At 72.9% G+C, this 55,044-nt stretch carries 55 protein-coding genes and 1 tRNA gene (2 of these 56 cut by a window edge); 32 read left to right on the top strand and 24 right to left on the bottom strand.

Annotated elements, in window-relative coordinates:
* The 5 genes from D3273_RS08585 to fliN all read right to left on the bottom strand — a co-directional run.
* Window positions 1-352 carry the 5' portion of a hypothetical protein gene (locus D3273_RS08585; protein ID WP_129225476.1) on the bottom strand. Its footprint begins 65 nt before the window's first position, so only the first 352 of its 417 coding nucleotides appear in the window; it begins with the start codon at window positions 350-352; its stop codon lies off the left edge, out of view.
* Window positions 349-837, bottom strand: coding sequence for a hypothetical protein (locus tag D3273_RS08580; RefSeq protein ID WP_129225474.1), 489 nt, complete (start codon window positions 835-837; stop codon window positions 349-351). The genes D3273_RS08585 and D3273_RS08580 overlap by 4 nt, the downstream gene beginning before the upstream one ends.
* Entirely contained in the window at window positions 834-1,937 is a 1,104-nt protein-coding gene (locus D3273_RS08575; RefSeq protein ID WP_129225472.1) for an EscU/YscU/HrcU family type III secretion system export apparatus switch protein, read from the bottom strand. Before D3273_RS08575 ends, D3273_RS08580 begins: the two co-directional genes overlap by 4 nt.
* Window positions 1,938-2,028: 91 nt before the next feature.
* A complete protein-coding gene (locus tag D3273_RS08570; RefSeq protein WP_129225470.1) occupies window positions 2,029-3,036 on the bottom strand; it encodes a flagellar motor switch protein FliG in 1,008 nt (335 codons plus the stop codon).
* Window positions 3,037-3,052: 16 nt separating this feature from the next.
* On the bottom strand, window positions 3,053-3,346 hold the full coding sequence (fliN, locus tag D3273_RS08565) for a flagellar motor switch protein FliN (protein ID WP_129225468.1): 294 nt from the start codon (window positions 3,344-3,346) through the stop codon (window positions 3,053-3,055).
* A gap of 282 nt (window positions 3,347-3,628) precedes the next feature.
* On the opposite strand from fliN, the gene D3273_RS08560 reads away from it, so the two are divergent.
* From D3273_RS08560 to D3273_RS28740, 4 genes are all read left to right on the top strand, one after another.
* Window positions 3,629-4,615, top strand: coding sequence for a flagellar motor protein MotA (locus D3273_RS08560; protein ID WP_129225466.1), 987 nt, complete (start codon window positions 3,629-3,631; stop codon window positions 4,613-4,615).
* Window positions 4,616-5,644: a peptidoglycan -binding protein gene (locus tag D3273_RS08555; RefSeq protein WP_129225464.1), complete on the top strand. Its 1,029-nt coding sequence runs from the start codon at window positions 4,616-4,618 to the stop codon at window positions 5,642-5,644.
* Window positions 5,645-5,767: 123 nt separating this feature from the next.
* Entirely contained in the window at window positions 5,768-6,259 is a 492-nt protein-coding gene (locus D3273_RS08550; protein WP_129225462.1) for a GNAT family N-acetyltransferase, read from the top strand.
* Between the two features lie 191 nt (window positions 6,260-6,450).
* A complete protein-coding gene (locus D3273_RS28740) occupies window positions 6,451-7,125 on the top strand; it encodes a helix-hairpin-helix domain-containing protein (RefSeq protein WP_207210740.1) in 675 nt (224 codons plus the stop codon).
* A gap of 24 nt (window positions 7,126-7,149) precedes the next feature.
* On the opposite strand, the gene miaA is transcribed toward D3273_RS28740, so the two are convergent.
* On the bottom strand, window positions 7,150-8,070 hold the full coding sequence (gene miaA / locus D3273_RS08540) for a tRNA (adenosine(37)-N6)-dimethylallyltransferase MiaA (RefSeq protein WP_129225460.1): 921 nt from the start codon (window positions 8,068-8,070) through the stop codon (window positions 7,150-7,152).
* A 52-nt stretch (window positions 8,071-8,122) separates the two neighbouring features.
* Between miaA and serB the strand changes: the two genes are divergently transcribed.
* Together serB and D3273_RS08530 are read left to right on the top strand one after the other, a co-directional pair.
* Window positions 8,123-8,995 carry a phosphoserine phosphatase SerB gene (serB, locus tag D3273_RS08535; RefSeq protein WP_245501070.1) on the top strand — a complete coding sequence of 291 codons (873 nt, stop codon included), beginning with the start codon at window positions 8,123-8,125 and terminating at the stop codon, window positions 8,993-8,995.
* Complete coding sequence (locus D3273_RS08530) at window positions 8,992-10,014, top strand: RluA family pseudouridine synthase (RefSeq protein WP_129225456.1); 1,023 nt, start codon at window positions 8,992-8,994, stop codon at window positions 10,012-10,014. The genes serB and D3273_RS08530 overlap by 4 nt, the downstream gene beginning before the upstream one ends.
* A gap of 90 nt (window positions 10,015-10,104) precedes the next feature.
* Here D3273_RS08530 and D3273_RS08525 read toward each other — a convergent pair whose 3' ends face one another.
* The gene (locus D3273_RS08525; protein WP_129225454.1) at window positions 10,105-10,548 is read right to left on the bottom strand and encodes a hypothetical protein; all 444 of its coding nucleotides are present in this window, start codon (window positions 10,546-10,548) and stop codon (window positions 10,105-10,107) included.
* Between the two features lie 521 nt (window positions 10,549-11,069).
* Window positions 11,070-11,792 (bottom strand): DUF1013 domain-containing protein, encoded by a 723-nt coding sequence (locus D3273_RS08520; protein ID WP_129225452.1) that lies wholly within the window; start codon window positions 11,790-11,792, stop codon window positions 11,070-11,072.
* A gap of 346 nt (window positions 11,793-12,138) precedes the next feature.
* Here D3273_RS08520 and thrC point away from each other — a divergent pair, with 346 nt between their 5' ends.
* From thrC to D3273_RS08500, 4 genes are all read left to right on the top strand, one after another.
* The gene (gene thrC / locus D3273_RS08515) at window positions 12,139-13,551 is read left to right on the top strand and encodes a threonine synthase (protein ID WP_129225450.1); all 1,413 of its coding nucleotides are present in this window, start codon (window positions 12,139-12,141) and stop codon (window positions 13,549-13,551) included.
* Complete coding sequence (locus D3273_RS08510) at window positions 13,548-14,822, top strand: M16 family metallopeptidase (RefSeq protein ID WP_129225448.1); 1,275 nt, start codon at window positions 13,548-13,550, stop codon at window positions 14,820-14,822. Before thrC ends, D3273_RS08510 begins: the two co-directional genes overlap by 4 nt.
* Before the next feature lie 95 nt (window positions 14,823-14,917).
* Window positions 14,918-15,523: a GNAT family N-acetyltransferase gene (locus D3273_RS08505; protein WP_129225446.1), complete on the top strand. Its 606-nt coding sequence runs from the start codon at window positions 14,918-14,920 to the stop codon at window positions 15,521-15,523.
* 163 nt (window positions 15,524-15,686) lie between these two features.
* A complete protein-coding gene (locus tag D3273_RS08500) occupies window positions 15,687-16,142 on the top strand; it encodes a DUF3291 domain-containing protein (RefSeq protein ID WP_129225444.1) in 456 nt (151 codons plus the stop codon).
* 393 nt (window positions 16,143-16,535) lie between these two features.
* Here D3273_RS08500 and D3273_RS08495 read toward each other — a convergent pair whose 3' ends face one another.
* On the bottom strand, window positions 16,536-17,591 hold the full coding sequence (locus D3273_RS08495; RefSeq protein WP_129225442.1) for a dipeptidase: 1,056 nt from the start codon (window positions 17,589-17,591) through the stop codon (window positions 16,536-16,538).
* A gap of 146 nt (window positions 17,592-17,737) precedes the next feature.
* A complete protein-coding gene (locus D3273_RS08490; RefSeq protein WP_129225440.1) occupies window positions 17,738-18,271 on the bottom strand; it encodes an SH3 domain-containing protein in 534 nt (177 codons plus the stop codon).
* A gap of 140 nt (window positions 18,272-18,411) precedes the next feature.
* On the opposite strand from D3273_RS08490, the gene D3273_RS08485 reads away from it, so the two are divergent.
* The 4 genes from D3273_RS08485 to D3273_RS08470 all read left to right on the top strand — a co-directional run bounded on the left by D3273_RS08485 (window position 18,412) and on the right by D3273_RS08470 (window position 23,768).
* Complete coding sequence (locus D3273_RS08485; protein ID WP_129225438.1) at window positions 18,412-19,404, top strand: 2-hydroxyacid dehydrogenase; 993 nt, start codon at window positions 18,412-18,414, stop codon at window positions 19,402-19,404.
* Window positions 19,405-19,662: 258 nt separating this feature from the next.
* Window positions 19,663-20,097, top strand: coding sequence for an Hsp20 family protein (locus tag D3273_RS08480; RefSeq protein WP_129225436.1), 435 nt, complete (start codon window positions 19,663-19,665; stop codon window positions 20,095-20,097).
* Window positions 20,098-20,106: 9 nt separating this feature from the next.
* Complete coding sequence (locus D3273_RS08475; protein ID WP_129225434.1) at window positions 20,107-20,373, top strand: BQ00720 family protein; 267 nt, start codon at window positions 20,107-20,109, stop codon at window positions 20,371-20,373.
* Window positions 20,374-20,504: 131 nt separating this feature from the next.
* Window positions 20,505-23,768, top strand: a complete 3,264-nt coding sequence (locus tag D3273_RS08470) for a TRCF domain-containing protein (RefSeq protein WP_129225432.1) — start codon at window positions 20,505-20,507, stop codon at window positions 23,766-23,768.
* Here the strand turns inward: D3273_RS08470 and D3273_RS08465 are convergent.
* Both D3273_RS08465 and shc read right to left on the bottom strand, forming a co-directional pair.
* On the bottom strand, window positions 23,686-25,095 hold the full coding sequence (locus D3273_RS08465; protein WP_129225430.1) for a cytochrome P450 family protein: 1,410 nt from the start codon (window positions 25,093-25,095) through the stop codon (window positions 23,686-23,688). The two genes, D3273_RS08470 and D3273_RS08465, sit on opposite strands and share 83 nt — an antisense overlap.
* Before the next feature lie 158 nt (window positions 25,096-25,253).
* A complete protein-coding gene (gene shc / locus D3273_RS08460; RefSeq protein ID WP_129225428.1) occupies window positions 25,254-27,230 on the bottom strand; it encodes a squalene--hopene cyclase in 1,977 nt (658 codons plus the stop codon).
* A 298-nt stretch (window positions 27,231-27,528) separates the two neighbouring features.
* On the opposite strand from shc, the gene D3273_RS08455 reads away from it, so the two are divergent.
* Window positions 27,529-27,605 (top strand) — tRNA-Arg (locus D3273_RS08455).
* 73 nt (window positions 27,606-27,678) lie between these two features.
* Window positions 27,679-28,203 carry a disulfide bond formation protein B gene (locus D3273_RS08450; protein ID WP_129225426.1) on the top strand — a complete coding sequence of 175 codons (525 nt, stop codon included), beginning with the start codon at window positions 27,679-27,681 and terminating at the stop codon, window positions 28,201-28,203.
* Between the two features lie 24 nt (window positions 28,204-28,227).
* Here D3273_RS08450 and D3273_RS08445 read toward each other — a convergent pair whose 3' ends face one another.
* Complete coding sequence (locus D3273_RS08445; RefSeq protein WP_129225425.1) at window positions 28,228-29,295, bottom strand: alpha/beta fold hydrolase; 1,068 nt, start codon at window positions 29,293-29,295, stop codon at window positions 28,228-28,230.
* 147 nt (window positions 29,296-29,442) lie between these two features.
* Between D3273_RS08445 and D3273_RS08440 the strand changes: the two genes are divergently transcribed.
* Both D3273_RS08440 and D3273_RS08435 read left to right on the top strand, forming a co-directional pair.
* Window positions 29,443-29,823, top strand: a complete 381-nt coding sequence (locus D3273_RS08440; RefSeq protein ID WP_129225423.1) for a response regulator — start codon at window positions 29,443-29,445, stop codon at window positions 29,821-29,823.
* 139 nt (window positions 29,824-29,962) lie between these two features.
* Complete coding sequence (locus D3273_RS08435; protein ID WP_129225421.1) at window positions 29,963-30,334, top strand: response regulator; 372 nt, start codon at window positions 29,963-29,965, stop codon at window positions 30,332-30,334.
* 27 nt (window positions 30,335-30,361) lie between these two features.
* On the opposite strand, the gene pdxA is transcribed toward D3273_RS08435, so the two are convergent.
* Window positions 30,362-31,345 (bottom strand): 4-hydroxythreonine-4-phosphate dehydrogenase PdxA, encoded by a 984-nt coding sequence (pdxA, locus tag D3273_RS08430; protein ID WP_129225419.1) that lies wholly within the window; start codon window positions 31,343-31,345, stop codon window positions 30,362-30,364.
* 103 nt (window positions 31,346-31,448) lie between these two features.
* Between pdxA and D3273_RS08425 the strand changes: the two genes are divergently transcribed.
* The gene (locus D3273_RS08425) at window positions 31,449-32,210 is read left to right on the top strand and encodes a 2OG-Fe dioxygenase family protein (RefSeq protein WP_129225417.1); all 762 of its coding nucleotides are present in this window, start codon (window positions 31,449-31,451) and stop codon (window positions 32,208-32,210) included.
* Window position 32,211: 1 nt separating this feature from the next.
* Complete coding sequence (locus D3273_RS08420) at window positions 32,212-32,952, top strand: pyridoxine 5'-phosphate synthase (RefSeq protein WP_428977762.1); 741 nt, start codon at window positions 32,212-32,214, stop codon at window positions 32,950-32,952.
* 34 nt (window positions 32,953-32,986) lie between these two features.
* Here the strand turns inward: D3273_RS08420 and D3273_RS08415 are convergent, their stop codons facing one another.
* The 3 genes from D3273_RS08415 to D3273_RS08405 all read right to left on the bottom strand — a co-directional run bounded on the left by D3273_RS08415 (window position 32,987) and on the right by D3273_RS08405 (window position 36,324).
* Window positions 32,987-33,958 carry an Hsp33 family molecular chaperone gene (locus tag D3273_RS08415; protein WP_129225413.1) on the bottom strand — a complete coding sequence of 324 codons (972 nt, stop codon included), beginning with the start codon at window positions 33,956-33,958 and terminating at the stop codon, window positions 32,987-32,989.
* A gap of 153 nt (window positions 33,959-34,111) precedes the next feature.
* Entirely contained in the window at window positions 34,112-35,068 is a 957-nt protein-coding gene (gene argF, locus D3273_RS08410) for an ornithine carbamoyltransferase (RefSeq protein WP_129225411.1), read from the bottom strand.
* The gene (locus D3273_RS08405; RefSeq protein ID WP_129225409.1) at window positions 35,065-36,324 is read right to left on the bottom strand and encodes an aspartate aminotransferase family protein; all 1,260 of its coding nucleotides are present in this window, start codon (window positions 36,322-36,324) and stop codon (window positions 35,065-35,067) included. Before D3273_RS08405 ends, argF begins: the two co-directional genes overlap by 4 nt.
* 432 nt (window positions 36,325-36,756) lie before the next feature.
* Here D3273_RS08405 and D3273_RS08400 point away from each other — a divergent pair, with 432 nt between their 5' ends.
* The 5 genes from D3273_RS08400 to D3273_RS08380 all read left to right on the top strand — a co-directional run bounded on the left by D3273_RS08400 (window position 36,757) and on the right by D3273_RS08380 (window position 41,650).
* Window positions 36,757-37,380 carry a GcrA family cell cycle regulator gene (locus D3273_RS08400; protein WP_129225407.1) on the top strand — a complete coding sequence of 208 codons (624 nt, stop codon included), beginning with the start codon at window positions 36,757-36,759 and terminating at the stop codon, window positions 37,378-37,380.
* Between the two features lie 174 nt (window positions 37,381-37,554).
* Window positions 37,555-37,869: a 50S ribosomal protein L28 gene (gene rpmB, locus D3273_RS08395; protein WP_129225405.1), complete on the top strand. Its 315-nt coding sequence runs from the start codon at window positions 37,555-37,557 to the stop codon at window positions 37,867-37,869.
* Between the two features lie 186 nt (window positions 37,870-38,055).
* On the top strand, window positions 38,056-39,990 hold the full coding sequence (locus tag D3273_RS08390; RefSeq protein ID WP_129225403.1) for an acyltransferase family protein: 1,935 nt from the start codon (window positions 38,056-38,058) through the stop codon (window positions 39,988-39,990).
* 257 nt (window positions 39,991-40,247) lie between these two features.
* Window positions 40,248-41,159 (top strand): hypothetical protein, encoded by a 912-nt coding sequence (locus D3273_RS08385; RefSeq protein WP_129225402.1) that lies wholly within the window; start codon window positions 40,248-40,250, stop codon window positions 41,157-41,159.
* Between the two features lie 80 nt (window positions 41,160-41,239).
* Window positions 41,240-41,650: a hypothetical protein gene (locus D3273_RS08380; protein WP_129225400.1), complete on the top strand. Its 411-nt coding sequence runs from the start codon at window positions 41,240-41,242 to the stop codon at window positions 41,648-41,650.
* Between the two features lie 72 nt (window positions 41,651-41,722).
* Here the strand turns inward: D3273_RS08380 and leuB are convergent, their stop codons facing one another.
* From leuB to D3273_RS08365, 3 genes are all read right to left on the bottom strand, one after another.
* Entirely contained in the window at window positions 41,723-42,835 is a 1,113-nt protein-coding gene (gene leuB, locus D3273_RS08375; RefSeq protein WP_129225398.1) for a 3-isopropylmalate dehydrogenase, read from the bottom strand.
* A 210-nt stretch (window positions 42,836-43,045) separates the two neighbouring features.
* The gene (locus D3273_RS08370) at window positions 43,046-43,312 is read right to left on the bottom strand and encodes a DUF6894 family protein (protein ID WP_129225396.1); all 267 of its coding nucleotides are present in this window, start codon (window positions 43,310-43,312) and stop codon (window positions 43,046-43,048) included.
* 67 nt (window positions 43,313-43,379) lie between these two features.
* Window positions 43,380-43,985 (bottom strand): LysE family translocator, encoded by a 606-nt coding sequence (locus D3273_RS08365; RefSeq protein ID WP_129225394.1) that lies wholly within the window; start codon window positions 43,983-43,985, stop codon window positions 43,380-43,382.
* A gap of 243 nt (window positions 43,986-44,228) precedes the next feature.
* Here D3273_RS08365 and lgt point away from each other — a divergent pair, with 243 nt between their 5' ends.
* From lgt to D3273_RS08335, 6 genes are all read left to right on the top strand, one after another.
* Window positions 44,229-45,059, top strand: a complete 831-nt coding sequence (gene lgt, locus D3273_RS08360; protein WP_129225392.1) for a prolipoprotein diacylglyceryl transferase — start codon at window positions 44,229-44,231, stop codon at window positions 45,057-45,059.
* Window positions 45,056-46,162 (top strand): class I SAM-dependent methyltransferase, encoded by a 1,107-nt coding sequence (locus tag D3273_RS08355; RefSeq protein ID WP_129225390.1) that lies wholly within the window; start codon window positions 45,056-45,058, stop codon window positions 46,160-46,162. The genes lgt and D3273_RS08355 overlap by 4 nt, the downstream gene beginning before the upstream one ends.
* Window positions 46,159-46,935, top strand: a complete 777-nt coding sequence (locus D3273_RS08350; protein ID WP_129225388.1) for a purine nucleoside phosphorylase YfiH/LACC1 family protein — start codon at window positions 46,159-46,161, stop codon at window positions 46,933-46,935. Before D3273_RS08355 ends, D3273_RS08350 begins: the two co-directional genes overlap by 4 nt.
* Window positions 46,936-47,026: 91 nt before the next feature.
* Window positions 47,027-48,493, top strand: a complete 1,467-nt coding sequence (xylB, locus tag D3273_RS08345; RefSeq protein ID WP_129225386.1) for a xylulokinase — start codon at window positions 47,027-47,029, stop codon at window positions 48,491-48,493.
* 204 nt (window positions 48,494-48,697) lie between these two features.
* Window positions 48,698-48,955: a hypothetical protein gene (locus D3273_RS08340; RefSeq protein ID WP_129225384.1), complete on the top strand. Its 258-nt coding sequence runs from the start codon at window positions 48,698-48,700 to the stop codon at window positions 48,953-48,955.
* Between the two features lie 48 nt (window positions 48,956-49,003).
* Window positions 49,004-49,438, top strand: coding sequence for a CBS domain-containing protein (locus D3273_RS08335; RefSeq protein ID WP_207210739.1), 435 nt, complete (start codon window positions 49,004-49,006; stop codon window positions 49,436-49,438).
* A 30-nt stretch (window positions 49,439-49,468) separates the two neighbouring features.
* Here D3273_RS08335 and D3273_RS08330 read toward each other — a convergent pair whose 3' ends face one another.
* From D3273_RS08330 to D3273_RS08320, 3 genes are read right to left on the bottom strand one after another with little or no spacing between them, the layout of a single operon-like run.
* A complete protein-coding gene (locus D3273_RS08330; RefSeq protein ID WP_129225382.1) occupies window positions 49,469-50,101 on the bottom strand; it encodes a hypothetical protein in 633 nt (210 codons plus the stop codon).
* A gap of 14 nt (window positions 50,102-50,115) precedes the next feature.
* Window positions 50,116-50,496 carry a response regulator gene (locus D3273_RS08325; RefSeq protein WP_129225380.1) on the bottom strand — a complete coding sequence of 127 codons (381 nt, stop codon included), beginning with the start codon at window positions 50,494-50,496 and terminating at the stop codon, window positions 50,116-50,118.
* A 24-nt stretch (window positions 50,497-50,520) separates the two neighbouring features.
* The gene (locus D3273_RS08320; RefSeq protein ID WP_129225378.1) at window positions 50,521-52,851 is read right to left on the bottom strand and encodes a hybrid sensor histidine kinase/response regulator; all 2,331 of its coding nucleotides are present in this window, start codon (window positions 52,849-52,851) and stop codon (window positions 50,521-50,523) included.
* A gap of 187 nt (window positions 52,852-53,038) precedes the next feature.
* Here D3273_RS08320 and D3273_RS08315 point away from each other — a divergent pair, with 187 nt between their 5' ends.
* On the top strand, window positions 53,039-54,814 hold the full coding sequence (locus D3273_RS08315) for an SLC13 family permease (protein WP_129225377.1): 1,776 nt from the start codon (window positions 53,039-53,041) through the stop codon (window positions 54,812-54,814).
* Window positions 54,815-54,980: 166 nt separating this feature from the next.
* On the opposite strand, the gene D3273_RS08310 is transcribed toward D3273_RS08315, so the two are convergent.
* A protein-coding gene (locus tag D3273_RS08310) for a pentapeptide repeat-containing protein (protein WP_129225375.1) crosses the window boundary here: on the bottom strand, window positions 54,981-55,044 show its final stretch. The gene runs 1,319 nt beyond the window's last position; only the last 64 of its 1,383 coding nucleotides appear in the window; the start codon falls outside the window, past its right edge; it ends in the stop codon at window positions 54,981-54,983.

The raw sequence follows: 55,044 nt of genomic DNA, 5'->3' as shown, positions 1-55,044 counted from the left end.
CGGGTTCGCCGAAGCGCAGGCCCACGTCGCGGTCGCGCCGCCACACCACCGTGGCGGCGAGCAGGTCGCCGCTCTGGTCGTCGTAGACCAGGATGCGGGACGGCAGCGCCAGGGGAATCGGCAGCCGCATCAGGCCGCCCTGCGCCGAGCGGTTGGCGATGAGGCATTCCACGAGGAACTGCCCGTCCGCCCCCACCACCTTGCCGGAGCGCAGCCGCGTGCGGCGGCGCACCATGGCGCGACGCTCGCCCCCGGCCGCCACGGGCTCGCGGATCACCGCGTAGGTGAACTCGCCCGATACCGCCCCCGCTTCCGCGAGCCGCCGGGCCGCCACCACCGGAGGGGCCGTCACTGGCCCAGGAGCCCGGGCCGCACGCCCGGCACCAGACCGAGCGCCGCGCTCCGCCCGGCGGCCCGGCGCGGCAGCTGCGCTTCCGCCAGCGCGCGGGCGAGGCGGTCGAGCGCGCCGGCCCGGTCCGCCACGGGCTCCTCGAAGAGCACGGCCCGCACCGCCACCTCGTCGCCCCGGGCGCCGAGCAGCAGGTCGAAGAACACCGACACGAGCGGGTGGCGGAACTCCAGCCCCAGCGTCACCAGCGGCAGGCTGTCCCAGGCGAGGTCGACGCAGGCCGTCCAGGCGGAGATCAGCGTGCCGTGCTTGAAGAACAGCTCGGCCGAGGACTGGATCAGGTCCTCGATGGCGGGGAACGAGCCGAAGCGGATGAAGCTCACGAGATCGACGGGGTCGATGGTGCGCAGGTCCGCCGCGACGTCGCGCAGGCTGTCGGCCAGCACCGCCGCATAGGCGCCATCGTGGGGTTCGGCGAGGTAGGTCAATTCATCACCGTCGGGCCAGGGGATGTCGGGCGGCGGCTGTCGCGGGACTGGACGTAGTGGATCACTTCCGCGACTGCCTTGTAGAACTCGGCGGGGATCAGTTCGCCCACTTCGACAAGGTCGTACATGGACCTTGCCAAGGGCTTGTTCTCGATGACGGCGATGCCGTGCTGGCCGGCGATTTCGCGGATCTTCAGCGCCAGGAGGTCCTGGCCCTTGGCGATGACCACCGGCGCGCCGCCTTCCTCGCGCTTGTAGCGGAGCGCGATGGAGAAATGCGTCGGGTTGGCGATCACCAGCGTGGCGCGGGGCACGTCGGCCATCATGCTGCGGCGGCGGCGGTCGAGCGCCAGCGACCGGCGCTTGGCCTTGACCATCGGGTCGCCCTCGTTCTGCTTGTGCTCGTCCTTGACCTCCTGGCGCGTCATCATCATGCGCTTGCGCCATTTCACCCGCGTCAGGGCGATGTCGGCGAGGCCGACGAGCAGGAAGGCGGCGGTGACGCCGGACAGCAGCTTCACCAGCAGCGCCAGCACGCGGTCCGGCACCAGCGCCGGCGATACGAAGATCGTGTCCGCCACCGTGTCGCGCTCGGCCGCGAGCACCAGCGCGGCGACGCAGCCCATGATGAGGAGCTTGGCGACGCTCTTGGCGAACTCGATCGCGCCGGCCTTGCCGACGAGCTTGGCAAGGCCGGCGGCCGGCGACACCTTGCTGAGCTTCGGCGCGATGCGGTCGAGCACCACCGACGGGGCGTTCTGGGCGAACGACACGCCGAGGCCCGCCACGAGAAAGATGGTGAAGACCGGGACGACGAAGCTCGCCGACGCCCCCATCAGCACGCCCAGGAGGTCGCCGGCGTCGGCCCCGTTGTTCAGGCGCCAGCGCGCGGGGTCCTCGAAGAGGTGGGCCAGCGTGTCGGCGAGGCGGGCCGCGCCGTCGCGCAGCGTGAGGGAGCAGACCACGAGGGTCGCGGCGAGGCCGCCGAGCAGCGCCGCCTCGCGCGATACCGGCAGGTCGCCGCGCTCGGCGGCCTCCCGGAGCTTCTTCTCCGTCGGCTCGAAGGTCTTGCCATCGTCGTCCCCGGCGTCCTCGCTCATGGGTCCCCACGCAACTGTTGGGCGCGGCCTGCCGGCCGATCGGTGGAAGCGCGGTCCCGCGAGGAAGCGCGCCCGCTGTGACGGGGGCCGGTCACGCCGCCTCGGCCGTGAGCTCGATTTCGCCGAGCGAGGACAGCTGCAGCACGGTGGTCGAGATGGCGCGGCGCGCGGCCGCGATCTCCTTGGCGGATCCGCCTTCCCCGTTGAGCTCGTTCTCGATGAGGCGGCGGGCGCGGGCGCCCAGCGCCGCCAGCACGCTGTCGCGGAAGGTGGCGTCGGTGCCGCGCAGCGCCATGGTGAGCTGCTCGGTCGGCACGCGGTCGAACAGCACGCTCTTCGACTTCGCCGGCAGGTTCACCACGTCGTTGAAGGAGAACATCTTGGAGCGCAGCGCCGCGGCGTCGACGGGCTTGGCTTCCGCGATGGAGCTCAGGACGTCCTCGGCCTGTTCCGGCTCCATGCGGTTGAGGATGTCGGCGACGCGCCCCTGCGAGTTCGCGCCGGCGTCGCGCGGCGGCCCGTTGAGCAGGTCGTCGCGCAGCTTGTTTTCCAGGATCTTGATCGTCGCCTCGCTGACCGGCCGCAGGGCCAGCATGCGGCGGGTCAGCGCGTTGCGCGACTCGCGCGGCAGGATCGCCAGGGTCTTGGCGGCCGCCTCGGGGGTGAGCCGGGCCAGGATCAGCGCCGCCGTCTGCGGATGCTCCTTGCCCACGTAGGCGGCGAGGTCGGCCTCGGGCAGGCCGGACAGGCGCACCCAGGTGGACGAGTTGGACGAGCCCAGCACGTCCGACATGATCTCCGCCACCTGCTCGGGCGGCAGGACGCCGCCGAGAAGGTGCTCGACCTCGGCCGCCGTGCCGCGGAGGTCGACGCCGCGCGAGAACTGCTGCGCCAGCTCCTCCACCAGCGTTTCGAGCGCCGTGATCGGCACGGCGCCGAGCGCCGCCGCCGAGCGCGTGATGGTCTTCAGCTCGCCGGGATCGAAGTGCTTGAGCAGGCGGCTCGCCAGCGGCTTGCCCATGGCGAGCAGCAGCGCCGCCACCTTTTCGGGGCCCGTGAGCGTGCGGTGGTCGTTGAAGGCCGCGATGGCGGTCGACATGGCGCGCGCCCCGCCGTCAGAGCTTGCCGGCCTGGCCGACGATTTCGGTCAGCGTGACGCCGAGCCGGTCCGCGTCGCCCTCGATCACCGTCATGTCGCCCCGCGCGATGACGCGGCCGTTGACCACGATGTCGACGGGCTGGCCGACGCGGTGGTCGAGCGGGATCACGGCGCCGCGGCCGAGCTTCATGAGGTTGGCGACCGGCATGGAGGTGCCGCCGAGCACGACCTGCACCGACAGGGGGATGTCGAGGATCGCGCCGAGGCCCATGGCGGGTTCTGGGGGCGAGACGGCTTCGTCGAGCGACATCGGGAGCACCTGGCTGGATCGGGCGGGGCGGCGAGGCCCCCTTCGCGATCACGCTAGGTCAGGAGGCTTGCGCGAAGGTCGCGGCGGAAACCTTAACGAATTCATCATGTTTTCGGGACCGCCCGGCTCCGGCCGCACCCGCCTCGGCCGCGCCCCGGGAGCCCGCCGGCGCGGCGCCGAGCACACGGGCCGGGCCCGCAACTCGCCGTGCGGGCGGAAACCTGCTAAGGCCGGCACGACCCGTCGCGCTCCCGCGACCCTCGACGCCCGCGGCCCTCCCCCATGGCGACACGAAGCGACCCGTTCCGGCTGTCCTCGCCCCGGATCTTCCTGGTCCGGATGGCCGTGTTCCTGATCCTGGCCGGCTTCGTGGCCCTGATCCTGGAAGAACAGATCGCGCAGGCCTTCATGGCCAACCCGCCGCTGAACGGCCTGATCCTCGGCGTGCTGCTGGTCGGCATCGTGCTCGGCCTGCGCCAGGTGTTCCGGCTTTTCCCCGAGATCCGCTGGGCCAACGGCGTCAACAACCCCGCGGCCCCCGCCGCCAAGCCCCCCGTGCTGCTCGCCCCCATGGCGACCATCCTCGCCGACCGCGGCGACGGGCGCCCCAGCATCTCCACCGTCACGCTGCGCGCCATCCTCGATTCCGTCGGCACCCGCCTCGACGAATCGCGCGAGATCGCCCGCTACCTCACCGGCCTGCTGATCTTCCTCGGGCTGCTCGGCACCTTCTGGGGCCTCCTGGAAACCGTCGGCTCCATCGCCGGGGTCATCCGCAACATGACGGCCGGCAACGATTCAGCCGTGATGTTCGACGACCTGAAGAACGGCCTCGCCGCCCCCATCGCCGGCATGAGCGTGTCCTTCACCTCGTCGCTGTTCGGCCTCGCGGGTTCTCTGGTGCTGGGCTTCCTCGACCTCCAGGCCGGCCAGGCCCAGAACCGCTTCTACAACCAGCTCGAGGACAAGCTGTCCGCCTTCGCCATCGAGCCCGCCGCCGCCGCGGCTCCGGCCGCGCTCGCCGCCACCGCCGGCCTGCCGGCCGACCTGCGTGTCGCGCTCGACCGAATCGCGCTCGGCACCGACCAGTCGTCGAGCCGCGCCGCCACCGCCGCCATGGCCAACCTGGCCGAAGGCATCCAGAGCCTCGTGCAGCACATGCGCGGCGAGCAGCAGATGATCCGCGATTGGGTCGAGGGCCAGGCCGACCAGAACAAGGAGATGCGCCGGCTGCTGGAGCGCATCGCCCGCGAATCCGAGGTGCGGTAGGTGGCGCTCGGCCGCACGCGGCGCCCGCAGCGCAGCATCGACTATTGGCCGGGCTTCGTCGATGCCCTGTCGACCATGCTGTTGGTCATCACCTTCCTGCTGTCCGTGTTCATGCTGTCGCAGTTCTTCATGTCGCGCGACGTGGCGCGGAAGGACGACGCCCTGTCGCAGCTCAACCGCCAGATCGAGCAGCTGACCTCGCTCCTGGCGCTGGAGCGCGCCGGCCAGGTCGACGCCCAGTCGAGCCTCGCCTCGCTGCAGGCGACGCTGGACGCCACCGACAAGGAGAAGGCCGGCCTCGCCGCCCAGCTCCGGGGCAGTGCGGCGGCGGCCGGGGCCGCCGGCGTCGCCGCGGACGAGTCCGCCCGCAAGCTCGACGCGCAGGGGGACGTGGTGTCCAACGCCCTGGCGCGGGTCGACGTGCTGAACGGGCAGATCGCGGCGCTGCGCCGCCAGCTCGCCGCCATCGAGGCGGCCCTGAATGCGTCGGAAACGCGCGGCCAGGAGGCCCAGGCCCGGATCTCCGACCTCGGCTCGCGCTTGAACGTCGCCCTCGCCCAGAAGGTGCAGGAGCTAAACCGCTACCGCTCGGACTTCTTCGGCCGCCTGCGCGACATCATCGGCAACCGCCCCGGCATCCGCGTCGTGGGCGACCGCTTCGTCTTCGAGTCCTCCGTGCTGTTCGACAGCGGGCAGGCGACCGTGAAGCCCGGCGCCGACCCCGAGCTCGACAAGCTCGCCGCCGCCGCCATCGACCTCGAGCGCGAGATCCCGCCGAACATCCCTTGGGTGATGCGCGTCGACGGCCACACCGACCGCCGGCCGATCGTGTCGCCCCTGTTCAAGTCGAACTGGGAGCTGTCGGCGGAGCGCGCCATCGCGGTCGTGCAATACCTCGTGTCCAAGGGCGTCGACCCGCAGCGCCTCGTCGCGGCCGGCTTCGGCGAGTTCCAGCCCATCGACCCCGGCCTGGGCGAGGACGCGATGAGCCGCAACCGCCGCATCGAGCTGAAGCTGACGGAGCGCTGAGGGCTTGCGGATGGACGCCCTGTCGATCGACGGCGGAGCGACGGGCCCGCGCGTTTTCGCGGGGCATCCAGGCTCGGGTTCGATATGACCACGGGCTCCGGAGGCGCGCCCACGGGGACCGACATGCGCGAAGCCGACGGCCCGAACCTGCGCGATGCGACACCTGACGACCGCCCGGCGCTCCTCGACCTGTGGGTGCTGGCCTGGCGCGCCGCCATGGCGGGGATCGACTTCGAAGCGCGGCGGCCCTGGCTCGACGCCCACCTCGACGCCCTGCTGGCGTCCGGCGCGCGCGTGCTCGTCGCGGAGGCCGGCGGAGCGCCGGCGGGCTTCGTGTCGGTCGACCCCGCCCGCCGCCACCTCGACCAGCTCGCCGTCCATCCGGACCACCAGGGGAGCGGGATCGCGGACGGGTTGATGGCGGGCGCCAAGGCGCTGTCGCCCGAAGGGCTCACGCTCGACGTCAACGCCGGCAACGGCCGCGCCCGTCGCTTCTACGCGCGCCACGGCTTCGCCGAGGTCGGGAGCGGGACGAACCCGCGCTCGGGCCTGCCGACCCTGCTGTTGCGCTGGGGCGACAGCCGGCGATTCACGGGCTCGAGCGCGGAAATTTAACGCCGCGTTGAGAAAAGGCCGTGGAAGGGAACCGCGCCCCCGTTTCGCAGTCTCGCCACACATCGCTATTATGGCACGTCAGACGTTCGAGTTCCCGCACCGGGCCGCCCGGACGGCGCCAGCCGCGCACCCGTCCCCGACGGGCCCTCCTTCCAACGTGTCGACCGGGCGGCGACGGGAGAATGTGTATGATGACGCGATCGATCGTCGGCCGCTTCCTGATCCTGGCCGTCCTCCTGGTATCCCTGGGCGTCATCGCCCAGGCGGCCCTGATCATCACCAAGGGGTCGGGCAAGGCGGTCGCCAAGGCGAATCCCGCCCCGGTGGCGGCGCCCAACGCCGTGGCGGCGCTCGCCGCCACCCCAGCGCCCGCGACGCCGGCCGACGGCGCATCGGCGGTGCCGTCCGCCGACGCCGCCCCGATCCGCGTCGTCTATCCCGGCCCGCTCGGCGACACCCCGGTCCAGCCGCGCAAGTTCGCCGCCGCGGCCCCCGCGACGCCGGTCGCTGCTCCCCAGCCGGCGCCCGCCGCCCAACCCATCCCCGCGGCGGTGGCCGCCGCCCAGCCGGTCCCCGCGGTGACGCCGTCGCCCGCCGTCGCGGCCGCCCCGGCCCCCGCCAAGCCCGCCCCCGTGGTGGTGGCCTCGGCCGAGGCCGACACCCAGCCGACCGCCGACGCGGCGGGCAAGGGTGGGGTCAACCTCAACAGCGCGTCGGTGGACGTCCTGAACCACCTCGGCGGCGGCCACATCGGCCAAACCATCGTCAAGCACCGCCCGTACAGCTCGGTCGAGGATCTCGTGCGCAAGCGCGTCGTGCGCCGCAGCGTCTACGAGCAGATCAAGGACCAGGTCGCCGCGCAGTGAGGGACGCCGCCGCCCCGGCGCGCGTCACCCCGCTGCCGACAGGTCGTCCACCGTCGCATCCGCGCGCTCCGGGGATGCCGGCGTGAACCCCGCCAACTGGTGGCGCGCGAAGGTGTCCTGCCGCTTGGCGTAGGCGCGCGTTTCGGCCTTGCCCCGCGCCACGGCGTCCGCCAGCGGCAGCGCGCCGCCGAGGTGGGCGGCCAACGGCGGCACGCCGAGCGCCCGCATCGCCGGCAGCGCCGGGTCGAGCCCGCGCCGGACGAGCCGCTCCACCTCGTCGAGCGCCCCTTCCGCCATCATGCGGTCGAAGCGCGCGTCGATGGCGCCGCGCAGCCCGTCGCGCGCGGGGGTGAGCACGACGCCGACCCACGTCCCCTCGCCCAGGAGCGGCGCCGAGCGGCTCGCCTGCAAGGCCGCCAGCGGGCGCCCCGTCGCGGCGAAGACTTCCAGCGCCCGGACGATCCGCTGCGGGTCGGTCGGGCGCAACCCCGCCGCGGTCAGGGGGTCGAGCGCGGCCAGCCGCGCGTGCAAGGCTTCCGGCGCGATCCCGGAGGCCTCGGCCCGCACGCGGTCGCGCACCTCCCCGGGCACCGCGGGGATGTCGGACAGGCCCTGCGTCAGCGCCTTGAAGAAGAGCCCCGTCCCGCCGACCACCACCGGCACGGCGCCGAGCGCGCGGGCGCGGCGGATCTCCGCCGCGACCTCGCCCAGCCAAACCCCGACCGAATAGGGGTCCGCCGCGTCGCGGTGCCCGTACAGGCGGTGCGGGACACGGGCGAGGTCGGCGGCGTCGGGGCGGCCGGTGAGGATCGCGAGATCCTGGTAGACCGCCATGGAATCGGCGTTGATCACCACCCCGCCCCGCCGCTCGGCCGTCCGCATCGCGAGGGCGGACTTGCCGCTCGCCGTCGGGCCTGCGATGAGGACCACCCGTTCCCCGTCCACGCGATCCCCCATCCCGATGCCGCAGATCCCGGAGCCTTGTGTCGCGACCGTCATGGCCCGTAAAGGGCGCGACGACGTCGGGGCGTCGCGGTTGGCGGCGCTGGCGGCCGTCCTGCCGGGCGCCGGGACGCCCCGCTGGCTCGACCCCGGCCAGGCCGTCGACATCCCCTTCTCGTCCGACCCCGCCGCCCTGCCCGCCCTGCGCGCCGCGCTCGACGGCGTGCTGGCGGGCGCGGATGTCGATGCCGTGCTGCAACCCGCCGCGGGCCGGCGCAAGCGGCTTCTGCTGGCCGACATGGATTCGACGGTGATCCACCAGGAATGCATCGACGAACTGGCCGATTTCGCCGGCTTCAAGGCCCAGGTGGCGGCCATCACCGAGCGCGCCATGCGGGGCGAGATCGCCTTCGAGCCGGCGCTGCGCGAGCGCGTGGCGCTGCTGCGCGGCCTGCCCGTCGGCACGGTCGACCGCGTGCTGTCCGAGCGCATCACGCTCGTGCCGGGCGGCACCGCGCTGGTGCGCACCATGCGGGCCCACGGCGGCTATTGCGCGCTGGTGTCGGGCGGCTTCACGCTGTTCACCGGGGCGGTCGCCGCCATGGTGGGCTTCGACGAGCACCGATCCAACACCCTGGAAGTCGAGGGCGACCGGCTCGCCGGCACGGTGGCGGAGCCGATCCTCGGGCGGGAAGCCAAGCTCGACCGCCTCGTCGCGCTGCGCGACACCCTGGGCCTCGATCGCTCGGACGTGATGGCGGTGGGGGACGGCGCCAACGACCTCGCCATGCTGGGCGAGGCGGGGCTCGGGGTCGCCTTCCGCGCCAAGCCGGCGGTCGCCGCGGCCGCCCAGGCCCGCATCGACCACAACGACCTCGACGCCCTGCTGTTCGTGCAGGGCTACGCCCGATCGGAGTTCGCATCGTGACCGAAGCCGACGCAGACGACGGTCCCGAGATCTCCGCCTTCGCGGTCGGGCCGGAGGAGGCCGGGCAGCGGCTCGACAAGCTGCTGGCGCTCCACGCGGCGCGCGAAGACCTGGGCCTGTCGCGCACGCGGCTGCAGGAGCTGATCGGCGACGGCTTCGTGCGGGTCGACGGCGCGGTCGCGTCGAACCCCAATGCCAAGCCGAAGGAAGGCGCGCGCGTGCTCTTCGCCGTGCCGCCGCCGGTCGACGCGACGCCGCTGCCCGAGGACATCCCGCTCAGCATCGTCTTCGAGGACGACGACCTCATCGTCATCGACAAGCCGACCGGGCTCGTGGTGCATCCGGCGCCGGGCCACGCGAGCGGCACGCTGGTCAACGCGCTGCTCCACCATTGCGCCGACGGCCTGTCGGGGATCGGCGGCATCCGCCGGCCCGGCATCGTGCACCGGCTCGACAAGGACACGACGGGGCTGATGGTGGCGGCGAAGTCGGAGCGCGCCCACCGCGGCCTCGCCGACATCTTCGCCGACCACGGGCGCTCGGGCTCGCTGGTGCGCGAATACCTCGCCGGCGTGTGGACGTTGCCCGACCGCAGCTTCGGCACCGTCGACGCCGCCATCGGCCGCCACCCGCACCACCGCGAGCGCATGGCCGTGGTGCGCGAGGACAAGGGGCGCCACGCGGTGACGCATTGGGCCGTGGAGGAGAAGTTCCCGCCCGTGGCGACGCTGATGCGCTGCCGCCTGGAAACGGGGCGCACGCACCAGATCCGCGTCCACATGGCCGACCTCGGCCAGCCGCTGATCGGCGACATGGTCTACGGGGCGGGCTTCAAGACCAAGGCGGCGGCGCTCGACGACGCGTGCCGGGACGCCATCGCGGCGCTGGGGCGCCAAGCTCTGCATGCCGCCGTGCTGGGCTTCGCGCATCCCGCCACCGGCGAGGAGATGCTGTTCGAAAGCCCGCTGCCGCCCGACATGGCCGGGCTGGTCGAGGCGCTGCGGGCCTACAGGCCCTGAGGTCGGGGTCGTCGAGGGCCTGCAGATGCAGCGGCCCGCGTGTCAAGCCCACATCCACACAACCTGAGCGCAACGGCGCCCAGCCATGGCTCAAGGGATCTTGACCGTCTGCTGGGCCGGCGGATGGACGACGTCCGCGATCGTTTTGACGATCTGGCTACCGGCCATGATCGCCCCAAGCGCAAGCACGATCGTGACGACCTTCCAGGTGTCTGGTTTGTCGTTCAACTTGCCAGAAAGGGAGCCAACATCCGAGGCCGAAGCCTTGAAGTCGAGTTTGCCTTTGATTTCGGCGAGGTCGATGGCGGATGCCCTCGTTTCGAGCTTCCCCTCGATGCGAAGCAACGTATCCCCGATCATGCGCGTGTTGGCCTTGACCTCGCGCATGTCGGTTTCGAGTTGGGCGACCCTGGCCTCCATGGAACCGAACGTACCGTTCCCACCTCCACCTTTCAAGGTCGCAGGGCTCGGTGATCTGGCGAGAAACTCGGTCAGTTCCTCGTCGCTCACAAGGCGTAAGTGCGGCCTGCTCATACCTGAACACCTTGTGTGTCCGTCCGGGCGGCGACTCGTTTCAACAATCTTCTCAGGGCCTCTCGATTGTCGTTGAGGGCCTGCACCTTCTTCTTCCAGTGGTCGTCAGCTTTCTCGTCGTCCCCTTGCGCGAGGCTCCTCAACTCTGCGTCGCCCGCCAACAAGGCCAGGGATACCTAGACGATCGATGTGTATATCGTATCCAGGTCCATCTTTCTAAGCTGAACGATTGTATCGTCGGGTATGGAGTCCCACTCCTCCAGATCTTTTTCCTGATCCATGACAGGTCTCCACTCCCGTGAATGGGCTTCGGCCCTGCCCGGGCCTGCCGACCGCTGCACGACATCGGTTCGCCCCCAGAGCCGACGCGGGCGCCGCATCCGATCACGGCCTCGTTCCGGCATTTCCGAGAATGTGAACCCGTGATCGCGACGGCTGGGCAGGCCCGGATCGCGCCCGGAGCCTCCCCAGCTTCACCCTTTGCCCCAAACCTCGTCGAAGGGCTCGCCCCTCGAAAGCCCCTAGTCCTCGTCGTCCTCGTGGCGGCCGCCGCGCAGGTTCGAGAACACCGAGGTGAGGTCGACGTCGTCCTCGTCGTCGCCCCCGCGGCCCTTCGACGAGGAGCCGAACACCTCCTCCTCGGTGGCGGGGCGGGCGCGCGACGTGGTGGCCTCGGCCGGCGCCAGCGTTTGCCCGCGGTCGTCCGCGGTGGCGGGGCGGTCCTTGGCGGCCTTGTTCACCTCGAAATCGAGGTCGATCTGCGTGCACAGCGCCAGCGTCACGGGGTCCATCGGCGTCAGCGTCGAGGAGTTCCAGTGCGTGCGGTCGCGGATGGCCTGCAGAGTCGTCTTGGTGGTGCCGACGAGGCGCATGATCTGCGCGTCCTTCAGCTCCGGGTGGTTGCGCACCAGCCACAGGATGGCGTTGGGCCGGTCCTGGCGGCGCGACAGCGGGGTGTAGCGGGCGCCGCGGGTCTTCTTCGGCGGGGGGAGCCGCACCTTCGGGGGGGCGATGCGCAGGTTGTAGTTCTTGTTCTTCTCGCCGCGCTCGATCTCCTCGCGCAGCAGCTGGCCGGAGGTGATCGGGTCGTGGCCCTTGATGCCGGCCGCCACCTCGCCGTCGGCGATGCCCTTCACCTCGAGCGGGTGCAGCTTGCAGAACTCCGCCACCTGGTCGAACGTCAGCGAGGTGTTTTCCACCAGCCACACGGCGGTGGCTTTGGGCATCAGCGGTGCTTCGCTCATGATCGCATGTCTCCTGTCGTCCGGAGAGGGCGCGGGGTCGCGCCGCCTCGCCGGGCGGAAAGCCCGATGACGGCCGGAGCCCGGCGTGTTCCTGCAGTCATGTTGGGGATGGATGGATTATAGGGGCGTCGGCGCCGCGCCGCAACGTGCGAGCGGCCGTGCCCCCATCGGCGCCGCCGCGAAACGGTCGCGCACGTCCCCGGGGATCGCCGCGTCGGCCGGGACGGCCTTCGCGCCCGGCGCGGCGGCGTCCCGCCTTGACGCTCCCCCCGAAACGTGTGGTGAACTTCCCGGGACTCCCGACCCCATCGCGCCGCCCGAGCGGCGCCCCGAGGAACCCCGACCCGTGAACTACCTTTCGACGCGCGGCACGGCCCCCCGCCTCGGCTTCGAGGACGTGCTGCTCGCTGGCCTGGCGCGCGACGGCGGCCTGTACCTGCCGGAAACGCTGCCGCGGCTCGACGCCGCCGCCATCGCCGGGCTCGCCGGCCGGCCCTACGCCGAGGTGGCGGAGCGGCTGATCGCCCCCTTCACGGGGGATTGCTTCGCCCCCGGCGCGCTGCGCGCCATGACGGAGGGCGCCTACGGCGGCTTCCGCCACCCGGCCGTGGTGCCGATGAGCCAGCTCGACGCCAACCTGTACCTGCTCGAAATCTTCCACGGCCCCACGCTCGCCTTCAAGGACGTGGCGATGCAGCTGCTCGGCCGCATGATGCAGGAGGTGCTGGGCCGCCGCGGCCGGCGCACCACCGTGGTGGGCGCCACCTCGGGCGACACCGGCGCCGCCGCCATCGAGGCCTTCCGCGGGCTGCCCGCCGTCGACGTGTTCATCCTGTACCCGCACGGCCGCGTGTCGGACGTGCAGCGCCGCCAGATGACCGGCGTCGACGCCCCCAACATCCACGCCATCGCGGTGGAAGGGACCTTCGACGACTGCCAGGCCATCGTTAAGGCCATGTTCAACCACCACGCGTTCCGCGACGAGATGAACCTCAGCGGGGTCAACTCGATCAACTGGGCGCGCGTGATGGCGCAGCTCGTGTACTTCTTCACCGGCGCGGTGGCGCTTGGGGCACCGCACCGGAAGGTGTCCTTCGCGGTGCCGACCGGCAACTTCGGCGACGTGCTGGCGGGCTGGATCGCCAAGGGCATGGGCCTGCCGATCGACCGGCTCGTGGTGGCCACCAACGAGAACGACATCCTCGCCCGCTGCCTCGCCACCGGCACCTACGAGGTCCAGGGCGTGCGCCCGACGCAATCGCCGTCGATGGACATCCAGGTGTCCTCGAACTTCGAGCGCCTGCTGTTCGAGGCCTGCGGGCGCGACGCCGCGGCGGTGCGGGGGCTGATGGCGAGCCTCGCCCAGTCGGGCAGCTTCACGGTGCCGCCCGAGCCGATGGCGCGCATCCGCTCCGAGTTCGACGCCGTGCGGGTCGACGAGGACGGAACGCAGGCCGAGATGGCGCGCACCTTCGCGGATTCCGGCGTCGTGCTCGATCCCCACACGGCGGTCGGCGTGGCGGCGGCGCGCGGCGCGCTGGCGCGCGACCCCGCCACGCCCGTGGTGGTGCTCGGCACCGCCCATCCGGCGAAGTTCCCGGACGCGGTCGAGCGCGCCACCGGCCGGCATCCGGCCCTGCCGGCGCACCTCGCCGACCTGCTCGGCCGGCCCGAGCGCTTCACCGTGCTGCCCAACGCCGTCGACGCGGTGGAGCGCTTCATCCGCGACCGCTCGTCCGCCGACGAGGCCGCGGCGTGACGGCGCGCATCACCGTCCTGCCGTCGGGGCTGCGCGTCATCACCGACGCCATCCCCCACATGCACACGACGTCGCTCGGCCTGTGGGTCGGCATCGGGTCGCGCCACGAGACCGACGCCGAGCACGGCCTGTCGCATTTCCTCGAGCACATGGCCTTCAAGGGGACGCGCACGCGCTCGGCGCGGCGCATCGCCGAGGAGATCGAGGGTGCGGGCGGCGACCTCAACGCCGCCACCTCGACCGAGCAGACCGCCTATTACGCCCGCGTGCTGCCGGGCGACGCGCCCCTGGCGCTCGACATCCTGTCCGACATCCTCACCGACAGCGCCTTCGACCCCGCCGAGATCGAGCGCGAAAAGGAAGTGGTGCTCCAGGAGCTGGGCGCCGTCGAGGACGTGCCGGACGACCTCGTCTTCGAGCTGTTCAACGAGCACGCCTATCCGGGCCAGCCCATCGGGCGGCCCATCCTCGGCACGCCGCAGGGCGTGAAGCGCTTCGACCGCGACGCCGTGAAAGGCTTCCTGGAGCGCCGCTACCGCGCCGACCAGACCGTGATCGCCGCCGCCGGCGCGGTCGACCACGACACGGTGGTGGCCGAGGTCGAGCGCCGCTTCGGCGCGCTGCAGAACCTCGACGCCCCCGCGGCGCCGGCGGCGAGCTACCGGGGCGGCGACATCCGCCTGAAGCGCAAGCTCGAGCAGGCCCACATCGTCATCGGCTTCGAAGGCCTGTCGTTCCACGACCCGCGCCGCTACGACGCCCACGTCTTCTCCCACGCGGTGGGGGGCGGCATGTCGTCCCGGCTGTTCCAGGAGGTGCGCGAGGAGCGCGGCCTCGCCTACACGATCAACAGCTTCGACTGGACCTATGCCGACACCGGCCTGTTCGGCTTCTACGCCGCCACCGGGGCGTCCAACGTGGCCGAGCTCGTCCCCGTGGCGCTCGACTGCCTGGCCGAGGCCACCGCGACGCTGACCCGCGAGGAGGTCGAGCGCGCGAAAGCGCAGCTCAAGGTGTCGCTGCTGGTGGCGATGGAATCCTCCTCGTCGCGCGCCGAACAGATCGCCCGCCAGCACATGGCCTACGGGCGCCTCATCGGCGCCGACGAGATCCTGCGCGAGGTCGATGCCGTGACGGTGGACTCGGCGCGGGCGGCGGGCGCCGCCATGATCCGCTCGGCCCCCACCGTGTCGGCCATCGGCCCCGTCGGCAAGGTGCCGGGACCCGACGCCGTGATGGCGCGTTTGGGCACCAGCGGAGCGAGGCACTGAGGGCTCCCCCGGACATGAGGGCTTCGCTTCGCGAAGCCTTTGCCCTATTCGAGGTGCCGAGATGAAGCACTCATGCCCGTGGGGACCCTGACGCCATGGCGCTGTTCCGGCTGGGACCGAGTTTCGACGCCGCTACGCTGGTGCGGGGCGATGGCGTCTACCTCCGGCCGGCCGAGATGCGCGACTTCGACGAATGGGCGAGCCTCAGGGAGCGGTCGCGCCAGTTCCTGTCGGCCTGGGAGCCCGTGTGGCCGTCCGACGACCTGACGCGCGCCGCCTTCCGCCGCCGCATCCGCCTGCACGGCGAGGAGATGAGCCGCGACGAGGCCTTCCCGTTCCTGGTGTTCCGCGACGACGACACGCTGGTGGGGGGCCTGACGGTGGGGCAGATCCGCCGCGGCGTCGCCCAGACGGCGACGCTCGGCTACTGGATGGGCCACGCCTATGCGGGCCGGGGCTACATGAGCCGCGCCGTGCGGACCGCGGCGGGCTTCGTGTTCGGCTCGCTGCGCCTGCACCGCCTCGAAGCCGCCTGCCTGCCCCACAACGAGGCCTCGATGCGGCTGCTGCGCAGCGTGGGTTTCGGCGAGGAAGGCTATGCCCGCGCCTACCTGCGCATCGACGGCCGCTGGCAGGACCACGTCCTCTTCGCCCTGCTCGACGGCGACCCGATCGCGGCGCCGCGGCGGCGCATGGGGTGACGCGGACCCTCGAACGGCGCCCGGGGGCGGTGATCCACCCGGCTTCACCCCCTCGACCACGCCCCCCTGTCGGGGGAGGACACGCGGCGGATCGGGCGCGCCCGCCTCCCCGGCGCGGCGGGGCCGAGGGGGTCGGCGGAGCGCGACGGTCCGGCGGAGATCGATGAACCCGCCTGCCTTCCACCTCGCCCAGCTCAACCTCGCCCGCTTCCGCACGGCGGCCGACGATCCCGCCAACGCCGGCTACCTCGCCGCCCTGGCGGCCGTGGACGCTTCGGCCGAGCGGGCGCCCGGCTTCGTGTGGCGGCTGCGCGGCGCGGGCGCGCTGGCGTCGGGGGCGGACGCCTTCGGCGACGCGCACGTGGCCGCCAACCTGTCGGTGTGGACCGACCGCGACGCGCTGGTGGCCTTCGTCTACCGCGACCCGGCGCACCGGGCCATCATGGCCCGCCGCCGCGACTGGTTCGACAAGATGGAGGCCCACCTCGTGCTGTGGTGGGTGCCGGCCGGGCATCGGCCGGGCTTCGCCGACGCGCGCTTCAGGCTCGACCTGCTGCGCCGCGACGGCCCGACGGCGGACGCCTTCACGGTGGCGCGGGGCTTCCCCGCGCCGGGCTGAGGATCGGCAGCGCGACGGCATGGTGTTGCAGCCCGTGTCACGGGCGCGGCGCCGCCGCTCCCTGTCGCCCGTCGCCAAGCTGCCGGTCATCGACGCCGGGTGCCGAAGGACGCGCCGGCCGCGAGGTCCCGGTGAGCCGTCGGGGCCGGCCGAAGCGGCGCTGGCTCTACGCCGCGGTAGCGGCCGCCCACGGCTGCTCGCCGACCTGTCCGACAGCGCCGCCTTCGGGCGGGGCGGAGCGAAGACCCGGAGATCGGCCGATCGGGTCGGGCCTGCGGAGGTGCTGCCCGGCTGAGTCCCGGGACGACACCGGGACGACACCGGACGGCGCAGCGCCCTGTTCCACCTCGGCGTCGCCGAGGCACCTTCTTCCGGGAGAGAAGGGATCCTCCTTCACCTCCACGTCCGCTCTAGCACGCCGAGCCAGTTCTCGGCTCCGATCTTGCGGAGCAGGTCGTCGCCGTAGCCCGCGTTCGCCAACTGGTCGAACAGCGCCGGGAGCCCGGCCGCGCTGCCGATGGCGGCCGGCACGGCGGCGCCGTCGAAGTCGGAGCCCAGCGCCACGCCGTCCTCGCCGAGGTGCTCCAGCAGGGCGTCGAGGTGGCGGCGCAGCACGTCGAGGTCGGTGTCGGAGCGCATGGCGCCGTCCGGGCGCAGGAACGAGCAGGCGAAGTTGAGCCCCACCAGGCCGCGGCTGTCGCGGATGGCGTCGAGCTGGCGCGCGGTGAGGTTGCGCGACGAGGCGCAGAGCGCGTGGACGTTGGAATGGCTCGCCACCAGGGGCGCGTCCGTGAGGTCCGCCACGTCCCAGAAGCCGCGCTCGTTGAGATGCGACAGGTCGACCAGGATGCGCCGGGCGTTGCAGGCCCTGACCAGCGCGCGGCCGTGCTCCGTCAGGCCGGGCCCGATGTCGCCGGTGCTCGGGAAGCGGAACGGCACGCCGTGGGCGAAGGCGTTGGGCCGGCTCCACACCAGGCCGAGCGAGCGCAGGCCGGCGGCGTGCAGCACGTCCAGCATGGCGAGGTCGGGGTCGATGGCCTCGGCGCCCTCGATGTGCATCACGGCGGCGATGCGCCCGGACGCCATGGCGGCGCGGATGTCGCCGACGTCGCGGCAGACCGCGAGGTCGTCCGGGAACGCGCGCTCCAGCCGCAGCAGGATCGACAGCATGCCGACCGTGGAGGTGCGGGCCGGCTCCAGCGCCAGCTCGGCCGGCATCGGCCGGTCGGCATAGGATTTCGGCGCCGGCGGGCCTTCCCCGCGCAGCGGCGGCGGGAACACGGCGAAGAGCCCGCCCGCGAAGCCGCCGGCGCGGGCGCGCGGCAGGTCGATGTGGCCCTGGGGGTCGCCGGCGAAGAGCTGCTCGGGCGTGCGCTCCCGGTGCAGGGCGAAGCGCAGCAGCATGTCGTTGTGGCCGTCGAAGACCGGAATCGGGGTGGGATCGGGCATGGGCTCCGGCTTCTCGGCGGCGTGGCCCCCATCATCGGGACCGCGCGGGCCTGCCGCAAGGGCCGGCGGCCCCGGCAAGGGACGTCACCGATTCGCCCGCCGCCGCCGCCCCACTCGGGACGAGGGCGGTTCGACGGCGCGGATCGTCACTCCACCTGTTCGCCCGGGTAGACGCCCCACAGGTTGCTCTGCTGCTCGTAGCCGTCGAAGCCGTCGCCGTAGATGCGGCACCATTGGCCGTCGCACTTCTTGACGCTGCCGATCACCCCGGGCTGCAGGTTGGCCACCACGTCGGCGTCGGGCCGGGGCTGGCTGAACAGCGGCAGCGCCTTATCCTTCTTCCAGGGCGCCACCAGCGCGGTGCGGCGGCCGGACAGCAGCGAATGGAGCACCCAGCCCTCCGTGCCCTCCGAGTCGCGGATCTTGCGCCAGGTGTCGAACTCCGCCGTCACCTCGACGGGCAGGCCGGCGCGCTCGAACACGTAGGACGAGCGGTGGTCCTTCGAGGGCCCTTCGCGCAGGTTCACCCGGTCCGACTTCAGGCTGACGTAGCGGGGCACCGGCAGCCCCGTCATCGGGCCCTTCTGGTCCACGGCGGCGCTCGACCCCGCCGTGCCCGCCAGCAGCGCCAGCAGGGCCGTTCCGATCAGGCGGCCGGGCGCGCGGGGGGATCGGGGCATGGGCGGGGTCCTCGGATCGGTGCGGCCCGTCCCTTTGCCGTGTCGGACGCGCCTGAATGCGGTTAGGATGAAGCGACGGCAGGGTTAAGGCGGGGTGAACCCGAGCGCCGACCGGCCACAAGGAGCGAAGCGTCAGCGCCATGGCCCGGAAACCCGTCGTCGTCGTCACCCGCAAGCTGCCCGAGCGCATCGAGACGCGCATGCGCGAGCTGTTCGACGCGCATCTCAACATCGACGACGACCCCCTGTCCCCCGCCGCGCTGGCCGCCGCCATGGGGGAAGCCGACGTGCTCGTCCCCACCGTCACGGACCGGATCGACGACGCCCTGATCGAGGCCGCCGGGCCGGGGCTGAAGCTCATCGCCAACTTCGGCACCGGCACGGACAACATCGACGTCGACGCCGCCCACCGGCGCGGGGTCGTGGTCACCAACACGCCCGGCGTGCTGACCGACGACACCGCCGACATGACCATGGCGCTGATCCTGTCGGTCGCGCGGCGCGTGGTGGCGGGCGCGGGCGTGATCCCGTCGGGCGAATGGAACGGCTGGGCGCCGACCTTCATGCTGGGCAGCCGCCTCACCGGAAAGCGGCTCGGCATCGTCGGCATGGGGCGCATCGGCCAGGCGGTGGCGCGGCGCGCCAAGGCCTTCGGCCTGTCGATCCATTACCACAACCGCCGCCGCCTCGCCGCCGAGGTCGAGGAGGGGCTGGAGGCCACCTACTGGGATTCGCTCGACCAGATGCTGGCCCGCACCGACATCGTGTCGGTCAACTGCCCCCACACGCCCGCCACCTACCACCTCCTGTCGGCGCGGCGGCTGAAGCTGCTGCGGCCGGGCGCCATCCTGGTCAACACGGCGCGCGGCGAGATCATCGACGAGGCGGCGCTGACCCGCATGCTGGAAGCGAACGAGATCGCCGGCGCCGGCCTCGACGTGTTCGAGCACGAGCCCGCCGTGCCGAACAAGCTCGTGCGCCTGGCCCGCGCCGGCAAGGTGACGCTGCTGCCCCACATGGGCTCGGCCACCGAGGAAGGCCGCATCGAGATGGGCGAGAAGGTGCTGGTGAACATCCGCGCCTTCGTGGACGGCCACCGCCCGCCCGACCGCGTGCTGCCCTCGATGCTGTGACGCGGCTTCCGGCCGAACGAGCCGGGGGCCGGATCGTCGGCCCGCGCGGCGCCCGGACGCGGCCCATCTCCGCATCGCGACGCGATCGGACGCAAACGGCATGAGGCTTTCCCCCTCCCTCGCGGGGAGGGGGATGCCCCCCGCGTCATCCTGGCCCGGCGATCCCGTTAGGGTTTTCGCATTACGCTGTTTCGCGATGACGCCCCACCCCGTCCCCTTCGCCCCGCACCGGGCCCGCCCGCCCGCCGGGGGGCGCGCGTGAGCGCCGGCGGGGGCCGCGGGGCCTTCCGCGCCACCTTCGTGCTGCACGTCCACGGGATGGAGCGCGCGCCCGACGCCGCCGGGGCGGCGGCCGACAACTACCCGCCCTACGACCTGCTCCGCGTCCGGGACCCGGCCGGCGACGGCCTGCGCCTGGTCTTCGCCGTGGCGGGCTTCGGGCCGGACCAGCTTGAAATCGTTGTGACGGGCGACCAACTTTCGGTCAGCGGCGAGGGCACCGGCGACGGGGATCCCGGCCGGTTCCTGCACCGCGGCATCGCGGCCCGCCGCTTCCGCCGGGCCTTCCGCTTGGCGCCGGGGCTGGACGTCGTCGCCGCCGAACTCGACCGCGGCCTGTTGTCGATCGCGCTGGCGCCCCGCGCCGCCGACCGCCTCAGCCGCGCCATCGCCATCCGCCCGCGGAGCCCATGAGGGAACACCATGTCCGATATGCACGCCACCCCGTCGGCCACCCCCCTGTCGATCGACGAATTCGCCCACCTCGGCCAGGGCGACATCGCCTACGTGAAGGCGATCCGCTCGGACGACGTGCCGGGCCTGTTCCCGCAGGCGCCCTCCATCCAGCCCGGGCTCGACCTGTTCATGCTGCTCGGCGCCGACGGCATCCCGATCCTGCTGACGGACAGCCGCGAAACCGCGCTCGCCAACGCGTCCGAAAACCAGCTCGAAACCGTCAGCGTCCATTGAGCGGGTGCGCCGCGTGACGCTTCTGCGACACGCGGTCCGCTTCGCCGATCGGGGCGAACCCGGGCCGGATGGGGACGTTGGGGAGTCCACCGAGGCTTGACCTCGGCCGTAAGCGTCTCGCGAGTGCCCCGATGTCGAAGCTCCCCGTCGCCCTCGCCGCCGTGCGCCTGCTGCCCTTCGCGGGGCACGGCCAGGCGCTGATCTACGTGGCGTCGGGGGACCACCGGGCCGAAGGGGTGGCGCATCTCCTGTCGGAGCTCGCCCCCGAGGCCGCCGTGGCCTTCCTCCCCGCCTGGGACTGCCTCCCCTACGACCGGGCGTCCCCGTCCCCCGACGTGCTTGGCCGCACCATGGCGGCGCTGCGCCGCCTCGACGTCCACCGCGCGTCGCGGAGGGCCAAGGCGGGCGCCGTGCTGGTGACCACCCCCGAAGCCGCGGTGCAGCGCCTGCCGCCCGCTTCCACCGCCGCCGAGAAGCTCGACCTCGCCGTCGGCGACGTGCTGGACCCGGCGGGCCTGACGGCGACCCTGGAGCGCTTCGGCTACCGCCACGACGACCGCGTCGACGACCACGGCGAGTTCGCGCTGCGCGGCGAGGTGGTCGACCTGTTCCCGCCCGGCCACACCCCCTATCGCCTGATCCTCGACGTCGGTCGCATCGCGCGCATCCACACCTTCGACCCCGCGAGCCAGCGGTCCGCCGGTGTCGTCGAGCGGCTGACCCTCGACCCCGTCTCGACCGTGGTGGCGCCCGCCGGCGCCGACCCGATCCGCCGCTTCCCCGGGCTGGAACACCGCCTGTCGGAGCACCACCCCCAGCTCCGCACGGTGTTCGACCTCCTGCCGAAGGCGGCGCTGATGATCGAGCCGACCGCGGCGTCGCGCCTCGACGACGTGCTGGCGCAGGCCGCCGAGCACCACCGCGACGCGGAATCCGCGGGCGACGCGCGCCGCGTCGGCGGCCGGGCGCCGCTCCCGCCCGAAGCGCTCTACCTCACCGCGAAGGAATGGCGCGCCGCGTCGAAGCGGAGGCTCCAGCCGCTGCCGGGCGCCGAGCCCGCGCTGGTGCCGCATTTCCACGCCGCGGCCGACGCCCGGAAGCGCTTCGCCGCCTTCGTGGCCGAACGCGCCGCCGAAGGCCACCGCGTGGTGCTGGCCGGGGCGACCCCGCGCGACCGTACCGCCCTCGCCAAGGCGTCCGGCGTCGAGCCCGCGGCGGCGGACGGCTGGACCGACGTCGCGGCGGCGGAGCCCGGCGCCACCCTGACCCTGGCGCTGTCGGCCGAGCACGGCTTCGTCGACGCGGAAACGCGGGTCACGATGGTCTGCGCCGCCGACCTGCTGGGCCAGGCCGCCCACCGCGCCGACCACCACCATCACCACGCCGTGCCGGTGCCGTGGCACGCCGGGGACGGCGAGTTCGCCATCGGCGACACGGTGATCCACATCGACCACGGCGTCGGCGTGCTGCGCTCCCTCGAAACCATCGCGTCGGAGGCCGCGGGGTCGCGCGACACGGTGCGGCTCGACTATGCCAAGGACGCCGACCTGCTCGCCCCCGTGGAATCGCTGGACGGGCTGTGGCGCTACGGCGGCGCGGGCGACGCCATCCGGCTCGACCGCCTCGACGACGGCTCCTGGTCGAAGCGGCGCCAGCGCATCTGGGGCGAGATCGCGGTCGCGGCCCGCGCCCTGGTGGAGCTGGCGCGACAGCGCAACGCCGCCTCGGCGCCGGTGTTGAAGGCCCCGGCCCCGGCCTACCGCGCCTTCACGGCACGGTTCCCGTACCCGCCCACGCCCGACCAGGGCGACGCCATCGCGGCGGTGATCGCCGACCTCGCCTCGGGCCGCCCGATGGACCGGCTGGTGGTGGGCGACGTCGGCTTCGGCAAGACCGAGGTGGCGCTGCGGGCCGCCGCCGTGGCGGCCCTGGCCGGGCGGCAGGTGGCGCTGGTGGCGCCCACCACGGTGCTGGTGCGCCAGCACGTCGCCACCTTCACCAAGCGCTTCGCCGAGCTCGGCATCCCGGTCGCGCACCTGTCGCGCCTGACCCCGCCCGCCGAAGCCAGGGCCGTCAAGGCGGGCCTCGCCGACGGGTCGGTCCGCATCGTCGTCGGCACCCACGCGGTCGCGGCCTCCGACGTGGCGTTCAAGGACCTCGGCCTGCTGATGGTGGACGAGGAGCAGCGCTTCGGCGCGGCCGAAAAGGCCCGCCTGCGGGAGCTGGGCGCCGGCGTCCACGTGCTGACCCTCACCGCCACGCCGATTCCCCGCACCCTGCAGGCCGCGCTGGTCGGGCTGCAGGACCTCAGCGTCATCGCGACGCCGCCCGCCCGCCGCCGGCCCATCCGCACCCTGGTGGCCCCCTACGACCTCGCCACCGTGCGGGGCGCGCTCCTGCGCGAAAAGGCGCGCGGCGGGCAGAGCTTCGTGATCGTGCCCCGCATCGAAGGGTTGGAGCGCATGGCCAAGGCCCTCGGCGAAGCCTGCCCTGAGCTCACGGTGCTGTCGGCCCACGGCCGCATGGCGCCCGAGGAGGTCGATGCCGCCATGGTGGACTTCGCCGAAGGGCACGGCGACGTGCTCGTGGCGACGTCCATCATCGAGAGCGGGCTCGACGTGCCCCGCGCCAACACCATGGTGGTGGCGGGGGCCGAGCTGTTCGGCCTGTCGCAGCTCCACCAGATCCGGGGGCGGGTCGGGCGCGGGCGGCTGCAGGGCCTGTGCTACCTGATGACGGAGGGCGCGGAGGTCGGCGACGCGGCGATGCGGCGGCTCCAAAGCCTCGCGTCCTTCGACAAGCTCGGCAGCGGGATGGCGCTGTCGGCGCGGGACCTCGACATCCGCGGCGCCGGCGACCTCGTGGGGGAGGAGCAGGCGGGGCACCTCAGGCTGATCGGCCTCGGCCTCTACCAGCACCTGATGAGCCTCGCGATCCGCGAAGCCAAGGGCGAGGTCGTGGAGGACTGGTCGCCCGAGATCCACATCGACCGCTCGGGCTCGCTGCCGGCCGACTACATCCCCGAGCCCGAACTGCGGCTCAACCTCTACGCCCGGCTGTCGCGCGTGTCGGAGCCGCACGAGGCCGAAGCGATCGCCGAGGAGATGGCGGACCGTTTCGGGCCGCCCCCCGCCGAGGTGGAAGCCCTGCTGGAGCGCACCCGGCTGCGCGCGCTGTGCCGCGCCAACGGCGTCGCCCGGGTGGACGCCGGGCCGAAGGGCATCGCGCTCGACCTCCGCCCGGGGCGCGACGCGGCGGCCTTGGCGGGGCGCGCCCCGGCCGCTCTGCGCGACCGGATCACCCTGAAGGGCGCTAGGCTGATCTATCCGCTTCCATCGGACACCGCGCGCGAGCGCCTGTCCCTGGCGACGAGCCTGCTGGCGGCGTTGGGCTGAGGTGGCCGGACACGGCGGCCCCGCCGCCCGTGGCGGCCTGGTCCAGCGGCGTGACGAGGCAGGACGCGTCGCCGAAGGCGGCGTCGCCCGCCGCCGCGTCGGCGCCGAGCCTCACCTCCAGGCGCACCACGCCGCGCAGGCCGGTCGCCTGGCGCCACGGCACCGTGTCGCGCGGCACCGCCAGGGCGAGGTCGGGGAAGCGGCGCAGCAGCGCGTTCAGGGCGATCCGGGTTTCCAGCCGCGCCAGGGAAGAGCCCAGGCAGTAATGCAGGCCGAAGCCGAGGGCGAGGTGGCGGCTGTTGTCCGACCGCAGGATGTCGAAGCGGTCGGGCTCGACGAAGACGCTCTCGTCGCGGTTGGCGGCGGCGAGGAGCAGGATCACCATGTCGCCCTTGCGGATGCGCGTTCCGGCGATCTCCACGTCTTCGAGGGCGAAGCGCGGCGTGCCGTGCTCGACGGGGTTGGTGTAACGGAAGAACTCCTCCACGGCCCGGTCCATGAGGCCGGGGTCGGAGCGCAGCATGGCCATCTGCTCCGGGTGGTCGATCAGCGCCATCAGCCCGTTGCCGATGAGGTTCACGCTCGTCTCGTGCCCGGCGAAGAGCAGCAGGAAGATCATGCCGATCAGCTCGTCCCGGCTGAGGTGGTCGCCCTCCTCCTCGACGGCGATGAGCTTGCTGATGAGCCTGTCGTCGGGCTCGCGGCGGCGGAGGTCGATCAGGTCCTCGAAGAACTTGAGGAGCTTTGGCATGGCGGGCAGCCAGCGCATGGCGCGGCGCACCGGCTTGTCGTTCACCTCGATCAGCCGCACCACCTGGTCGTGGAACTCGAGGCGCCACTCCTCCGGGATGCCCAGCATCTCGGAGATGACGCGCAGCGGCAGCGGCAGCGCGAAGCGGTCCATCAGGTCGACGGGCGCCCCGCCCTGCCCCGCCGCCGCGGCCTCGTCGAGCAGGGTTTCCACCATGCCGTCGATCCACGGCGCCATGTCGGCGACCGAGCGCGGGGTGAACACCTTGGACACGAGGCGGCGCAGGCGCGCGTGGGCGGGGTCGTCGACGCTGACCATCGAGGCGCCGACGAGCTTGATGAGCTTCGGCGCATAGGGGCCGCCGAAGCCGAACATCGGCGTCTTCTTGGCGTTGCGGGGATCGGTCGAGAAGCGCGGGTCCTTGTGGACCTTGAGCACGTCGTCGTAGCGCGTCACCACCCATCCGGTGCCGCGGGTCGGGATCGTCGCCTTGATGACCGGCGTGTGGCGCCTCAGCTCCGCGTAATAGGCGTAGGCGTCACCCCGGCTGGCGGGGTCCCAACGGACAGCTTTCAAGGATCGGTCCTTCTCGGGGCAGCCGTCCGCGAGCGGCGGAAGCTTGGCCTCAGTCGGCGGTCACCTTGGGACTCTTTGCGGCATAAGCAAGTCCCGCACGCTTCGCGCCCGCGGGCCGGCCCGAAAAAGCCGGGCGGCCCCCGCGGGAGCCGGCGGCCTCACATCCCGTGCAGCACCGTGGCGGTGTTGCCTTGGCGGAGGTTGCGGTAACGGGACAGGGCCCAAAGCGGGAAGAACTTCGCGTAGCCGTTGTAGCGGAGGTAGAACACGCGCGGGAACCCCGTGCCGGTGTAGTGCGGCTCCGCCCAGAAGCCGTCCTCGCCCTGGTGCTTCTCGAGATACGCCACGCCGCGCTTGACCGCGGGATTGTCGACCTCGCCGGCGGCCATCAGGCCGATGACCGCCCAGGCGGTCTGCGACGCCGTGCTCTCGTTCGGCACGTATTCGACATAGTCGAGCGCGTAGCCGGCGTCCGCCTCGCCCCAGCCGCCGTCGGCGTTCTGGATCTTCAACAGCCAGTCCACGCCGCGGCGCACCGCGGTGTGCGTCGGCGCGACCCCGACGGCGTTGAAGGCGCACAGCACCGACCATGTGCCGTAGATGTAGTTCACGCCCCACCGCCCGAACCAGCTCCCTTCCGGATGCTGTTCCTTCAGGAGGTAGTCGATGCCGCGGCGCACGGCCTCGCTGGTGTCGGCCGTGTAGCCGAGCTGCCCCAGCATCGACAGGCACCGGGCCGACACGTCGGCGGTGGGCGGGTCCAGCAGCGCGCCGTGGTCGGCGAAGGGGATGTGGTTCAGGTAGTAGGACGTGTTGTCGACGTCGAAGGCGCCCCAGCCGCCGTTGGTCGACTGCATGCCCACCACCCATTCGACGGCCCGCTCGATCGCGACGTCGAAGCGGCGGGTGCCCGACTTGTTGCGCGTGCGGTCCATCGCCATCACCACGACCGCGGTGTCGTCGAGGTCCACGTAATGGTCGTTCTTGTACTGGAACGCCCAGCCGCCGGGCCTGAGGTCGGGGCGGCGCACCGCCCAATCGCCCTTGAAGTCGAGCACCTGCAGGGGCAGCAGCCAATCGAGCGCGCGCTCGGCGCCCTCGCTGTCGTCGCGCTCGGCTTCGAGCAGCGCGTGGGCGGCCAGCACCGTGTCCCAGATCGGCGACAGGCAGGGCTGGCAGAAGGCCTCGTCGCCGTTCTGGGCGACGAGCTTCTCCAGCGCCGCCCGCGCCACGATCATGTCGGGATGGTCCTCGGGATAGCCGAGGACGTGGAACATCATCAACGTGTAGGCGATGGACGGGTAGATGGCGCCGACGCCGTCGTCGCCGTTCAGCCGCTCGGTGAGGAAGTCGACCGCCTTGCCGATGGCGCTGTCGCGGCTCCGCTTCGGGAACATCGGCTCGACGACGCGCAGCGCCTTGTCGAGCCCCACGAAGAAGGCGCCCCAGAACCCCACCTGGTTGGCGGTCTTGGGCCAGCGCTTCACGGCGTGGGGCGGGACGTGGAACAGCTCGTCGATGCCAACGCGGCGCGGGTTGGCGGCGCGCGGCTTCTTGGCCATCAGCACCAGCAGCGGCACCACCGTGTCGCGCGCCCAGTAGCTGAAGCGCCAGATGTTGATCGGGAACCACAGCGGCGCATGCATCATCTCGACCGGCATCACCGGCACCGCGCTCCACGGCACGATGTCGAAGAAGGCCAGCATCATGCGGGTGAAGATGTTCATGTTCACGGCGCCGCCGTGGGCCAGGATCGCTTCGCGCGCCCGGACCATGTGGGGGGCGTCGACGGGATCGCCGGCGATCTTCAACGCGAAGTAGCTCTTCACGCTGGCCGACATGTTGAGCTCGCCCTTGGCCAGCATGGGCCAGCCGCCGTGGGGCTCCTGCAGGCGGCGCAGGTAGTTGGCGGTTCGCCGCTCCATGTCGGGGTCCGATTCCCCGAGGAAGTGCTTGACCATGATGTATTCGGCCGGGATCGCCGCATCGGCTTCGAGGTCGAACGCGTAATGGCCGTCGGCCCGCTGTTCGTCGAGGAGGGCCGACGCGGCCCGCGCGATGGCGGCATCGAGTCCCGTCATGGCGGACGGGGACGGCCGGGCGGCGGTGTCGGCGACATGGACGGCGAATGACATCAGGCGCGGGTTCTCAGCTTCTTTCCGGCGAAAGGGGTCGTGCAGCGCCGTATTCGGCTTGCTGCGCTGCGGGACGATGCGATCTAGAATGGCCGAAACATGGCTTTGTTTCACATTCGCCGCCCCGCGTCCCCGTACGGAGGCGGTTAAGGTGAACCTGTGGCCCCCGTGGAACACCCTTGTCGCGCCGCGGCGGAAAAAACCCGTTGCCAAGCGGGAGCGGACCTTTTAGGGAGGTGTTCAGCGGCGCCGCGGTGCCGCCCTTCGGTGTTCCACCAACGCGGACATCGTCGAATGCGCGGTCGTAGCTCAGCTGGATAGAGCACCAGACTACGAATCTGGGGGTCAGGAGTTCGAATCTCTTCGACCGCGCCATTCTCACCTTCCCCTATCGATGCGGATGCGCCGGCTGTCGCCGTGACCGCCATGTCGCAGGAGCATCCCCGCGATGCTTGATGCCGATCGGTCGGCCTCCACCCGCACCGTCCATCTCGCCGCCCCGGTCGCTGCCGCCACGGTCGCACTCGTCGGCGCCGCCACGATCGCGGCGGTGTGGGTCCTGCAGGCGCGCGGCTACAATCCCTGTGAGCTTTGCCTCAAGGAGCGCGTGCCGTTCTACGTCGGGGTGCCGCTCGCGGCCGGGCTGGCCCTCCTCGGGCCCCGGCTGCCCCGCAGCGCCGCGCGGGCCGGCTTCGCGGCCCTGGCGCTGGTGTTCGCCGTGGGGGTCGCGCTCGGCGCCTACCATGCGGGGGTGGAATGGAAGCTGTGGGCCGGCCCGACCGGATGTTCCGGTGCCGCCGCCGCCCCGGCCGCCGTCGCCGACTTCCTGAAGCAGCTCGACAGCGTCACGGTGGTGCGCTGCGACGAGGCGGCCCTGCAGGTCCTGGGCCTGTCGCTGGCCGCGTGGAACGCCCTGCTGTCGGCCGGCCTGGCCGGAACGGCGGCTTTGGGCTGGCGCAGCACCGGGCGCTGAACGGCCGGCCCCCGCCGTGCCGCGTCATCCGGTGCCGGGCACGAACGCGTCGAAGGCGGCCCAGAACTGCTGCCGGAACATGTCCCGCTCCATCAGGATCTCGTGGCGGCTGCCCGGCACCGCGACGACGCGGCTGGCCCGCAGGCGTGACACCAGCCGCTCGGTCGCGCGGGGCTCCACCACCCGGTCGGCCCCCGGCACCACGGCCAGCACGGGCGTCCGCATGCGCTCGGGGTAGTCGGCGGCGTGGAGCCGCGCCATGGCGCCGAAGGCGGCGTGGAGCCAGCCCAGCGTCGGCGCCCCCAGGACCAGGCGAGGTTCGACCCGCATGTGGTCGAGCGAAATGCGGTAGCGCGCCGGGTCCGAGGTCAGCAGGTTGCTTTCGAAGGCGCGGAACAGCAGCGATCGCCCGCGCCCGCCGGGCACGAAGCTCGTCGCGAGGCCGCCGTAGCGGCACAGCCGCGCCACGGCCCGCGCCGTCCCGGCGAAGGGCAGCCGCGCGATCTCGACCATCGGCGCCGACAGCACGAGGCGCCGGAACAGGTCCGGGTGGTCGGCCGCGGCGTTGAGCGCGATGGCGCCCCCCATGGAATGGGCCAGCCCGTACCACGGCCTCGGGCAGAACGGCTCCATCACCTGCTCGACCACGGCGAAAAGGTCGCCCTCGTAGTCCGAGAAGCGGTCGACGTGGCCTTTGTGGGCGTCGCCGAGCGGGCGCCGCGACAGGCCCTGCCCGCGCCAGTCGAAGACCACGACGGCGAAGCCGCGCGCCCGGAGTTCGGCCACGACGACGAGGTACTTCTCGATGAACTCGCTGCGTCCCGTGCAGATCAGCACCGTGCCGAGGGCAGGGCCGGCGCGGTCCGGCGCCGGCCAGCGCGCCGCCCGGATGTCGGCGTCGCCGCTCACCACCCGGCTCACGACGGCGCCGGGCGGGATGGGGTGGCCGGCATCCACGAGCCGGAAGGGCCGCTCGCCGCGGGGCGCGAAGCGCTCGCCGTCCGCGGCGGCGCGGCGCCCGAGGAAGGGCGCGAGCCATCCGCCCCGCCGTGGCCCCGCCGTGGACCCGCCGTCCGTCGCCGTCGACCCCATGCCGCCCCACCCCGCTCCATCGCTCCCCCGCCGCGGGAAGGCCCTCCATCCCGAGACAAGCCCCCGCGCGGCGCGGCGGTTCCTGCCGTCGGCGTCCCGCGCTCGGCCCGGCGAGGAACCTTGTCGGCCTCCAGGCGTAGGCGGTCCATGAACCTGCCATCCACCTCCGGCCGAGCCGTGGTCCTGATCGTCGAGGACGAGCCGCTCGTCCGGATGATGGTGATCGAACTCTTCGAAGACGAAGGTTTCGAGGTGCTGGAGGCCGCCAACGCCGACCAGGCGCTGGGGATCTTCGGCGAGCGGGACGATGTGGCGCTTCTGTTCACCGACGTGGAGATGCCGGGCTCGATCGACGGCTACGCGCTGGCGCGGTGGGTTTCCCTCAACCGCCCATCGGTCAAGACCATGATCGTGTCCGGCCGGGCCCTGCCCCGCGCCGGCGACGTGCCGGACGGCGCCGCCTTCGTGGGCAAGCCCTACGACCACGACGACATCATGCGCCGCGTGCAAACCATGATGGCGGGTTGAAGCCCTTGCCGGGTCGCCCCGGTCGGCGCTGCCCTGCCATTCCCCTCCTCCTCGCCGCGCAACCTCGCGTGACGGGGTGGTTCCACCCGGCCGCGCGCTGTTCTAGCTTTTCCGCCCGTCCGCCACTCGGGGCCGCACCATGACCCAGAAGACCGAACGGCGATCCACCGTGATGATCGTCGAAGACGACCTCGAGCTGTCGCGCATGGCGCGCGACATGGTCGAGGAATGCGGCCTCAACGCCTTCGAATGCGCGACCGGCCAGGCCGCCCACGACCACCTCGACGCCAATGCCGACGACGTGCTGGCCCTGTTCGCCGACATCACGCTGCGCGACTCGATCGACGGCATCGCGCTGGCGCTGACCACGGCCGAGCGCTACCCGTGGATCAGCATCTGCGTCACGTCCGGCCAATCGACGCTGCGTCCCGAGGTCCTGCCCCAGAAGGTGCGCTTCATCTCGAAGCCCTGGCGCGCTGCCGAGGTCCTGGCCTTCGTGGAAGGCTCCTGAGCGGACACGGGCCCACGCCCGTCCCGCTCAGCCGCCGGTCATCGCCACGGCCTGCCGGAACGCGGCGCGGAGGCTGGCGTGGTCGGCCCGGCCCGTTCCGGCGAGGTCGAAGGCGGTGCCGTGGTCGACGCTGGTGCGCACGAACGGCAGCCCCACCGTGATGTTCACGCCCTCGTCGATGCCGAGATACTTGATCGGAATCAGCCCCTGGTCGTGGTACTGCGCCACTACCACGTCGAACTCGCCCCGCCGCGCGCGCATGAACACCGTGTCGCCCGGCCAGGGGCCGGATGCGTCGATGCCTTCGGTCCGCGCCGCCGCCACCGCGGGCGCGATCACGTCGAGGTCTTCGCGGCCGAACATGCCGTTCTCGCCGGCATGCGGGTTCAGCCCCGCCACCGCCACCCGCGGCGCGGCGATGCCGAAGGCCCGGGTCGCCCCATGCGCGAGCCTGATCGCGCGCAGCTCGTTCTCCGGCGTCACGGCCCGCACGGCGTCGGCCAGCGACAGGTGGATCGACACGAGCAGCACGCGCAACTCGTCGTTGGCGAGCATCATGGCGAAGTCGGCCGTGCCGGTGCGGTCGGCCAGGATCTCGGTGTGGCCGGGGTATCCGATGCCGGCGGCCCGCAGGGCGTCCTTGTTGATCGGCCCCGTCACGATGGCGGAGATGCGCCCCGCCCCGGCATCGTCGATGGCGCGGACCACCGCCGCATAGGCGAGGGCGCCGGCCTCGGCCGACACCCGGCCGAGCGGCAGATCCGGCGACAGTTCGCCGACCGCGATCACCGGCACGGCGCCGGCCGGGGCCTCCGCCCCGGGCTTCGGGACGGGCGCGAAGGCGAGGTCCGCCCCGACGGTCGCGGCCCCCCGGCGCAGGGCTTCCAGCTCGCCGTAGACGACCGCGGGACGCCCGGCGCCCGTCGCCGCGCTTTCGGCCAGGAGCTTCGCGACGATCTCGGGGCCGATGCCCGCGGGATCGCCCATGGTGATGCCGATCGGCGCTTTCATCGCGGGCCCGCCTCCGTTATGCCCGGCGATCCGTACCAAAGCGTCGCGACGGGCACCATATGCCGGGGACGCCACGCGCGGGACAGAGCCTCGGACGACCTGCATGGACCAACCCTTCCCCGTCTTCGCTCCGCCCCCCGAAGCCGCCCCGATCGTGGACCGGCTGCGTGGCGACGGCTACGACTTCGTGGCCGGCCCGGCGATGGCCCGGCTGGTGGAGGCGGCCGGGGGGGCCGACTGGGACGGCTACGCGCGGTCCTGGGACGACCTCCGTCCGGACCGCTTCATGGCCGACGGCGGCACCTACCGGAAGCGGCGCTTCGCCTGCTTCTCGGTGTCGGCGCGCGGCTTGGCGCCGAAGCCGCAGCAGCCGCACTTCCAGGCGCGCGAACACAACCCGTTGAACGGCGGCGTGGCGCGGGTGTTCGAGCCCGTGCTGCCCGCCGTGGCCGCCCACCCGATGAACCGCGCCATCATGTCGGCCTGCCTGCACGTGTTCGCGGAGGCGACGCCGCCCGCGCGGCGGCCGGCGGCGTGGCACGCCGAGATGCACCAGTTTCGCATCGAAGCGCGGCCCGGCGAGAACGGCCAGCCGACCCCGGAAGGGCTGCACCGGGACGGCGTCGACTGGGTTCTGGTGATGATGGTGCGGCGGCAGAACGTGGCCGACGGCGTCAGCACCATCGCGGATGCGGCGCGCCGGCCCGTCGAAACCGCGACCCTCGCCGAGCCGCTCGACGCTTCGCTGGTCGACGACCACCGCGTCTTCCACGGGGTGAGCCCCATCACGGCGGTGGACCCGTCCCGCCCGGCCTTCCGCGACGTGCTGGTGGTGACGTTCCGGGCCGAAAGCGGGGATGCCTGAGATGGCCCGGCTCAGCGTCAACCTCAACAAGATCGCGCTGCTGCGCAACGCGCGCCGCACCGGCGTGCCGGACGTGCTGCGCTTCGGCCGCCTCGCCCGCGACGCGGGTGCCCAAGGCCTGACCGTCCACCCCCGGCCGGACGAGCGGCACATCCGCCGGTCGGACGTGCCGGCCCTGGCCGACCTCGTGGCGCCCTGGCGTCCGGGGTTCGAGTTCAACATCGAGGGCTATCCCGACGAGGCCTTCCTCCGGCTCGTCGCGGACGTGCGGCCGGACCAGTGCACGCTCGTGCCGGACGCGCCGGACACTTTCACCTCCGATGAGGGCTGGCGCCTCGACGGCGATCGGGCCGGCCTCGTGCGGGACGCCGTCGCGCGCCTGAAGGGGTGGGGATGCAGGGCCGTGGTCTTCATCGATCCCGATCCGGACGCGGCGGAGCGCGCCGCGGCGCTGGGCGCGGACGGCATCGAGATCTACACGGGCGGCTACGGGGCGGCCTTCGCGCGGGGCGACCACGGCGCCCTGCTGGAACGCTGCGCCGCGGCGGCCGGGCGGGCCGCCGCCCTGGGGCTCGTCGTCAACGTCGGCCACGACCTCAACCTCGACAACCTGCCGCCGCTGGTCGCCGCCCTGCCGGCGCTGCACGAGGCCTCGATCGGCCACGAGCTGACCGCCGACGCCCTGGAGATGGGCTGGACGGCGGCCGTGGCCGCTTACCGGAACGCGCTGGCCGGCACCTGAGCGGCCGCCCGGAGGCCGGGCGGCGGCGGACGCGTCACGCGGCGTCGAAATCCGCCGGCTCGAAGTCGCGATGCACGCCGCAGAACTCGCAGGTGACGCCGATGCGCCCGTCGGGGCCGACCATGTCGCGCCGCTCCTCGACGGTGAACGAGCGCAGCATGCCTTCGATGCGCTCGCGCGAGCAGCGGCAGGCCTCGTGCATCGCCTGCCCGTCGAACACCGTCACGCCCCGCTCGTGGAACAGGCGGAAAAGTAGGCGCTCGCTCGACAGCGTCGGGTCGACGAGTTCGTGGTCCTCGACGGTGGCGGCCAGCGCCTTGGCTTCCGACCAGCTGTCGTCCTCGGGGGCGTTGCGGACGAAGCCTTCCGGGGCATCGCCGGGGTCGAGGTCGAACTGGCGGCGCCGGTCCTCGGATTCGGGCAGGAACTGCGCCAGCAGCCCGCCGGCCCGCCACGCGACGCCGTCGCCCGTGACGCTCTGCGCGACGGCGAGGCGGACCAGGGTGGGGATCTGCTCCGATTGGGCGAAATACTGGTGCGCCGCCGCCTCGAGCCCCTGCCCTTCCAGGGGCACCACGCCCTGGTAGCGGGACATGTCGCCCCCCTGGTCGATGGTGAGCGCGAGGTGGCCCTGGCCGAGCAGCTCGGCCGAGTTGGGGTGCGCCCCGGCCGCGGCGAGGCGTTCGGCGTCGAAGCGCGCGAAGGCGCGCAGGCGGTCGGGCGCGTCGAAGTCCACCACCAGCATGTCGACGGCGCCGTCGGTCTTGGTCTGCAGCTGGAAGCGGCCCTGGATCTTCAGCGACGAGCCGAGGAGGGCCGTGAGGGCGGCCGCTTCGCCGACGAGGCGCGAAACGGGCTCGGGATAGCCGTGCTGCTTCAGCATGCGGTCGACCGCCGGGCCGAGGCGCACGACGCGGCCGCGGATGTCGAGCGGCGTGACCGCGAAGGGGAGGACGAGGTCGTCGTGGCCGAGGTCGGAGACGGGGCGTTCCGCGCTGGTGAGCATGGTGGGTCCAAGGTCGAAAAGGGCGCGGAAACGCGCGATCCTCCCTGAAATGGTCGCGCAGACCGCGCTTTTCCAGCGACGGGGCCGCTTTCCGGGGGCGCCCGGCCCGCGACGCGCCCCCGCGAAGGGGCCGGAGCCCTCCGGTCCCCGGGTTCAGTCCAGGGCGCCCAGGCACCAGGCCAGGATGCCCTTCTGGGCGTGCAGGCGGTTCTCGGCCTCGTCGAACACCACCGATTGCGGGCCGTCGATCACCTCGTCGGTGACCTCCTCGCCGCGGTGCGCCGGCAGGCAGTGCATGAACAGCGCCTTGGGATCGGCCTGGGCCATCAGCCGCGCGTCGACCTGGTAGGGCGCCAGGAGGTTGTGGCGGTTGACGTTCTCGTCGTCCCCCATCGACACCCAGCAGTCCGACACCACGACGTCGGCGCCGCGCGCCGCCTCCATGGGGTCGCGCGTCACGGTGATCTCCGCGCCGTTGGCCTTCGCCCAGGCCAGCAAGGCGGGCTTGGGCGCCAGTTCCGGCGGGCTCGCCACCCGCAGGGCGAAGCCGAAGCGCTGCGCCGCGTGGGCCCAGCTCACCATCACGTTGTTGCTGTCGCCGCTCCAGGCCACGACGCGCCCCCCGATCGGGCCGCGGTGTTCCTCGAAGGTCATCACGTCCGCCATCACCTGGCAGGGGTGGGACGCCTTGGTGAGCCCGTTGATCACCGGCACGCTGGCGTGGTGTGCCAGCTCCTCGACCAGCGACTGCTCCAGCGTGCGGATCACGATGGCGTCGACGTAGCGCGACAGCACGCGGGCCGTGTCGGCGATGGTTTCGCCGCGGCCGAGCTGCATCTCGGCGCCCGTCAGCATCAGCGTTTCGCCGCCGAGCTCGCGCATGCCGACGTCGAAGGACACGCGGGTGCGGGTCGAGGGCTGGTCGAAGATCATCGCCAGCGTGCGCCCGGCGAGGGGCCGCGGTTGCGCCGCCTTGCCTTCGGCCGCGCGGCGGCGCTTCAGCGCGATGGACCCGTCGACGATGCCGCGCAGCTCGGCGGCCGGCACCGCGTCGAGGTCGAGGAAGTGCCGCGGCGGCTCATGCCGCGACGGGGCGCCGTTCGGCGTCATGCGGCACCCTTGAGCACGGCGGAGGTGTTGTGGCCGGCGTCGGCGCCCGCCGATGCAGGGCCGGGCCTGCGGTGGGCCTCGATGTCGGTGCAGGCGGCGTCGAGGCGGCGCATGGCTTCGGCGACCTCGGCCTCGGAGATGACCAACGGGGGCAGCAGGCGCACGACGTTGTCGCCGGCGGCGATCACCAGGACGTGGCGCTCGCGCGCCGCCGCCACGAGGTCGCCGTTCGGCACGGCGCAGCGCAGGCCCAGCATCAGCCCGTCGCCGCGGATCTCCGCGATGACCGACGGGTGGCGGTCCTGCAGCTCGGCCAGGCGCTGTTTGAAGGCGAGCCCCATCGACCGCACGTGCTCGAGGAAGCCGGGCTCCATCACGACGTCCATCACGGCGTTGCCGACCGCCATGGCGAGCGGGTTGCCCCCGAAGGTGGTGCCGTGGCTGCCCACCGCCATGCCCTTCGCGGCTTCGCGCGTGGCGAGGCAGGCCCCCATGGGGAAGCCGCCGCCGATGCCCTTGGCGATCGACATGATGTCGGGCGACACGCCGGCCTTTTCGCCGGCGAACAGGGTGCCGGTGCGCCCCACGCCCGTCTGGATCTCGTCGAAGATGAGCAGCAGGCCGTGGGCGTCGCAGAAGGCGCGCAGCGCGCGCAGCCGCTCGGTGGGGACGGTGCGGATGCCGCCCTCGCCCTGGATCGGCTCAACCATCACGGCGCCGGTTTCGGGCCCGACGGCGGCCTCGAAGGCCGCCCAATCGTCGAACGGCACCTGGTCGAAGCCCTCGACCTTGGGGCCGAAGCCGTCGATGTACTTCTGCTGGCCGCCCGCCGCGATAGTGGCGAGGGTGCGCCCGTGGAACGCCCCTTCGAACGTGACGATGCGGAACTTCTCGGGATGACCGCAGGACGACTGGTACTTGCGCGCCATCTTGATGGCGGCCTCGTTGGCTTCGGCGCCGGAATTGGTGAAGAACACCACCTCGGCGAAGGTCGCCTCGCAGAGCCGGTCCGCCAAGCGCTCGCCGCCGGGGATCCGGTACAGATTCGAGGTATGCCACAGCTTCGCGCCCTGGTCCTGCAGCGCCGCCGTGAGGTGCGGGTGCGAGTAGCCCAGGGACGCGACCGCGATGCCGCCGCCGAGGTCGAGGTAGCGGTTCCCGTCCGTCGTGGTCAGCCAAACGCCGTCGCCGCGCTCGAACTCGAGCGGCGCGCGGGCGTAGGTGGGCAGGATATGGGACGGAGCGGGATGCGTCATGGTGTTGGATCCCTCGTCTTCCGCGGGCGCGCGGCGGCCGGGGAGGAACGGGAACCGGGGGCGGCGGACCCGTCCCCTCCGGATCGGTCGCACGACCGCGGTCGGACATCGTTCAAGGCCTTCCGCGCGGATGCCGAAGGATTCCTGAATCCCTAAAGCCATGCCCAGCCGAGGTCAAATGCGGCATGGACGGCCGCGATCGCGGCGGAATCATGCTTTTCACGCAACAGTTGCCTGGGGAAAAGCCTTGCGCGGGGCGCACGTCTCTTGCGCCTGATTCGCGCGCTCGTGTAGCTTCCCACCGTTCGCAAAGGGCAGATTAGGGCGACATCGGCAAAGTTTCGGAAGAGCCCGGCAAGCATTTCATTTCTGGCGCCCACCACGCGGCTCCGGCTTGATCTATTGATTCATCCGTTTCGAGAGGGAGAGGCCATGTCCTGGACTGATGAGCGCGTCGAGCGCCTGAGCACCCTGTGGCTCGAAGGGCGTAGCGCCAGCCAGATCGCGGCCGAACTCGGTGAAGGCGTGTCGCGCAACGCGGTGATCGGCAAGGTCCACCGCCTCGGCCTGTCGGGCCGCGCCGTGCCGCCCGCCGACGCCGCCGCGCCGCGCATCCGCGACCTGTCGCCCCCCGAACCCGTGTCGACCCTCCCCTCGGCCGCCGAGCCCGCCGCCGTGGAACCCGTGCCGCACGTGCCCGAGGTCGCCCCGGTCGCGGCGCCGCCCCGCGCCGTCCCCGAAGCGGCGGCGGTCGCGGCCCACCGGGTCGACGACGTGGCGTCCATCCTCGACGCCGCCAGGGAGCCCATCACGATCGACCTGCCGGCCCTGCGCGCCGTCAAGGACGCCGCGATCCCGATCAGCGACCGCGTCACCATCCTGGAGCTCAACGGCTCGATGTGCCGTTGGCCCATCGGCGACCCCACCAGCGCCGAGTTCCGCTTCTGCGGCTGCCGCGCCGTCGGCACCCTGCCCTATTGCCAGGAGCACGCCCGCGTCGCCTTCCAGCCGGTCGTCGACCGGCGCCGCACGGAGCGCATGATCCGCATCATGTGAGGTGCGGCGGGGTGCATCGCTCGGCTCCGGCCCCGGCGCGAAGCCCCCGATGCGCTTGACGCCCCCGGCCGCCCTCCCTATAGACCGCGGCTCAATCACACGCGCCGCAGGCGATCGGGGGATGGCGTTCGGCCGCGCTTCGACGGGACCCGCGACAGCTCCAAAGGATAGATCATGGCACGCCGCTGCGAACTGACCGGCAAGGCCGTTCAGGTTGGCCACCTCGTCAGCCACTCGAACATCAAGACCAAGACCCGCTTCCTGCCGAACCTCGTCGCCGTGAGCCTGATCTCGGACGCCCTGGGCCGCACCGTGCGCCTTCGCATCGCCGCCGCCTCGCTGCGCTCGGTCGAGCATCGCGGCGGCCTCGACGCCTTCCTGATGAAGGCCAAGGACGTGGAGCTGTCTGCCAAGACCCGCGCCTTGAAGCGCGAGATCGGCAAGAAGCTGGCCGCCGCCGCCGTCGCCGAGACCCCCGCGGCCGCCTGATCCGGCGTCGCCACCGCGTCGTTTCCCGATCCCGCCGCCGCCTTCGGGGCCGCGGCGGGATTTTTCGTTCGGGCGGATGTCACGCCATCGCCGACATCCGCAGGCTCCCCGCCGCGGCCCCTTGACGGACCCGAGGTGGACCGCCGCTTCGGCGGCGACGCGACAGGCTCGAGGCGCCCCGCCGGCATGCTGAACACCCCGCGAAACGGCGACCCGGCCGCGCCGCATCGTCCGGCCGACGGCCGCGGCGGAACCTACCGGCCGGACATCGACGGGCTGCGGGCCGTCGCGGTCTCGATCGTGGTGCTGTTCCACTACGGCTTCGCGGCGCTGCCCGGCGGCTTCGTCGGCGTCGACGTCTTCTTCGTCATCTCGGGCTACCTCATCACCGCCATCACGCGGGGCGAGATCGACCGAGGCCGCTTTTCCCTCGCGGCCTTCTACGAACGGCGGGTCCGCCGCATCGTGCCGGCCTTGGCCGCCGTGCTGTTCGCGACCGGGGCCGCGAGCCTCTTCGTGTTCCTGCCGGAAGACCTCAGGCTGCTCGCCAAGAGCACCGAGGCTTCCGCGCTGTTCGGCTCGAACGTCCTGTTCTCGCGCCTCGCCGCCGATTATTTCGACGCCGACAACCTCACCCTCCAGCCGCTGCTGCACACTTGGTCCCTGGGCGTGGAAGGCCAGTTCTACCTGCTGTTCCCGCTGGTGCTGATGCCGCTGGCGCGCCACCCCCGCCTCGCGTCGGCGGCCCTCGCCACGCTCGCGGCCCTGTCCTTCGCGCTCGGCGCCTGGGGGGCGGACCACACGCCGGTGTCGGCCTTCTACCTCCTGCCCGGCCGCGCCTGGGAGCTGCTGGCCGGCGCGCTGCTGGCATGCGGGCCCGGCCGGATCGCGGGGGGGCGGGGCGGCGACGCCGCGGTGGTGGCCGGGCTGGCCGCCATCGCGCTCGCGGCGACCGCCTACACGGCCGCCACGCCCTTTCCCGGCCCCGCCGCGCTGCTGCCCTGCCTCGGCGCCCTGCTGGTGATCGGCGGAGGGGGGGCCGGGGGGTGGGCGGCGGGGCTGCTCGGCTCCCGGCCGCTCGCGTGGCTCGGCCGCATCTCCTATTCGCTCTACCTGTGGCACTGGCCCGTGATCGTGCTGGCCCGCTACGGCGGCGGCCCGAGCCTGCCGCTCGCGACGCGCCTCGCCCTGCTCGCCGCCACGGTGGCGCTCGCCGGCCTGTCCCATGCCGCGATCGAGCGGCCCTTCATCGCCCGGTCCGCCCTGCCGGGACGGCGCGGCCTGCTGGTCGGCGCCGGAGCCGCCACGGCGGCGGCGCTCCTGCTCGGGCAGGTGCTCGACCTCACCGGCCGGGGCGTGCTGGCGCTGGGCCACCTGCCGGCCGCCGTGGCGACGCTGGCCGACGGCCACTTCGACCGGCTGGAAGGCGAATGCCCCGTTCCGGCCCCGGACGCCGCGCCCCTCCCCTATCCCTGCCGCTTCGGCGCGGCCGGCGCCGAGCCCAGCGTGGCGTTGTGGGGCAACAGCTACGCCCGCATGTGGGTGCCGGCGCTGGCGGCGGACGCGGAAGCGCGCGGGGCGGCCGGGGTGTCGCTGATCTTCTCGAAATGCCCGCCGCTGCTCGGGCTCGCCGTGCCGTCCCTGCCCGGCTGCGCGCCCTTCGACAGCGCGGCGGTCGCCTATGTGGCGGCGCATCCGGCGATCCGCAGCGTGGTGCTGGGCGCCGATTGGTTCGTCTATGGGGACGGGCTCGGACGCCTCGACGCCACGCTCGACGCGCTCGACGCCGCGGGCGTGCGCGCCTTCGTGCTGCTGGCGCCGCCCCAGGCCGACTACCCGGTGCCCCGCACCCTGGCCCTGGCGGCGCTGCACGGCACCGCGCCGCCCCCGCCCCCCCGCGAAGACGAGGCGCGGCGGCGCCAGGACGCGTCGACGGGCCCGATCCGGGCCGCCGTGGCCCGCCACGGCGCGAGCGTGATCGATCCCGCGTCGCGCCTCTGCGACGGCGTGGTCTGCCCGGTGGTGCGCGACGGGCATCCCCTGTTCTACGACGCTGGCCACATCACGGTCTTCGCGGCCCGCGGCATCCACGGCCTGTTCGACCCCGTCTTCGCGCCCTGATCCCAGCGGTCGAAGCCCTGGCCGCCGGCCCGCGCGAACGCGCGCCGCCGCAGCGACGCATTCTCGATCTTCGCGCGAGCCGACGGTTCCCTGCGACGGTTCGGGACGCTTCCAGCATGTCGCCCGGAATGCGGAGGAGTCCGCTAACCCCGCGTTGACCCTGCCGACGGGTCGCCCACCGCCGGTAACCCGTGGCAGAGGCCGCGGGCGCATCGTCCTCCCACAGGCATCCCGCGTCCGGGATGCGGGGTGGCGCCATGTCGGCTCTCGCGCGGTTCACGTCCTTCGATGCCCGGCGCGGGTCGGCGCACCCCGGCACGGGCCGGCCGGCGGCGCTCCGGCGCGGCCGTCGGCCCGTCTTCCGCTTCTGCCTAGTAGCGCTCGCCGCCACGGGCGCGGCGGCCGGCGCCCTCGCGTCGGCGGCGGCGCTCCTGGCGGCCCGCCCCGCTTCCGCCGACGCGCCGATGTCCGGCCCCGCCGGGGCGCAGTGGAGCGAGATCCGGCGCCCGCTCGCCCTCTTCGACCTCGCCGGCACGGAATTCTCGAAGCTGCCCAGCGTCCACGAGGCGCGCCGCCGCCAGCCCGACGGCGCCCGGGAGGACGTGATGACCTTCGGCCGGCTCGGGGATGCCAAGCCCTACCTCCAGGTTTCGCTGCTGCGGTCCGGCCCGGACGGTACGGGCGGAGACGCCGGCGACGGGTTGGCCGACGGGCTGGCGCGGCTCGCCGCCGCTCGCGGCCTCACGGCGACCCGCCTGCATCCCGCGGCGGGGATGGACACGCGGCTCGGCCGCTTCGAGGCCGCCGACCTCCTGCTGTGGGGCGCCGCCGGCCCGGCGCCCTGCCTGGGGTTCCGGGGAGGCGGGTCGGTCCTGCGGGTGTCGGGCTTCGCCTGCGGGGCGCCGGGGCACCCGATGGGCCGTTCCGCGTTGGCCTGCGCGGTCGACCGCATCGACCTCGTGTCGGCCGGCGACGATGCGGCCCTGCGCGCCGTGTTCGTGGCCGCGGAACGGCGGGACGGCGTAACCTGCCTCGGCGGGCCGTCGCCGGCGGCGTCCCTGGGAGGCAAGGCCTGGGGAGGGAAGGCCCGCGGCCCGGGTTGGCTCGACCCGGACGGCGAGCTGCCGCCGCTGCGGGGCCTCTTCGTCGCCACGAACCGTCAACGCTGAACCGGGAAGCCCGCCGGTAGGGGAAACTTAATCGCTATGGCACAGTTGTGTTGCCAAGACGTAGCGAGGCAGGGGCCACCATGGCGAATCGGTTTTCCACACTCCTGACGGCCGCCGCCGCCCTGACCCTGCTGACCGCCGGCGCCGCCGAGGCCCAGGCCACCCGCAAGGCCCCCGCCCCCAGGGCGCAGGTCGCCAAGGCCCACCATCCCGTCCTCATCGCCGAGATCTCGGACGCCACGGTGCGCAAGCCGCTCGTCATCCAGAAGCGCTCGTTCCTCGACCCCGGCACCGCTTCGACGCCGGCCCTGGGCCAGCCTGAGTATTTCGCGTCGCAGACCAGCGATCACATCCCGGTCTACGCCACATACAACACCGCGTTCTTCGGGCAGTCGGAGCTCCCGCACCGCCGGTTCGACCTGCCGAACAACCCGGAAATGTTCCCCAACCGGAACATCGACTTCTCGCCGTTGTGGCGCGGGCTGGACTGAGCAGCCCTTCCCCTTCAATCATCTTGAAAGCCGGCCCCGGATCGAACCGAGGCCGGCTTTTTCGTGCCGGTGTCAGGAGGCCGACGCGCTCAGCGCCGCCACCACGGCGTCTCCCATCTGCGACGTCGAGATCGCGGTCTCCCCCGGGCGGGCGAGATCGGCGGTGCGATGGCCAGCGTCCAGCGCCGACGAGATGGCGCGCTCCAGCCTGTCGGCCTCGGCGGCCATGTCGAGCGAGTAGCGCAGCGCCATGGCGAGCGAGCCGATCATGGCGAGCGGGTTGGCGACGCCGCGGCCCGCGATGTCGGGGGCCGAGCCGTGAACGGGCTCGTAGAGGGCGCGGCGCCGGCCGGACACGGGGTCCGCTTCCCCCAGCGACGCCGAAGGCAGCATGCCGAGCGAGCCGGTCAGCATGGCGGCGACGTCGGACAGCATGTCGCCGAACAGGTTGTCGGTGACGATCACGTCGAAGCGCTTCGGCGCCTGGACGAGCTTCATGCCGAGCGCGTCGGCGAGCTCGTGCTTCAGCTCCACGTCCGAATAGTCGCGCGCGTGCAGTGCCGTCACGGTCTGGTGCCACAGCACGCCGGATTTCATGACGTTGCGCTTCTCGGACGAGGTCACGCGGCCGGTGCGCAGCCGCGCCAGTTCGAAGGCCACGCGGGCGATGCGCTCGATCTCGTAGGTGTCGTAGACCTGGGTGTCGATGCCGCGCTTCTGCCCGTTGCCGAGGTCGACGATCTCCTTGGGCTCCCCGAAGTACACGCCGCCCGTCAGCTCGCGCACGATGAGGATGTCGAGCCCCTCGACCAGCTCGCGCTTCAGCGAGGATGCGTCGGCCAGCGCGGCGTGGCAGATGGCGGGCCGCAGGTTGGCGAAGAGGCCGAGGTCCTTGCGAAGGCGCAGCAGGCCCGCCTCGGGGCGGATCTCGTAGGGCACGCCATCCCACTTCGGACCGCCGACGGCGCCGAGCAGCACGGCGTCGGCCGCGGCGGCGCGGGCCACATCGGCGTCGCTGACCGGCACGCCGTGGGCGTCGATCGCGCAGCCGCCGACGAGGCCGCGCTCGACCTCGAAGCGGGCCGAACCGTCGGCGGCGAGCCGGTCCAGGACCTTCTCGACCTCGGCCGACACTTCGGGGCCGATGCCGTCGCCGGGCAGCAGAAGGAGCTTGTGGGTCGGCATGGGGTTCCTCGCGGCGGGTGTGCGTCGCGGGTGGACTAGCCGGGGGGGCGCCGTCGAGGCAAGGGCCTTCGCGCCACGCGGATGCCGGTCGCCCGGCAGGCGAACCGTGACGCTGCGGCCGGGTGGCCCGGCGATGCGGAAGGCCGCCGCGATCGAGCGCCGCGCGGGCTGGCGATCCGCGGCCCGCTGCCCGTTCGGCCGGGTCGCGCGTCAGTGGTGGACGGGGGGCGGGTAGGCCGGGGCTTCGACCCAGCCGCCGCGCAGCGACAGGGTGACCTCGTAGCGGACCCGCCCCTCGTGGCAGCGCACCACCGCGGTGTAGTCGTGGCTGTCGCCGTCCGGCAGCCCGTGGCGCGCCATGTCGGGAAGAAGCGCGATGGCCTGCTCGCGCGCCTCGTAGAGACTGTCCAGCTCCAGCCCGAACTCATCGCGGGCGAGCACCTCGTTGTCGTAAAGGTCGATGTAGTAGAGCGGCATGGGGCCCCTCGCGGGAAGCATGCATTCAACACGCGGGGAGCGGAATAGTTCGTCGAGCGGTTCGGCGTCAGCGGGACGCCACCAGCACACCGGCACCGATCATCAGGGCGCCCGCTCCCCTGTTCAGGGCGCGGAGGCGCCGGGGTCGAGCCAGCGCCGCCCGAGCCCGCAGCGCCAGGCCCACATGGACGCCGATCACCAGCGCCTCGACGGCGACGATGACGGCGAGAAGCGTCATCGTGTCGGCCGCGGTGAGCGGGCGGGTGCCGAGCACGCCCGGCAGCAGGGCGAGGTAGAAGACCGGCATCTTCGGGTTCGACACGTTCAGCAGGAAGCCCACGCCGAACAGGCGGGCGAGCCCGCCGCGCAGGCGCCGCGGGGCGACGACCGCGGGCGCGCGCCACATCGCGACGCCGGTGTAGACCAGGTAGGCGGCGCCGATGTAGCGGACGACGCGCAGGTGATCGCCGGCGGCGCCGGCGAGCGCGTTCAGGCCGAGCGCGACGAGGATCACGAAGCCGGCGATGCTGGCCACCACGCCGCAGCCGTAGGCGATGCCGTGCGCGGGGCCGTCGTTGACGGTCTTCGACACGATCGTGAGGTTGTCCGGCCCCGGACTGGCCGCGAAGACCAGGAAGGCCAGGGTGAACGTCGCCGTGGTGCCGATGTCCATCTCGCGTCCTGACCTCGATGAGCCCGGGGACGGAGGGCTTCGCGACGGGTCCGCGACGGGCGGCGAACCCCTGGCATCGATCCCTCTCCCGATCACGAGCCTAGGCCGGCCCCGCCACGGGGGCAACGGAAACCGGGGCGCTGCGGAGGCCGCCCGGCGCCGGCGGTCGCGTTTCCCGGCCGGTGGCGGCCCGGCCGCCGCGCCGCCTTGACGCCGCCGCGACCCGCGGGGCATGTCGCGGCCATGTTCTTCGTCCTCCCCTATCCGGTGATCGACCCCGTCCTGGTCGACGTCGGGCCCTTCCCGATCCGCTGGTACGCGCTGGCCTACGTGGCCGGCATCGTGCTCGGCTGGTTCTACATGAAGCGGCTCTGCGCGGCCGACCGGCTATGGGGCGACGTCCGGCACCCGACTCCGGTGTCGATCGACGACCTCGTCGTCTACGTGGCACTCGGCATCGTGCTGGGAGGCCGCCTCGGCTACGTGCTGTTCTACAACCCCGCCTATTACCTCGCGAACCCCTTGGAGATCGTGGCGGCCTGGAACGGCGGCATGGCGTTCCACGGCGGGCTGGTGGGCACCGCCATCGGCATGGCGATCTTCGCGCGGCGCGTCGGCGTGCGCTTCCTGTCGGTGGCGGACGGCGTCGCCGCGGTGGTGCCGATCGGCCTGTTCCTCGGCCGCATCGCCAATTTCATCAAACCGGAGCTGTGGGGCCGCGAAGCGCCGGACGTGCCCTGGGCCATGGTGTTCCCGGGCGCCGGCCCCATCCCTCGCCACCCGAGCCAGCTCTACGAGGCCGGGCTGGAAGGCATCGGCCTGTTCGTCGTGCTGGCCGTGGCCATCCGGCTCGGCGCGCTGAAGCGCCCCGGCTTGTCGACCGGGCTGTTCACCGCCGGCTACGCGCTGGCCCGCATCGCGTCGGAGTTCTTCCGCCAGCCCGACGCGCAGCTGGGCTTCCTGTTCGGCGGCGCCACCATGGGCATGCTGCTGTCGCTGCCGCTCCTCGCCATCGGGCTCGCCCTGATCGCCTATGCGCTCCGCCCGCGGCGGCCGCCGGCCGTGCTCGCGTGACGGCGCTCGGCGACGAGATCCGCGCCCTGATCCTCGACGGGGGGCCGATCGGCGTCGACCGCTACATGGCGCTGTGCCTCGGCCACCCGACGCTCGGCTACTACCGCACCCGAGACCCGCTCGGGACCGCGGGCGACTTCACCACCGCGCCCGAAACCAGCCAGATGTTCGGCGAGCTCGTCGGCGCCTGGGCGGCGGCCGTCTGGGCTTCCATGGGCAGCCCCGAAACGCTGCGCCTCGTCGAGCTCGGCCCGGGCCGCGGCACGCTGCTCGCCGACGCCCTGCGGGTGATGCGCCGGGTGCCGGGCCTCCCCGGCGCCCTCGACATCCACCTCGTCGAAACCAGCCCCGCTCTGCGCGACGCCCAGCGCGCCGCGCTGCGGGGCTGCGGCGTCCCGCTCTCGTGGCACGGCGGCGTGGAGGACGTGCCGCCCGGCCCCGCGGTCGTGGTCGCCAACGAGTTCTTCGACGCCCTGCCGGTGCGCCATTACGTGCGGACCGCCGGAGGCTGGCGGCAGCGGCTCGTCGGGCTCGCCGGCGACGGGCTTTCGGGCGAAGTGCTGGCCTTCGGCCTCGCGCCCGAACCCGAGCCCGCCATTCGGGTCGAAGCGCCCGAGGGCGCCGTGATCGAAGTCGGCCTCGTCGCGCAGGGCCTGGCCAGGGGGCTCGCGGCCCGGCTCGCGCGCCACGGGGGCGCCGCGCTGGTGGTCGACTACGGCTACGCCAAGCCGGCCTTCGCCGAAACCCTGCAGGCCGTGCGCCGCCACGGCTTCGCCGATCCGCTCGCCGAGCCCGGGGAAGCCGACCTGTCGGCCCACGTCGACTTCGGCGGGCTGCGCCGCGCCGCGGAAAGCGCCGGCGCCGCGGTCCACGGCCCCGTGCCGCAGGGTGCCTTCCTGCGCGCGCTCGGGCTCGACGCCCGCGCGGCGGCGCTGAAGACCCGTGCCACGCCCGAGCAGGCCGCCGCGATCGCCGCCGCGGTGGACCGGCTGGCCGGCCCCGGCACGGCCGGGCGGCCCGGCATGGGCGACCTGTTCCAGGCGCTGGCCATCACGGCCCCCGCCCTCCCCGTCCCACCCGGCTTCGAGGACGTTTCGCCATGACGCTCCAGCCCATCACGGCGCCGGCTCTCGATGCGCCGGGGATCGCCCACGGCTTCTTCACGCGCCAGGGCGGCGTGTCGACCGGGATCTACGGCTCGCTGAACGGCGGCATCGGCTCGGGCGACGCGCGCGAGAACGTGATGGAGAACCGCCGCCGCATGGCGGACACCCTCGGGGTGGCGGCCGACCGCCTCGTCCTGCCCCGCCTCGTCCATTCGCCCGACGCGGTCGCGATCTCGGCGCCGTTCGGGGAGGAGGACCGGCCGCGCTGCGACGGGCTCGCCACCCGCACGCCGGGGCTCGCCCTGGCCGTCACGGGGGCGGATTGCGGCATCGTGCTCCTGGCCGACGCGGAAGCCGGCGTCGTCGGAGCCTGCCACGCGGGCTGGAAGGGCGCCGTCTTCGGCGTGCTGGAATCCACCGTCGAGGCCATGCTGGGCCTCGGGGCGACCAAGCGCGGCATCGCGGCGGTGCTCGGCCCCACCATCGCCTGCGAGTCCTACGAGGTGGGTCCGGAGTTCCGCGCCCGGGTCGTCGAGCGGGACGGCGTCTACGAGGGCTTCTTCGCGCCCTCGGCCCGGGCGGGGCACCACCATTTCGACCTACCGGGCTTCATCGGCCACCGGCTGCGCGGCACGGGGATCGGGCGCGTCGTCGACCTGGCGCTCGACACCTACGCCGACGAGGCGCGCTTCTTCTCCTTCCGCCGCGCCACCCATCGCGGCGAGCCCGACTACGGCCGGCTGGTCGGCGCCATCGCGCTGCGGGGGTGACGGGAGGTCGGTCGAGCCGCCGGCGGAAGCCCGGCGGGGCTCCGCCCCCACCCCGCCAAAGGCCGTTGGAAACCCCGTTCGAGGCAACCCCATGTATCTCGGCATCGACATCGGCACCTCCTCGGTCAAGATCGTGCTGGTCGACGACCGGGAAGCCCCCGCGGCTTCGGCCGAGGTCCCCCTCGGGCCGTCCCGCCCCCGCCCTTCCTGGTCCGAGGACGATCCGGACCGCTGGTGGGACGCGGTCGCGACCGGCCTCGACCGCATGCGCGCCGAGCACCCCGCCGTTCTCGCCCGGACGGACGCGATCGGCCTGTCGGGCCAGATGCACGGCGCCCTGCTGCTCGACGGCGCGGACCGCCCTGTGCGCCCCGCGATCCTGTGGAACGACGGCCGCGCCGCCGCGCAGGCGCGCGACCTCGCGGGGCGCCACCCGGAACTCGCCGCCACCGCCGGCGTCCGCCCCATGCCGGGCTTCACCGGGCCGCTCCTCGCCTGGCTGCGCGGCCACGAGCCGGACGCGGTCGGCCGGGCCCGCCACCTGCTCCTGCCCAAGGACTGGGTCCGCCTGAAGCTGACGGGCGAGCGCGCGACCGACCCCAGCGACGCGGCCGGGACCTGGCTGTTCGACCAGGGTGCCCGCGCCTGGTCGCCGGCCCTCGGGGCCGCCTGCGGCGCCGACCCCGCCTGGCTGCCGCGGATCGTCGAGTCCACCGCCGTGTCGGGGACGCTGCGGGCCGACCTCGCGGCGCGCTGGGGGATGCGCCCCGGCCTGCCGGTCGCGGGCGGGGGCGGCGACACCGCGGTCGGCGGCGTCGGCATCGGCGCCGTGGAGCCCGGCACGGGCTTCGTGTCGCTCGGCACGTCCGGCCAGGTGTTCCTGGCGTCCGACCGCCACGCGCCGCCCGCCGATCCCACCGTGCAGGGCTTCTGCCACGCCCTGCCGGACCGGTGGTGTCGCGTGGCGGCGCTGCTCAACGGCGCGAGCCCGCTCGCCGCCGCGGCGCGCTGGACCGGCCGCCCGGACGTCGCGACCCTGCTCGCCGAGGTCGAGGCGGGCTTCTCCGGCCCTTCCGCCCTCCTTGCCCTGCCCTACCTCGCGGGCGAGCGCACCCCGCACGACGACCCCGACGCGCGCGGCGCCCTGCTCGGCCTCACCGCCGCGACGACCCCCGCCGAGATCGCCCAGGCCGTGATGGAGGCCGTGGCCTTCTCGCTGGCCGACGGCCTCGCCGCCCTGGCGCCGGCTCGTCGCCCCGCGGCGCTGGGCTTCATCGGCGGCGGCGCGCGCTCGCGCCTGTGGGGGCGGATGATCGCGTCCGTGCTCGACGTGCCGTTGGAGCGCCACGCGGGCGGGGCGCGGGGCCCCGCCTTCGGCGCCGCGCGGCTGGCCCGCCTCGCCGCCACGGGCGGAGACGCCCGCGACGTCGCGGTGCCGCCGCCCATAGCCGACGTCGTCGCGCCTGAAGCGCGGCTCGCCGACGCCTATGCGCCCCGGCTCGAAGCCTTCCGGTCGCTGTATGCCGCGCTGAAGGGGGAGTTCGCCCGCCCGGCGTGACGCGCCTCCCGTTCGTCGGCGTCGCCGCGCGGGAGGCGGCGTCGCCGCGCGGGAGGCGGCCGCGCCCGGCCGCCGCCGGATCGGGGATCCGGGGCCGGCGCCGAACAGTCGAAGCGGGGATCAGGGTAGAAATGGAATAAATCCAGCTTTGGCATCGCAATAACACAGCGCCGCCCCTTCGGGCGGTGTTGTTGAGCGGGGGCGATGTCGCGCGTTGACACCCGGCGGGGCGTGCGGTTTGTCGGATCGATGCTGTACGAGATCACCATCTGGCGGCGGGCGGCCGGCGCGGCGCATCTGGTCGCGACCCATCACGAGCTCGGCCATCTCAGCACCGTGAAGGAAGCGGCCAAACGCATGCTGCGCGACTGCCCCGGCGTCGGCCCCGCCCACCACGTCAAGATCGCGGAAGCCCACAACGGCCGCGAAGTCTACGTTTGGAAGCTCGACGGCCGGAGCTGATCCCCGCGCGGCGTGCTACATCTCCGGCCTGAAGCGGAGGGTGGGCGCGTGAAGGTGGCGGACGTGATGAGCACGGCGGTGGAGTTCATCGGCGGCAACGCCCCGGTGAAGGAAGCCGCGGAACTGATGGGCGAACTCGACGTCGGCGCCCTGCCGGTCGGCGCGCCGGACGCCCTTGAGGGCATCGTGACCGATCGCGACCTGCTGTTCCGCGTGATCGCGGCGGGACTCGACCCCAACGCAACGCTGGTGCGCGACGTCGCGTCCCGGTCGATGATCTCCTGCCGCGAAACCGACGAGCTCCAGGTCGCCATGGACCTGATGGCGGCCAACCACGTCCGCCGCCTGCCCGTCACCGACGACCGCGGCAGCGTCGCCGGCTGGGTGACGCTGGCCGACATTTCCCGCAAGCTCCTCGTCGACAGCCGCGGCCTGCAGGACGCGCTGAGCGAGATCACCGAAGCGGGGCGGGTGGAAGGGTGACGGTCCCCGCTTCCGGGGCGGCGGCGGGCATCACCGGCGGTAGCGCCGGTCCACCGAACGGACGGCGTCGGCCGGCAGCGCCAGGCGCGCGGCGATGAAGTTGGCGAAGAGCCGCCCCGCGGGGTCGCGCGTGTCCGACGCCACGACCGCTGCCGCGTAGGCATACGGGGCGAGGTCGCGCTCGCGCACGGCCGCGATCAGCCGGCTCAGCGGCTCGGGGGCTTCCACGGCGGCCCGGAACTGGGCGACGGCATCGCCCGCCGCCCCGACCTCGCCGAGCCAGCGCTCGACGCCGCGGCGCGCCGGCTCGTCCGCCTTAGACGCGTTGAGCAGCGCCGCGGCGGTGAAGCGCATCAGCACCGCCGCATCGTCCGCGGCGAGCCGCCCGAGCCGAAAGGTCAGCGGCACCAGGACCTGGTGGCGGTTCTGCAGCCAGCCGTCGAGCACCTTGCCCGACAGGCTGCGGTCGAGGATCTCCTGGGGGAGGCGCAGGCGGCGCTCGCGCCGGCTCCCGTCGCTTTCGGCCTCGCCGCCCGGGGGGGCCGCGGGCGGGGGCGGCTCGAGGGCGGTGGCCCGCCCGTCATGGTCCGCGCGGCGCTCCAGCAGGCGTTGCAGCCCCGCCAGGAAACCCGAGCGGGGCGCCGCCGCGGCGACGTCCGGCACGGAGCCGGCCACCGTCAGGCCCCGGCCGGGGCCGCCTTGCCGCCCAGCGCCTCGATCTGGGCGAGCAGGCGGGAAAAGTCGACCGGCTTCGGATGGTAGTCGTTGCAGCCGGCCGCGATGGCCTTCTCGCGGTCGCCCGACATGGCGTGGGCCGTCAGGGCGATGATGGGGATGTGGGCAGTCTTGGCCTCGGCCTTGATCATGGACGCCGCCGTCCAGCCGTCGATGATCGGCAGGTTCATGTCGAGCAGGATGATGTCGGGCGCCTCGGAGCCCGCCTTGTCGACGCCCTCCTGCCCGTCGGCCGCCAGCACAACCTCGAACCCGCGCCGCCGCAACCTCCGGGACAGGAAGTCCCAGATCTCCTCATGATCCTCGACGAGCAATATGCGCATGCAGAAATCTCCGACGACAAACCGCTATCGCCCGGCGGCGGGGATGAGCTCCCGCAACTCGTGGGCGAGGTCGGGCAGGCTGAGGCTGCCCTTGCTGATGATCCGTTCGGCCTGCCCGTCGAGGCTGGCCCTTTCTTCCGGTGTAACATCCTTGGCGGTCAAAACCACCACCGGAACCAGCCCCCCGTCGGCGCGCTGGCGCAGCCGCTTGAGGAAATCGAAGCCGTCCATGACGGGCATCATCAGGTCGAGCAGGATGAGGCTCGGGGTGACGCCGTCGAGCCGCTCCAGCGCCCGCTGGCCGTTCTCGGCCTCCACCACGGTCCAGCCGTCGCGCGACAGCGCGAAGCGCATCCGCTCGCGCGCGCCCTCGTCGTCGTCGATCACCAGCACGACGCCCTCCTTGTGGGGGTGGACGCGGTCCATGACGCGCTTCAGCCGGTCCCAGTCGACCGGCTTCAGCAGGTAATCGGTGGCGCCGAGCGCGTAGGCGAGGCTCTGCTCGTTCTTCACCGACACCATCACCACCGGCGTGTCGACCAGCGCGGGATCCTGGCGCAGCGCGTGCAGCACCGACCAGCCGTCCATCTTCGGCATCTCGACGTCGAGCAGGATCGCCTGCGGGCGCAGCGCGCGGGCGAGCGTCAGGCCCGCCTGCCCGTCCGCCGCGCCGGTGACGGCGAAGCCTTCGCGTTTCAGGAAGCGGGCCAGGAGGTCGCGCGCCGCCGGGTCGTCGTCGACCACGAGGATCCGGCCCGCGGGTTCCGCGGGCTCGGCGCCCTGCGGCACCGGCTCGGGCAGGATCGCCACCGTGTCGCCCCCGCCGTCGTCCGACCGGACGCGCGCGGCGAGTTGGAGGCGAAAGGTCGAGCCCCGGCCGGGTTGGCTTTCGACCGAAACGTCGCCGCCGAGCTTGCGCGCGAAGGCGCGCGTGATGGCGAGGCCGAGGCCGGTGCCGCCGAACTGGCGCGTGGTCGATTCGTCGGCTTGGCTGAAGCGCTGGAACAGCCGCCCCATCTGCTCGTCCGTCATGCCGATGCCGCTGTCCTCGACGTCAAAGGTCAGGACGTCGGCGGAGTCGCGCCGGACCCGCAGCACGATCTCGCCGCCTTCCGTGAACTTCGCGGCGTTGGACACGAGGTTCATCAGGCACTGCCGGATCTTCAGCTCGTCCGAATGCATGCGGCCGAGCCCGCCGCCGAGGTCCAGCCGGAGCCGGTTGTCCTTCTTGGCGACGAGCGACCCCGTGGCGTTCACGACCTCGTCCACCATGCCGGCCACGTCGAAGTCGACGGCCTCGACGGTCATGCGGCCGGCCTCGATCTTCGACAGGTCGAGCACGTCGTTGATGAGCCCGAGCAGGTGGCGGGCGGAAGATTCGATCTTGCCGACGTCGGTGAGGAGCCCGACGTGGCCCACGTCCTCGATCTCCTCCGCCAGCATCTCGCTGTAGCCGATCACGGCGGACAGCGGCGTGCGCAGCTCGTGGCTCATGTTGGCGATGAACTGGCTCTTGGCGCGGTTGGCCGTTTCGGCCAGCTCCTTCGCCTCCTGCATGGCGTCCTCGGCCTGGCGGCGGGTGGTGATGTCGGAATTCACCCCGACCCATTCCCGCACCGTGCCGTCCGTCGACATGACGGGCGCGGCGCGGGCCTCGGAATAGCGCCACTCGCCGTCGCGCCGGCGCAGGCGGAACTCGGCGTGGAACAGGACGCGGCTGTGCAGCGCTTCGCGCCACAGCTCCGTCACGCGCAGCTTGTCGTCGGGGTGGACGATGTCGAGCCAGCCCCAGCCGGCGTAATCGGCCTCCGTTTGGCCCGTGTAGGCGCGCCAGGTCGGCAGCGGCGGGATCAGCCCGCCGTCCGGCCCCGCCGTCCAGATCAGGTCGGCCGAAGCCGAGATCAGGGTGCGGAACCGCTCCTCGGACCGCCGCACCGCCGCCTCGGCGTCGCGCGAATCCGTCACGTCGGTGTTGGTGCCGAACCAGCGCAGGATGGCGCCGTCCTGGTCGCGCACCGGCTCGGCGCGCGACAGGAACCAGCGGAAGGTGCCGTCGCTTCGGCGCAGCGGGAACGTGTCTTCCCAGGTTTCGCCCCGGGAGAAGGCCTCGTTGTAGCGCTCGACGACGTGGAGCACGTGGTCCGGGTGGTGGACCTTGGACCAGCCCCGGCCCTGCATCTCGTCCAGAGTCGTGCCGGTGTAGTCGTACCAGCGGCGGTTGTACCAGAAGATCGAGCCCGCGCCGTCGGCGATCCACGCGAGCTGCGGGATGGAGTCGGCGAGGTGGCGGAAGTCGGCCGTCGTCGGTCCGGCGGGCGCCGGCCTCGGTGATCGCTCGTCGCTCGCCCCTGCCATTCCTCGTCCTTCGGCTCCGTCCAGACGCCATATGGTCCACGGGATCCCTGGATGGAAGCCCGGGCGGGGAGTATAACGCGGCGGACCGGACCGGCTCCGCGCGTCCGACGTCCGGGCCGCCGCGGGGGCCGGCATCCCGCCCCGCGGCGCCGTTCTGCGCGCCGCGAAGCCATCGATCGGACAGGGTATGACACTGGACCAAGCGCTGGCCTTCGGGCTCATCGCCGTCACCATCGGCCTCTTCGTGTGGGGCCGCCTGCCCTACGACCTCGTGGCGCTGTCGGCGCTGCTGGTCGGCATCGTGCTGCGCATCGTGCCGGAAAAGCACGCCTTCGAGGGCTTCTCGGACGAGATCATCGTCATCATCGCGGCCGCGCTGGTGGTCAGCGCCGGCATCGCGCGCTCGGGCGTCATCGAGGCGATCATGCGCCCGATCCTGCCCAAGCTGCGCACGACGCGCGTCCAGGTGCCGGCGCTGGCCGGCTGCGTGCTCCTGCTGTCCATGGTGACCAAGAACGTCGGCGCGCTCGCGATCTTCATGCCGATCGCCCTGCAGCTCGCCCGACGCCACAAGACGTCGCCGTCCGCGCTGCTGATGCCCATGGCGGCGGCGTCGCTGACGGGCGGCGTCGTCACGCTGGTCGGCACCTCGCCCAACATCATCATCGCCAAGGTCCGGGCCGACATGTTCGGCCACCCCTTCACCATGTTCGACTTCACCCCCGTGGGCCTGTCGATCGCCGCCATCACCATCGCGTTCCTGGCCGTGGGCTGGCGGCTGCTGCCGGAGCGCCGCGCCGCGTCCTCGATGGATGCCGCCTTCACCATCGAAAGCTACACCGCCGAAGCGGTGCTGGGCCCGCAGTCGCCCGCGGTCGGCCGCACGGTCGCGGACCTCGAAGCCATGCAGGAGGGGGACGTGTCGGTGGCCGGCATCGTGCGCGAGCGCTTCCGCCGCTACGCGCCGACCCCGGCGTCGCGCCTCCACGCGGGCGACGTGCTGCTGCTGCGCGGCGAGCCCGAAGGGCTCGAGCAGCTCGTCGCCCAGGCCCGGCTCGACCTCGCCAGCGGCGGAGACGCGGAAGCCAAGGGCGTCGCCACCGTGGTGGAAGGCGTCATCACCGAGAACTCCCCCCTGATCGGCCGCACGCCGAGCCAGCTGGCCCTGCAGGCCCGCCACGGCGTCGGCCTCGTGGCCCTGAGCCGCCGCGGCACCGCCATCCTGCAGCGCCTGTCGACGGTGCGGTTCCGCCTGGGCGACGTCGTGGTGCTGCGCTCGTCGTCCCCCACCCTGCCGGAAAAGCTGGGGGAGCTGCACGTGCTGCCCTTGGCCGAGCGCTCCATCACGCTCGGCATCAGCCACCGCGGCTGGACGCCGCTGGCGGTGCTGGCGGTCGCCATGACGCTCGTGGCCTTCAAGGTCGTGGGGGTGGCGGTGGCCTTCTTCGCCGCCGCCGTGATCCTGCTGCTGCTGCGCACCATGACGATGCACGAAGCCTACAGGACCGTGGAATGGCACATCCTGTTCCTGCTCGGCGCGCTGATCCCGCTGTCCCATGCCGTGCGCGACACGGGCGGCACGGACCTCCTCGCGCGCGGGCTCGGCCACGCCGTCGAGGGGCTGGGCCCCACCACCACCCTGGCGGTGGTGATGGTGATCGCCATGGCGGTGACGCCCTTCTTCCACAACGCCCCCACCACGCTGGTGATGGGGCCGATCGCCGGCAGCCTGGCGGTGAAGCTCGGCCTGAACCCCGACCCGTTCCTGATGGCGGTGGCGCTCGGCGCCGGCTGCGACTTCCTCACCCCCGTCGGCCACCAGTGCAACACCCTGGTGCTGGGGCCGGGCGGCTACCGCTTCAGCGACTACGCGCGACTGGGCCTGCCGCTGTCCATCATGGTGGTGGCGGCCGGCGTGCCGCTGATCAGCTTCTTCTGGCCGCTGCACGGGCATGCGCCGTAGGTCGCGTCGGGCGCCCTGCGGCCCGGCGCATCGTCGTCGAAGCCGTTCGAACCCATCGGCACCATCGGTCAGGTGCCCGGATGACCGCCTCGTCGGGCGTCGCCGGCGACAGGCGTCGGTCGGACGGGGGCGGTGAACCGAAGGCGTGCGGCGATCGAGCCTCCCCCTAGCGGTGCATCCTGTTTCCGAGCACGTAGCCGAACAGCCCGATCAGCACGATGCCCACCGCT

It is taken from the genome of Lichenibacterium minor, assembly GCF_004137685.1.
GTDB classification, from domain to species: Bacteria; Pseudomonadota; Alphaproteobacteria; order Rhizobiales; family Beijerinckiaceae; genus Lichenihabitans; species Lichenihabitans minor.
The sequence above is the reverse complement of the archived record's forward strand: the minus strand, read 5'-3'. Positions and strand labels throughout refer to the sequence as shown.

Excerpts from the sequence above, each read along its gene's own strand:
- D3273_RS08575 (WP_129225472.1), bottom strand. The coding sequence starts at position 1,937 with ATGAGCGAGGACGCCGGGGACGACGATGGCAAGACCTTCGAGCCGACG.
- D3273_RS08570 (WP_129225470.1), bottom strand. The coding sequence starts at position 3,036 with ATGTCGACCGCCATCGCGGCCTTCAACGACCACCGCACGCTCACGGGC.
- fliN (WP_129225468.1), bottom strand. The coding sequence starts at position 3,346 with ATGTCGCTCGACGAAGCCGTCTCGCCCCCAGAACCCGCCATGGGCCTC.
- D3273_RS08560 (WP_129225466.1), top strand. The coding sequence starts at position 3,629 with ATGGCGACACGAAGCGACCCGTTCCGGCTGTCCTCGCCCCGGATCTTC.
- D3273_RS08550 (WP_129225462.1), top strand. The coding sequence starts at position 5,768 with ATGCGCGAAGCCGACGGCCCGAACCTGCGCGATGCGACACCTGACGAC.
- D3273_RS28740 (WP_207210740.1), top strand. The coding sequence starts at position 6,451 with ATGACGCGATCGATCGTCGGCCGCTTCCTGATCCTGGCCGTCCTCCTG.
- serB (WP_245501070.1), top strand. The coding sequence starts at position 8,123 with ATGGCCCGTAAAGGGCGCGACGACGTCGGGGCGTCGCGGTTGGCGGCG.
- D3273_RS08525 (WP_129225454.1), bottom strand. The coding sequence starts at position 10,548 with ATGAGCAGGCCGCACTTACGCCTTGTGAGCGACGAGGAACTGACCGAG.
- D3273_RS08520 (WP_129225452.1), bottom strand. The coding sequence starts at position 11,792 with ATGAGCGAAGCACCGCTGATGCCCAAAGCCACCGCCGTGTGGCTGGTG.
- D3273_RS08505 (WP_129225446.1), top strand. The coding sequence starts at position 14,918 with ATGGCGCTGTTCCGGCTGGGACCGAGTTTCGACGCCGCTACGCTGGTG.
- D3273_RS08500 (WP_129225444.1), top strand. The coding sequence starts at position 15,687 with ATGAACCCGCCTGCCTTCCACCTCGCCCAGCTCAACCTCGCCCGCTTC.
- D3273_RS08495 (WP_129225442.1), bottom strand. The coding sequence starts at position 17,591 with ATGCCCGATCCCACCCCGATTCCGGTCTTCGACGGCCACAACGACATG.
- D3273_RS08490 (WP_129225440.1), bottom strand. The coding sequence starts at position 18,271 with ATGCCCCGATCCCCCCGCGCGCCCGGCCGCCTGATCGGAACGGCCCTG.
- D3273_RS08485 (WP_129225438.1), top strand. The coding sequence starts at position 18,412 with ATGGCCCGGAAACCCGTCGTCGTCGTCACCCGCAAGCTGCCCGAGCGC.
- D3273_RS08475 (WP_129225434.1), top strand. The coding sequence starts at position 20,107 with ATGTCCGATATGCACGCCACCCCGTCGGCCACCCCCCTGTCGATCGAC.
- D3273_RS08470 (WP_129225432.1), top strand. The coding sequence starts at position 20,505 with ATGTCGAAGCTCCCCGTCGCCCTCGCCGCCGTGCGCCTGCTGCCCTTC.
- shc (WP_129225428.1), bottom strand. The coding sequence starts at position 27,230 with ATGTCATTCGCCGTCCATGTCGCCGACACCGCCGCCCGGCCGTCCCCG.
- D3273_RS08450 (WP_129225426.1), top strand. The coding sequence starts at position 27,679 with ATGCTTGATGCCGATCGGTCGGCCTCCACCCGCACCGTCCATCTCGCC.
- D3273_RS08445 (WP_129225425.1), bottom strand. The coding sequence starts at position 29,295 with ATGGGGTCGACGGCGACGGACGGCGGGTCCACGGCGGGGCCACGGCGG.
- D3273_RS08440 (WP_129225423.1), top strand. The coding sequence starts at position 29,443 with ATGAACCTGCCATCCACCTCCGGCCGAGCCGTGGTCCTGATCGTCGAG.
- D3273_RS08435 (WP_129225421.1), top strand. The coding sequence starts at position 29,963 with ATGACCCAGAAGACCGAACGGCGATCCACCGTGATGATCGTCGAAGAC.
- pdxA (WP_129225419.1), bottom strand. The coding sequence starts at position 31,345 with ATGAAAGCGCCGATCGGCATCACCATGGGCGATCCCGCGGGCATCGGC.
- D3273_RS08425 (WP_129225417.1), top strand. The coding sequence starts at position 31,449 with ATGGACCAACCCTTCCCCGTCTTCGCTCCGCCCCCCGAAGCCGCCCCG.
- D3273_RS08420 (WP_428977762.1), top strand. The coding sequence starts at position 32,212 with ATGGCCCGGCTCAGCGTCAACCTCAACAAGATCGCGCTGCTGCGCAAC.
- D3273_RS08415 (WP_129225413.1), bottom strand. The coding sequence starts at position 33,958 with ATGCTCACCAGCGCGGAACGCCCCGTCTCCGACCTCGGCCACGACGAC.
- argF (WP_129225411.1), bottom strand. The coding sequence starts at position 35,068 with ATGACGCCGAACGGCGCCCCGTCGCGGCATGAGCCGCCGCGGCACTTC.
- D3273_RS08405 (WP_129225409.1), bottom strand. The coding sequence starts at position 36,324 with ATGACGCATCCCGCTCCGTCCCATATCCTGCCCACCTACGCCCGCGCG.
- D3273_RS08400 (WP_129225407.1), top strand. The coding sequence starts at position 36,757 with ATGTCCTGGACTGATGAGCGCGTCGAGCGCCTGAGCACCCTGTGGCTC.
- rpmB (WP_129225405.1), top strand. The coding sequence starts at position 37,555 with ATGGCACGCCGCTGCGAACTGACCGGCAAGGCCGTTCAGGTTGGCCAC.
- D3273_RS08390 (WP_129225403.1), top strand. The coding sequence starts at position 38,056 with ATGCTGAACACCCCGCGAAACGGCGACCCGGCCGCGCCGCATCGTCCG.
- D3273_RS08385 (WP_129225402.1), top strand. The coding sequence starts at position 40,248 with ATGTCGGCTCTCGCGCGGTTCACGTCCTTCGATGCCCGGCGCGGGTCG.
- D3273_RS08380 (WP_129225400.1), top strand. The coding sequence starts at position 41,240 with ATGGCGAATCGGTTTTCCACACTCCTGACGGCCGCCGCCGCCCTGACC.
- leuB (WP_129225398.1), bottom strand. The coding sequence starts at position 42,835 with ATGCCGACCCACAAGCTCCTTCTGCTGCCCGGCGACGGCATCGGCCCC.
- D3273_RS08370 (WP_129225396.1), bottom strand. The coding sequence starts at position 43,312 with ATGCCGCTCTACTACATCGACCTTTACGACAACGAGGTGCTCGCCCGC.
- D3273_RS08365 (WP_129225394.1), bottom strand. The coding sequence starts at position 43,985 with ATGGACATCGGCACCACGGCGACGTTCACCCTGGCCTTCCTGGTCTTC.
- lgt (WP_129225392.1), top strand. The coding sequence starts at position 44,229 with ATGTTCTTCGTCCTCCCCTATCCGGTGATCGACCCCGTCCTGGTCGAC.
- D3273_RS08350 (WP_129225388.1), top strand. The coding sequence starts at position 46,159 with ATGACGCTCCAGCCCATCACGGCGCCGGCTCTCGATGCGCCGGGGATC.
- xylB (WP_129225386.1), top strand. The coding sequence starts at position 47,027 with ATGTATCTCGGCATCGACATCGGCACCTCCTCGGTCAAGATCGTGCTG.
- D3273_RS08340 (WP_129225384.1), top strand. The coding sequence starts at position 48,698 with ATGTCGCGCGTTGACACCCGGCGGGGCGTGCGGTTTGTCGGATCGATG.
- D3273_RS08325 (WP_129225380.1), bottom strand. The coding sequence starts at position 50,496 with ATGCGCATATTGCTCGTCGAGGATCATGAGGAGATCTGGGACTTCCTG.
- D3273_RS08320 (WP_129225378.1), bottom strand. The coding sequence starts at position 52,851 with ATGGCAGGGGCGAGCGACGAGCGATCACCGAGGCCGGCGCCCGCCGGA.
- D3273_RS08315 (WP_129225377.1), top strand. The coding sequence starts at position 53,039 with ATGACACTGGACCAAGCGCTGGCCTTCGGGCTCATCGCCGTCACCATC.